At 71.0% G+C, this 55,252-nt stretch carries 52 protein-coding genes and 4 pseudogenes (1 of these 56 cut by a window edge); 30 read left to right on the forward strand and 26 right to left on the reverse strand.

All coding sequences use genetic code 11. The features are described 5' to 3' along the window. Positions 1–99 precede the first annotated feature (99 nt). The 3 genes from ACFY93_RS04745 to ACFY93_RS04755 all read left to right on the forward strand — a co-directional run bounded on the left by ACFY93_RS04745 (position 100) and on the right by ACFY93_RS04755 (position 3,482). Positions 100–1,173: a thiamine pyrophosphate-dependent enzyme gene (locus ACFY93_RS04745; protein ID WP_391353610.1), complete on the forward strand. Its 1,074-nt coding sequence runs from the start codon at positions 100–102 to the stop codon at positions 1,171–1,173. Beyond that, positions 1,170–1,493 (forward strand): ferredoxin, encoded by a 324-nt coding sequence (fdxA, locus tag ACFY93_RS04750; RefSeq protein ID WP_391353612.1) that lies wholly within the window; start codon positions 1,170–1,172, stop codon positions 1,491–1,493. The genes ACFY93_RS04745 and fdxA overlap by 4 nt, the downstream gene beginning before the upstream one ends. A 117-nt stretch (positions 1,494–1,610) precedes the next feature. Further along, on the forward strand, positions 1,611–3,482 hold the full coding sequence (locus ACFY93_RS04755) for a GDSL-type esterase/lipase family protein (protein WP_391353613.1): 1,872 nt from the start codon (positions 1,611–1,613) through the stop codon (positions 3,480–3,482). A 30-nt stretch (positions 3,483–3,512) separates the two neighbouring features. Here the strand turns inward: ACFY93_RS04755 and ACFY93_RS04760 are convergent, their stop codons facing one another. From ACFY93_RS04760 to ACFY93_RS04775, 4 genes are all read right to left on the reverse strand, one after another. Continuing rightward, positions 3,513–4,292: an exodeoxyribonuclease III gene (locus tag ACFY93_RS04760; RefSeq protein ID WP_391353615.1), complete on the reverse strand. Its 780-nt coding sequence runs from the start codon at positions 4,290–4,292 to the stop codon at positions 3,513–3,515. A 48-nt stretch (positions 4,293–4,340) separates the two neighbouring features. Beyond that, positions 4,341–4,976: an MBL fold metallo-hydrolase gene (locus tag ACFY93_RS04765; RefSeq protein WP_391353617.1), complete on the reverse strand. Its 636-nt coding sequence runs from the start codon at positions 4,974–4,976 to the stop codon at positions 4,341–4,343. A gap of 131 nt (positions 4,977–5,107) precedes the next feature. Then, positions 5,108–6,439 carry a 4-carboxymuconolactone decarboxylase gene (pcaC, locus tag ACFY93_RS04770; RefSeq protein WP_391353618.1) on the reverse strand — a complete coding sequence of 444 codons (1,332 nt, stop codon included), beginning with the start codon at positions 6,437–6,439 and terminating at the stop codon, positions 5,108–5,110. Further along, the gene (locus ACFY93_RS04775) at positions 6,418–7,584 is read right to left on the reverse strand and encodes a tyrosine-type recombinase/integrase (protein ID WP_391353619.1); all 1,167 of its coding nucleotides are present in this window, start codon (positions 7,582–7,584) and stop codon (positions 6,418–6,420) included. The genes pcaC and ACFY93_RS04775 overlap by 22 nt, the downstream gene beginning before the upstream one ends. 555 nt (positions 7,585–8,139) lie before the next feature. On the opposite strand from ACFY93_RS04775, the gene ACFY93_RS04780 reads away from it, so the two are divergent. Next, positions 8,140–9,156 carry a DNA-directed RNA polymerase subunit alpha gene (locus ACFY93_RS04780; protein ID WP_391353620.1) on the forward strand — a complete coding sequence of 339 codons (1,017 nt, stop codon included), beginning with the start codon at positions 8,140–8,142 and terminating at the stop codon, positions 9,154–9,156. 154 nt (positions 9,157–9,310) lie between these two features. Here ACFY93_RS04780 and ACFY93_RS04785 read toward each other — a convergent pair whose 3' ends face one another. The 3 genes and pseudogenes from ACFY93_RS04785 to ACFY93_RS04795 all read right to left on the reverse strand — a co-directional run. Then, complete coding sequence (locus ACFY93_RS04785; RefSeq protein ID WP_391353622.1) at positions 9,311–10,024, reverse strand: cation transporter; 714 nt, start codon at positions 10,022–10,024, stop codon at positions 9,311–9,313. Continuing rightward, entirely contained in the window at positions 10,024–10,359 is a 336-nt protein-coding gene (locus ACFY93_RS04790; RefSeq protein ID WP_327318906.1) for a metalloregulator ArsR/SmtB family transcription factor, read from the reverse strand. Before ACFY93_RS04790 ends, ACFY93_RS04785 begins: the two co-directional genes overlap by 1 nt. 77 nt (positions 10,360–10,436) lie before the next feature. Then, positions 10,437–10,968 (reverse strand): annotated as a pseudogene (locus ACFY93_RS04795) (magnesium and cobalt transport protein CorA); the annotation flags it as partial. 52 nt (positions 10,969–11,020) lie between these two features. Between ACFY93_RS04795 and ACFY93_RS04800 the strand changes: the two are divergent. Both ACFY93_RS04800 and ACFY93_RS04805 read left to right on the forward strand, forming a co-directional pair. Next, positions 11,021–11,359: a hypothetical protein gene (locus ACFY93_RS04800; RefSeq protein ID WP_391353625.1), complete on the forward strand. Its 339-nt coding sequence runs from the start codon at positions 11,021–11,023 to the stop codon at positions 11,357–11,359. Between the two features lie 154 nt (positions 11,360–11,513). Next, positions 11,514–12,749: a SpoIIE family protein phosphatase gene (locus ACFY93_RS04805; RefSeq protein WP_391353627.1), complete on the forward strand. Its 1,236-nt coding sequence runs from the start codon at positions 11,514–11,516 to the stop codon at positions 12,747–12,749. A gap of 119 nt (positions 12,750–12,868) precedes the next feature. Here ACFY93_RS04805 and ACFY93_RS04810 read toward each other — a convergent pair whose 3' ends face one another. Next, positions 12,869–13,123: a hypothetical protein gene (locus ACFY93_RS04810; RefSeq protein ID WP_334450362.1), complete on the reverse strand. Its 255-nt coding sequence runs from the start codon at positions 13,121–13,123 to the stop codon at positions 12,869–12,871. Positions 13,124–13,423: 300 nt separating this feature from the next. On the opposite strand from ACFY93_RS04810, the pseudogene ACFY93_RS04815 reads away from it, so the two are divergent. Continuing rightward, positions 13,424–13,632 (forward strand): annotated as a pseudogene (locus ACFY93_RS04815) (allantoin permease); the annotation flags it as partial. Positions 13,633–13,777: 145 nt separating this feature from the next. On the opposite strand, the gene ACFY93_RS04820 reads toward ACFY93_RS04815, so the two are convergent. Continuing rightward, positions 13,778–14,419: a superoxide dismutase gene (locus ACFY93_RS04820; RefSeq protein ID WP_334450360.1), complete on the reverse strand. Its 642-nt coding sequence runs from the start codon at positions 14,417–14,419 to the stop codon at positions 13,778–13,780. Between the two features lie 478 nt (positions 14,420–14,897). Here ACFY93_RS04820 and ACFY93_RS04825 point away from each other — a divergent pair, with 478 nt between their 5' ends. Then, positions 14,898–15,449 carry a winged helix-turn-helix domain-containing protein gene (locus tag ACFY93_RS04825; protein WP_391353629.1) on the forward strand — a complete coding sequence of 184 codons (552 nt, stop codon included), beginning with the start codon at positions 14,898–14,900 and terminating at the stop codon, positions 15,447–15,449. A 200-nt stretch (positions 15,450–15,649) separates the two neighbouring features. Here ACFY93_RS04825 and ACFY93_RS04830 read toward each other — a convergent pair whose 3' ends face one another. Genes ACFY93_RS04830 through ACFY93_RS04840 form a run of 3 tightly spaced genes read right to left on the reverse strand, consistent with a single transcriptional unit; the run spans position 15,650 to position 18,941 of the window. Continuing rightward, complete coding sequence (locus ACFY93_RS04830; RefSeq protein WP_391353631.1) at positions 15,650–16,921, reverse strand: hypothetical protein; 1,272 nt, start codon at positions 16,919–16,921, stop codon at positions 15,650–15,652. 38 nt (positions 16,922–16,959) lie between these two features. After that, entirely contained in the window at positions 16,960–18,228 is a 1,269-nt protein-coding gene (locus tag ACFY93_RS04835; protein WP_391353633.1) for an ATP-binding protein, read from the reverse strand. Beyond that, positions 18,219–18,941 (reverse strand): winged helix-turn-helix domain-containing protein, encoded by a 723-nt coding sequence (locus ACFY93_RS04840; protein ID WP_391353634.1) that lies wholly within the window; start codon positions 18,939–18,941, stop codon positions 18,219–18,221. The genes ACFY93_RS04835 and ACFY93_RS04840 overlap by 10 nt, the downstream gene beginning before the upstream one ends. On the opposite strand from ACFY93_RS04840, the gene ACFY93_RS04845 reads away from it, so the two are divergent. The 3 genes from ACFY93_RS04845 to efeB all read left to right on the forward strand — a co-directional run bounded on the left by ACFY93_RS04845 (position 18,933) and on the right by efeB (position 23,640). Next, complete coding sequence (locus tag ACFY93_RS04845; protein WP_391353635.1) at positions 18,933–19,886, forward strand: IS481 family transposase; 954 nt, start codon at positions 18,933–18,935, stop codon at positions 19,884–19,886. The two genes, ACFY93_RS04840 and ACFY93_RS04845, sit on opposite strands and share 9 nt — an antisense overlap. A gap of 383 nt (positions 19,887–20,269) precedes the next feature. Then, positions 20,270–22,300: an iron uptake transporter permease EfeU gene (gene efeU / locus ACFY93_RS04850; protein WP_391353636.1), complete on the forward strand. Its 2,031-nt coding sequence runs from the start codon at positions 20,270–20,272 to the stop codon at positions 22,298–22,300. A gap of 56 nt (positions 22,301–22,356) precedes the next feature. Then, positions 22,357–23,640 carry an iron uptake transporter deferrochelatase/peroxidase subunit gene (efeB, locus tag ACFY93_RS04855; RefSeq protein WP_391354128.1) on the forward strand — a complete coding sequence of 428 codons (1,284 nt, stop codon included), beginning with the start codon at positions 22,357–22,359 and terminating at the stop codon, positions 23,638–23,640. A gap of 126 nt (positions 23,641–23,766) precedes the next feature. Here the strand turns inward: efeB and ACFY93_RS04860 are convergent, their stop codons facing one another. The 3 genes from ACFY93_RS04860 to ACFY93_RS04870 all read right to left on the reverse strand — a co-directional run bounded on the left by ACFY93_RS04860 (position 23,767) and on the right by ACFY93_RS04870 (position 27,138). Further along, positions 23,767–25,017, reverse strand: coding sequence for an MFS transporter (locus tag ACFY93_RS04860; protein WP_391353637.1), 1,251 nt, complete (start codon positions 25,015–25,017; stop codon positions 23,767–23,769). Positions 25,018–25,212: 195 nt separating this feature from the next. Next, positions 25,213–26,142: a hypothetical protein gene (locus ACFY93_RS04865; RefSeq protein ID WP_391353638.1), complete on the reverse strand. Its 930-nt coding sequence runs from the start codon at positions 26,140–26,142 to the stop codon at positions 25,213–25,215. A 156-nt stretch (positions 26,143–26,298) separates the two neighbouring features. Further along, entirely contained in the window at positions 26,299–27,138 is an 840-nt protein-coding gene (locus ACFY93_RS04870) for a hypothetical protein (RefSeq protein ID WP_391353639.1), read from the reverse strand. Positions 27,139–27,229: 91 nt separating this feature from the next. On the opposite strand from ACFY93_RS04870, the gene ACFY93_RS04875 reads away from it, so the two are divergent. After that, entirely contained in the window at positions 27,230–28,264 is a 1,035-nt protein-coding gene (locus ACFY93_RS04875) for a sodium-dependent transporter (RefSeq protein ID WP_391353640.1), read from the forward strand. A 7-nt stretch (positions 28,265–28,271) separates the two neighbouring features. Here ACFY93_RS04875 and ACFY93_RS04880 read toward each other — a convergent pair whose 3' ends face one another. Beyond that, positions 28,272–29,591 carry a histidine kinase dimerization/phospho-acceptor domain-containing protein gene (locus tag ACFY93_RS04880; protein ID WP_391353642.1) on the reverse strand — a complete coding sequence of 440 codons (1,320 nt, stop codon included), beginning with the start codon at positions 29,589–29,591 and terminating at the stop codon, positions 28,272–28,274. A gap of 158 nt (positions 29,592–29,749) precedes the next feature. Here ACFY93_RS04880 and ACFY93_RS04885 point away from each other — a divergent pair, with 158 nt between their 5' ends. From ACFY93_RS04885 to ACFY93_RS04905, 5 genes are read left to right on the forward strand one after another with little or no spacing between them, the layout of a single operon-like run. Beyond that, the gene (locus ACFY93_RS04885; protein WP_391353643.1) at positions 29,750–30,370 is read left to right on the forward strand and encodes a hypothetical protein; all 621 of its coding nucleotides are present in this window, start codon (positions 29,750–29,752) and stop codon (positions 30,368–30,370) included. Between the two features lie 5 nt (positions 30,371–30,375). Beyond that, positions 30,376–31,107: an ATP-binding cassette domain-containing protein gene (locus ACFY93_RS04890; RefSeq protein ID WP_391353645.1), complete on the forward strand. Its 732-nt coding sequence runs from the start codon at positions 30,376–30,378 to the stop codon at positions 31,105–31,107. Beyond that, entirely contained in the window at positions 31,094–31,783 is a 690-nt protein-coding gene (locus tag ACFY93_RS04895) for an ATP-binding cassette domain-containing protein (RefSeq protein ID WP_391353646.1), read from the forward strand. Before ACFY93_RS04890 ends, ACFY93_RS04895 begins: the two co-directional genes overlap by 14 nt. Next, the gene (locus ACFY93_RS04900) at positions 31,780–34,422 is read left to right on the forward strand and encodes an FtsX-like permease family protein (RefSeq protein WP_391353647.1); all 2,643 of its coding nucleotides are present in this window, start codon (positions 31,780–31,782) and stop codon (positions 34,420–34,422) included. Before ACFY93_RS04895 ends, ACFY93_RS04900 begins: the two co-directional genes overlap by 4 nt. Positions 34,423–34,474: 52 nt before the next feature. After that, the gene (locus ACFY93_RS04905; protein ID WP_391353648.1) at positions 34,475–35,203 is read left to right on the forward strand and encodes a response regulator; all 729 of its coding nucleotides are present in this window, start codon (positions 34,475–34,477) and stop codon (positions 35,201–35,203) included. A 63-nt stretch (positions 35,204–35,266) separates the two neighbouring features. Here the strand turns inward: ACFY93_RS04905 and ACFY93_RS04910 are convergent, their stop codons facing one another. From ACFY93_RS04910 to ACFY93_RS04935, 6 genes are all read right to left on the reverse strand, one after another. Then, on the reverse strand, positions 35,267–35,935 hold the full coding sequence (locus tag ACFY93_RS04910) for a response regulator transcription factor (RefSeq protein ID WP_334575871.1): 669 nt from the start codon (positions 35,933–35,935) through the stop codon (positions 35,267–35,269). Further along, entirely contained in the window at positions 35,932–37,212 is a 1,281-nt protein-coding gene (locus ACFY93_RS04915) for a histidine kinase (RefSeq protein ID WP_391353649.1), read from the reverse strand. The genes ACFY93_RS04910 and ACFY93_RS04915 overlap by 4 nt, the downstream gene beginning before the upstream one ends. A 27-nt stretch (positions 37,213–37,239) precedes the next feature. Further along, entirely contained in the window at positions 37,240–38,079 is an 840-nt protein-coding gene (locus ACFY93_RS04920; RefSeq protein ID WP_391353650.1) for an ABC transporter permease, read from the reverse strand. Then, the gene (locus tag ACFY93_RS04925) at positions 38,076–39,014 is read right to left on the reverse strand and encodes an ATP-binding cassette domain-containing protein (RefSeq protein WP_334575873.1); all 939 of its coding nucleotides are present in this window, start codon (positions 39,012–39,014) and stop codon (positions 38,076–38,078) included. Before ACFY93_RS04925 ends, ACFY93_RS04920 begins: the two co-directional genes overlap by 4 nt. Before the next feature lie 672 nt (positions 39,015–39,686). Continuing rightward, positions 39,687–40,616 carry a M48 family metalloprotease gene (locus ACFY93_RS04930; RefSeq protein WP_334450320.1) on the reverse strand — a complete coding sequence of 310 codons (930 nt, stop codon included), beginning with the start codon at positions 40,614–40,616 and terminating at the stop codon, positions 39,687–39,689. Then, complete coding sequence (locus ACFY93_RS04935; protein ID WP_334450318.1) at positions 40,613–40,984, reverse strand: BlaI/MecI/CopY family transcriptional regulator; 372 nt, start codon at positions 40,982–40,984, stop codon at positions 40,613–40,615. The genes ACFY93_RS04930 and ACFY93_RS04935 overlap by 4 nt, the downstream gene beginning before the upstream one ends. 127 nt (positions 40,985–41,111) lie before the next feature. Here ACFY93_RS04935 and ACFY93_RS04940 point away from each other — a divergent pair, with 127 nt between their 5' ends. Genes ACFY93_RS04940 through ACFY93_RS04960 form a run of 5 tightly spaced genes read left to right on the forward strand, consistent with a single transcriptional unit; the run spans position 41,112 to position 45,183 of the window. Continuing rightward, on the forward strand, positions 41,112–41,780 hold the full coding sequence (locus ACFY93_RS04940) for a VTT domain-containing protein (RefSeq protein WP_391353653.1): 669 nt from the start codon (positions 41,112–41,114) through the stop codon (positions 41,778–41,780). Beyond that, complete coding sequence (locus ACFY93_RS04945) at positions 41,777–42,382, forward strand: phosphatase PAP2 family protein (RefSeq protein ID WP_391353655.1); 606 nt, start codon at positions 41,777–41,779, stop codon at positions 42,380–42,382. Before ACFY93_RS04940 ends, ACFY93_RS04945 begins: the two co-directional genes overlap by 4 nt. Beyond that, positions 42,379–43,191: a phosphatase PAP2 family protein gene (locus ACFY93_RS04950; RefSeq protein ID WP_391353657.1), complete on the forward strand. Its 813-nt coding sequence runs from the start codon at positions 42,379–42,381 to the stop codon at positions 43,189–43,191. Before ACFY93_RS04945 ends, ACFY93_RS04950 begins: the two co-directional genes overlap by 4 nt. After that, complete coding sequence (locus tag ACFY93_RS04955; protein ID WP_391353659.1) at positions 43,145–43,807, forward strand: winged helix-turn-helix domain-containing protein; 663 nt, start codon at positions 43,145–43,147, stop codon at positions 43,805–43,807. Before ACFY93_RS04950 ends, ACFY93_RS04955 begins: the two co-directional genes overlap by 47 nt. Then, positions 43,804–45,183 (forward strand): ATP-binding protein, encoded by a 1,380-nt coding sequence (locus ACFY93_RS04960; RefSeq protein WP_391353661.1) that lies wholly within the window; start codon positions 43,804–43,806, stop codon positions 45,181–45,183. The genes ACFY93_RS04955 and ACFY93_RS04960 overlap by 4 nt, the downstream gene beginning before the upstream one ends. A 30-nt stretch (positions 45,184–45,213) precedes the next feature. On the opposite strand, the gene ACFY93_RS04965 is transcribed toward ACFY93_RS04960, so the two are convergent. Then, positions 45,214–45,969, reverse strand: a complete 756-nt coding sequence (locus ACFY93_RS04965) for a hypothetical protein (RefSeq protein WP_391353662.1) — start codon at positions 45,967–45,969, stop codon at positions 45,214–45,216. On the opposite strand from ACFY93_RS04965, the gene ACFY93_RS04970 reads away from it, so the two are divergent. The 5 genes and pseudogenes from ACFY93_RS04970 to ACFY93_RS04990 all read left to right on the forward strand — a co-directional run bounded on the left by ACFY93_RS04970 (position 45,968) and on the right by ACFY93_RS04990 (position 48,937). Further along, positions 45,968–46,582 carry a DUF4389 domain-containing protein gene (locus ACFY93_RS04970; RefSeq protein ID WP_391354129.1) on the forward strand — a complete coding sequence of 205 codons (615 nt, stop codon included), beginning with the start codon at positions 45,968–45,970 and terminating at the stop codon, positions 46,580–46,582. The genes ACFY93_RS04965 and ACFY93_RS04970 overlap by 2 nt on opposite strands. A gap of 274 nt (positions 46,583–46,856) precedes the next feature. Beyond that, positions 46,857–47,090, forward strand: a complete 234-nt coding sequence (locus ACFY93_RS04975) for a hypothetical protein (protein WP_391353664.1) — start codon at positions 46,857–46,859, stop codon at positions 47,088–47,090. A 24-nt stretch (positions 47,091–47,114) separates the two neighbouring features. Continuing rightward, positions 47,115–47,790 (forward strand): annotated as a pseudogene (locus tag ACFY93_RS04980) (CBS domain-containing protein). Between the two features lie 107 nt (positions 47,791–47,897). Further along, positions 47,898–48,284 (forward strand): annotated as a pseudogene (locus tag ACFY93_RS04985) (TrkA family potassium uptake protein); the annotation flags it as partial. Continuing rightward, positions 48,281–48,937 carry an NAD-binding protein gene (locus ACFY93_RS04990; protein ID WP_391353666.1) on the forward strand — a complete coding sequence of 219 codons (657 nt, stop codon included), beginning with the start codon at positions 48,281–48,283 and terminating at the stop codon, positions 48,935–48,937. The pseudogene ACFY93_RS04985 and the gene ACFY93_RS04990, both read left to right, overlap by 4 nt. A 68-nt stretch (positions 48,938–49,005) precedes the next feature. On the opposite strand, the gene ACFY93_RS04995 is transcribed toward ACFY93_RS04990, so the two are convergent. Both ACFY93_RS04995 and ACFY93_RS05000 read right to left on the reverse strand, forming a co-directional pair. Next, positions 49,006–50,526 carry an AAA family ATPase gene (locus ACFY93_RS04995; RefSeq protein ID WP_391353668.1) on the reverse strand — a complete coding sequence of 507 codons (1,521 nt, stop codon included), beginning with the start codon at positions 50,524–50,526 and terminating at the stop codon, positions 49,006–49,008. After that, positions 50,519–51,388, reverse strand: coding sequence for a universal stress protein (locus ACFY93_RS05000; protein WP_391353670.1), 870 nt, complete (start codon positions 51,386–51,388; stop codon positions 50,519–50,521). The genes ACFY93_RS04995 and ACFY93_RS05000 overlap by 8 nt, the downstream gene beginning before the upstream one ends. A gap of 462 nt (positions 51,389–51,850) precedes the next feature. On the opposite strand from ACFY93_RS05000, the gene ACFY93_RS05005 reads away from it, so the two are divergent. From ACFY93_RS05005 to ACFY93_RS05015, 3 genes are all read left to right on the forward strand, one after another. After that, the gene (locus tag ACFY93_RS05005; RefSeq protein WP_391353672.1) at positions 51,851–53,239 is read left to right on the forward strand and encodes a nicotinate phosphoribosyltransferase; all 1,389 of its coding nucleotides are present in this window, start codon (positions 51,851–51,853) and stop codon (positions 53,237–53,239) included. Positions 53,240–53,250: 11 nt separating this feature from the next. Further along, entirely contained in the window at positions 53,251–53,538 is a 288-nt protein-coding gene (locus ACFY93_RS05010; RefSeq protein ID WP_391353674.1) for a dsRBD fold-containing protein, read from the forward strand. 519 nt (positions 53,539–54,057) lie between these two features. Continuing rightward, positions 54,058–54,786, forward strand: coding sequence for a universal stress protein (locus ACFY93_RS05015; RefSeq protein ID WP_391353675.1), 729 nt, complete (start codon positions 54,058–54,060; stop codon positions 54,784–54,786). Between the two features lie 230 nt (positions 54,787–55,016). Here ACFY93_RS05015 and ACFY93_RS05020 read toward each other — a convergent pair whose 3' ends face one another. Beyond that, on the reverse strand, positions 55,017–55,252 hold the 3' portion of the coding sequence (locus ACFY93_RS05020) for a pyridoxamine 5'-phosphate oxidase family protein (RefSeq protein ID WP_391353677.1). Its footprint extends 226 nt past the window's final position; 236 of the gene's 462 nt are visible here — the last part of the coding sequence; the start codon falls outside the window, past its right edge; its stop codon occupies positions 55,017–55,019.

The raw sequence follows: 55,252 nt of genomic DNA on the forward strand, positions 1-55,252 counted from the left end.
TCCGCGCCAAGTACCTCGTGGACGCGCGCTCGTACAACCAGGTCAACGGCATGCCGTTCAAGGCGGAACAGCTCGCCACGGTTCTCAAGGAGGCCCTCCATGCCCATTGAGACACTGTCCCTGGTACCGAAGAGCGAAGTCGCTCTGTCCGCCAAGGACTTCAAGTCGGACCAGGAGGTCCGCTGGTGCCCCGGCTGCGGTGACTACGCGATCCTCGCCGCCGTCCAGGGCTTCATGCCCGAACTCGGCCTGGCGAAGGAGAACATCGTCTTCGTCTCCGGCATCGGCTGCTCCTCCCGCTTCCCGTACTACATGAACACCTACGGGATGCACTCCATCCACGGCCGCGCCCCCGCCATCGCCACCGGACTCGCCTCCTCCCGCCGCGACCTCAGCGTCTGGGTCGTCACCGGCGACGGCGACGCCCTCTCCATCGGCGGCAACCACCTCATCCACGCCCTCCGCCGCAACGTCAACCTCAAGATCCTCCTCTTCAACAACCGGATCTACGGACTGACCAAGGGCCAGTACTCCCCCACCAGCGAAGTCGGCAAGATCACCAAATCCACACCCATGGGCTCGCTGGACACGCCGTTCAACCCGGTGTCCCTCGCCCTCGGCGCCGGCGCCTCGTTCGTCGCCCGCACCGTCGACTCGGACCGCCGGCATCTGACGAGTGTGCTGCGGCAGGCCGCCGAGCACCCCGGCACGGCCCTGGTGGAGATCTACCAGAACTGCAACATCTTCAACGACGGCGCCTTCGAGGCGCTGAAGGACAGACAGCAGGCCGAGGAGGCGGTGATCCGCCTCGAACACGGACAGCCCATCCGCTTCGGCGCCGACCGCGCCAAGGGCGTCGTCCGCGACCCGCGCACCGGCGACCTTGAAGTCGTGGCCGTCACGCCGGAGAACGAGGCACAGATCCTGGTCCACGACGCGCACTCCACGTCCCCGACCACCGCCTTCGCCCTCTCCCGCCTCGCCGGCCCCACGGGACATGGAGAAGCGGGCCTGCACCACACCCCCATCGGCGTGTTCCACGACGTCGAGCGCCCCGCGTACGACGCGCTCATGGCCGACCAACTCGACACCGCCGTCGAGCAGAACGGCAAGGGCGACCTCGCCCTGCTCCTCGCTGGCAACGACACCTGGACCGTGGAGGACTCCTCATGACCTACGTCATCGCCCAGCCGTGCGTCGACCTCAAGGACAAGGCCTGCGTCGACGAGTGTCCCGTCGACTGCATCTACGAGGGTCCGCGTAAGATGTACATCAACCCGGACGAGTGCGTGGACTGCGGGGCCTGCGAGCCGGTCTGCCCCGTCGAGGCCATCTTCTTCGAGGACGACACACCTCAGGAGTGGTCGGAGTTCCGCATGGCGGACACCGAGTTCTTCGCCGAACTCGGTGCGCCGGGCGGCGCCGCGGGACTCGGCACGGTCGAGCACGACCACCCCATGGTGGCGGGCCTGCCCGTGACGGCGTCGCCGTGACGTCCGGGTGAGTTCGGGCCACGTTCGGGCGCCTGTCATTGACGCGCCTTCCGCTCCTCCTTAGCTTCATGACGCATCTGTCATCACGTCAGTCACTGACGCGGGGAGGGACCGGACGTGCGTCGAAGTCTGTGGAGAGCGGCGGTCGTGGTGCTCGGGCTGTGCGCCGCCGCGATGCCCGTGGTCCCGGCCGGGCCCGCCTCCGCGGCGGACCGGCCCGGCGGTGTGCCGAGCGGGCCCTCCGCGGTCGCGGACGGCGGATCGGCCGCCCCGGAGGGCGGACCCCGGACGGCATCGGGCGGATCCGCGGCGCTCCCGCTGGAGCGGCTCTTCGACAACACGGCGGTCAGTGACGACGCCCGGCCCGGCGAGGCGGACTTCGACGGTGCCGGCGGTTCCCTGTCGGCGCGGGATCTGGCGGCGGCGGGATGGACCCCCGGGCACTCGCTGACGGTCCAGGGCGCGCGGCTGACCTGGCCGCGCCGGGACGCGGGCGAGCCGGACAACGTAAGGGCCGACGGCCAGCGGGTCCGGCTGCGCGGTCACGGCGACGCGCTCGCCTTCCTCGTGGCGGCCACGGGCGGCGCCGAGGCCGGCGGTACCGGCACGGTGCGGTACGCGGGCGGCACCCGGTCCCGGTTCCGGCTGAGCGCCCCCGACTGGCGCACCGGCCCGCTCGCCACGAAGGCCGTGGCACTGCCCCGCATCAACACGCCCGCAGGCCCCCTCGCGCACCAGGCACGGCTGTACGTGGTCACGGTGCCGATCGCCGAAGGCCGCGAGGTCGCCTCGGTGGAGCTGCCGCGCGACGACGCCCTGCATGTGTTCGCCCTGTCGGTGCGCCCCTCCACCCGGGGCTGGACGGGGAGCTGGGCGGCGTCGTCGTCCGGGTACACGGCCGTCGGCCCCTGGACCGACCGGACGCTGCGGCTCGTGGTGCACACCTCGGCGGGCGGCCCCCGGGTCCGGATCCGGCTCGACAACACCTTCGCGTCGTCGCCGGTACGGGTCGGGAGCGCGACCGTGGCCGTGCGCGCGTCCGGCGCGGCTCCGGTGGCGAGGCCCGTGCCGCTCACGTTCCGCGGCTCGGCGGGGACGGTCGTCCCGGCGGGGGCGCAGGCGTTCAGCGATCCCGTGGACTTCGGCGTGCCCGAGGACGCCGATCTGCTCGTCAGCTTCCATCTGCCGGGGACGGTGACGGCGGCGCCCGTGCACCGGCTCGCGGTACAGCGCTCGTACGTGAGCGAACCCGGTGACCACGCGGGCGACGGCTCCCCGGCCGCGTACACCTCGACGATCACGAGCTGGCCGCTGCTGACCGGGGTGGACGTGGGCGGCGGGCCGGGGTCGGTGGTCGTGCTCGGTGACTCGATCACCGACGGCGAGAAGTCGACGCCGGACGCGAACCACCGCTGGCCCAATGTGCTGGCCACACGTGTGCTGAACCAACATGTGGTCCCGCACTATGGCGTCCTGAATCAGGGGATCTCCGCGAACCGTGTGGTCGGCGACCGCTATCCGGGCGACGGGGTCTCCACCGACACGGGCGGGGTGAGCGCGCTGCACCGGCTGGACCGTGACGTGCTGGCCCAGACGTCCGTGCGTACGGTCGTCGTCTTCGAGGGGGTCAACGACGTGCGCTGGGGGGCGTCGGCCGACGAGGTCGTCGCGGGCCTGCGGGAGATCGCCGCGCGTGCGCACGCGCGCGGAGTGCGGGTCGTGGCCGCGACCGTCGCTCCCTGCGAGGGCGAAGCCCGGTGCACCGCGGCGGCCGACACCCGGCGGACCGCGGTGAACACCTGGATCCGGCAGGAGGCCGCCGACGAGGCCGGGATCGACGGGGTACTCGACTTCGACGCGGTGCTGCGCGACCCCGCGCACCCGGCGCGGCTGCTCGCGGCGTACGACAGCGGCGACCATCTCCACCCGAACGACGCGGGCCTGGCGGCGATGGCCCGCTCGGTCGACCCGCGGGTGCTCGGACGGTGACCGGCCGGACCCCAGGCGGGCCCGAGTCCGTCAGACGTCCAGGTCGACGACGACCGGGGCGTGGTCCGAGGCACCCTTGCCCTTGCGCTCCTCGCGGTCCACGTACGCGTCGGTGACGGCCTTCGCGAACGGCTCGTTGCCGTAGACCAGGTCGATGCGCATGCCGCGGTTCTTGGGGAAGCAGAGCTGGCGGTAGTCCCAGTACGTGTACGGGTGCTCGTACTTGAGGGGGCGCGGGACCACGTCCGACAGTCCCGTCTCGCGCAGCGCGGCGAGAGCCGCGCGCTCGGCCGGCGTGACGTGCGTGGCGCCGTCGAAGGCGGCGATGTCGTAGACGTCGTCGTCGGTGGGCGCCACGTTGTAGTCGCCGAGCACGGCGAACGGGCGGCTGCCCGCCGCGTCCCCGGCGATCGCGGCCTTCAGGGCCTCGAACCACTGGAGCTTGTACGCGTAGTGGGGGTGCTCCGGCTCCCGGCCGTTCGGCACGTACACCGACCAGACGCGGACCGGGCCGCACGTGGCGGCGAGGGCGCGGGGCTCGCGCACGCCGTCGTAGCCGGGGTCGCCGGGCAGTCCCTGGACCACGTCCTCGATGCCGACGCGGGAGAGCACCGCCACCCCGTTCCACCGGCCGGTCGCGTGGACCGCCGTCTCGTAGCCCAGCTCGCGCAGCTGGTCGGAGGGGAACTGCTCGGCGGTGGTCTTGGCTTCCTGAACGCACAGCACGTCCGTGCCGCTGCTCTCCAGCCAGGCCAGCAGCCTCGGGAGACGGGCGGTGACCGAGTTCACGTTCCAGGTGGCGATGCGCATGGTCTCCAACCTACCCGGCGGGTACGACAACCGGCCGGGGCCGGGTGATCAGACCTCGGCCGAGTCGCCGGGGGTGAGCCGCAGGTGCTCGGAGCCGCCGAGGGAACCGATCTGCCGGTCGTAGACGGGCCGGGCGAGGTCCGTCAGCAGCGCGTCGTGGATGTCGTAGGCGCGCTGCGGCTTCACCTCGCGGACGTAGTCGATGACCTCGGAGATCTTGTTCCACGGGGCCATGACGGGGAGCATCAGCGTCTCCACCTGCCGGTCGGGGACGGTGAGCGCGTCGCCCGGGTGGAAGAGGCGGCCGCCGTCGACGAGATAGCCGACGTTGGTGACCCGCGGGATGTCCGGGTGGATCACGGCGTGCAGTTCGCCGTGCACTTCTACGTCGAACCCCGCGGCGGTGAACGTGTCGCCGTGACCGACGGTGTGCACGCGGCCCGGGAACGCCGCCGAGACCTGCTCCGCGACGGACGCCAGGGTCCACAGCTCCAGGTCCGGGCGGGACTCCAGAGCGGCGCGCAGCCGCCCCTCGTCGAAGTGGTCCGGGTGCTCGTGCGTGACCAGGATCGCGTCCGCGCCGGCGGTGGCGTCCTCCTCGCTGAACATCCCGGGGTCGATGACGAGCGTGCGCCCGTCCTTCTCGATGCGGACGCAGGCGTGCGACTTCTTCGTGAGCTTCATGTCATCCATCCTGCCCCGTCCACGGGGCGGGAAGGGCCGCTCAGCCGGGTGCTGCCACTGCCCGGATCACCAGCACCCGGACGGCGGTCCCACTCCGGCGTCCCGCTCCCGCGTCCCATCTCTCCCGCTTCTCACTCCTGCGGCGTGGTCTCCTCGCGGATGACCCGCTGGGCCACCGTGAACGCGCTGTTCGCGGCGGGGACCCCGCAGTACACGGCCGCCTGGAGGAGCACCTCCTTGATCTCGGCGGGGGTGAGCCCGTTGCGCAGGGCCGCACGGGTGTGGAAGGCGAGTTCGTCGAGGTGGCCGCCCGCGACGAGCGCGGTCAGCGTGACGCAGCTGCGCGTGCGCCGGTCGAGACCGGGCCGGTTCCAGACGCCGCCCCACGCATAGCGGGTGACGAACTCCTGGAAGTCACCGGAGAACTCGTCCGCCGAGGCCAGCGCCCGGTCGACGTGCGCGTCACCGAGCACCTCCCGGCGGACCTTCAGCCCGGCCTCGTACCCGTCGATCCCGCCCACGGCCTCCGGCTGGACGGCGGCCGGGGCGATCTCGGCGACGGGCGCGGCGGGCACCGGCGCGCCGAGCACCGGCCTGACCGGGCCGGCCTGGATCGCCGTCTGGCCGGTGACGGTGAGCTGCCCGGTGCCCGTGTCGAAGGCGGGCTGCCAGGCGGTCGAGAAGTGGCGCACGAGCAGGTCGGTGACGGCGGCGGGCTGCTCCACGGGGACCAGGTGCGAGGCGCCGGGGACGACGGCGAGGCGCGCGTCGGGGATCCCGGCGACCAGGGTGCGGGCCTCGGCCGGCCCGGTGACCTGGTCGTCGGAGCCGACCAGGACCAGGGCGGGGACGCCGATCCGGCCGAGTTCGGGACGGATGTCGAAGGCGGCGAGCGCCTCGCACGCCGCGATGTAGCAGCCGGGGTCGGTGGTGCGGACCATCTGCACGGCCCACTCGGTGATCGCGGGCTGAGCGGCGGCGAAGCCGCTCGTGAACCAGCGCTCCGGCGAGGTGCGCGCGATCGGGTCGAGCCCGTTCGTCCGTACGATCACGCCCCGCTGACGGAACTCGTCGGCCGAGCCGAAGCGGGGCGAGGCGGCGATCAGCGCGAGCGAGGCCACGCGCTCGGGGTGGCGCAGCGCCAGCTCCATGCCGACGGCCCCGCCGAACGCACAGCCCGCGTAGCCGAAGCGCTGGACGCCGAGCCCGTCGAGGGTGGCGAGCAGCCGCGTCGCGAGGTCGGTGACCGAGCCGGACGGGTGGGCGGGCGCGCCGCCGTGCCCCGGCAGATCGAACCGGAAGACCCGCCACTGCTCAGCCAGCTCCGGAACCTGCCGGTCCCACATGTGCCATGTAGCACCGAGGGAGCATCCCAAGACCAGGACCGGAGCCTGTTCTGGCCCGTCAAAGCGGTATTGCAAGGTTTCGACGTTCTTCTCACTCACCCGCTCACGCTCCCACATCTCACACTCTCTTCGTGAGCGGGGGCCGGGTCGCTCGCGAGACCTCCCCACGTATCCGCTGCCGGACGAAGATCCTCCACATCCGGCTTCACATACCAGCGCTTCGTGGTCTTGACGTTGGTGTGCCCCGCCCACCGGGCCAGGAGGTGATCCGGCACCCCGTTGTTCGCGAGGTATGTAAAGCAACTCGCGCGAGCGTCGTACAAGCGGACCCGCCGCAGCCCGTGCTCGTCCATGACCTTGTACGCCCGCTCGCGCAGCTGCCGCCCGTTGAGTGCTCTGCCGAGTTCGTCCACGAGCACGTACCCGCTGTCCTCATACCTCTCCCCCGCCGCCAGCTTGTCGGCCACCAGCATGGCCCTGAAGCACTTCAGGGCCTCCCGGACCAGATCGGGCAGGGGAAGCTGCCGTTCACCGGCGAGAGATTTCGTGTCCTTCTCCACCACGGTCTTGTTCCCCATCACCGTTCGCGTGTTGGCGACAGTCAGGGTGGCCTTGGGCAGGTCGACATCGGCCCAGCGCATGCCGCAGATCTCCGCCGGCCGCAGGCCCATCAGACAGAGAAGGAGGGGGCCGTAGAGGCGGTCGTCCTTCACCGCACGCACGAAGGCATGAACCTCCTCGACGTTCCAGGGCTGCACCACCGCCTTGGCCCTGCGCTCCGCCTTGCGCACTTTCCGAGGGATCGTGACCTCGTGGGCGACGTTCGCGGCAACCAGACGCCGGGCCACTGCCCGGTTCAGTGCCTCCTTCAGCCGGGCCAGGGACATCTCCACCGAGGTCACCCCGAGACCCGTGCCCGTCTCGCCACCACGAACGCGGCCCTCCCCAAGCGCCCACCTCATCCACGCCTCGACGTGGTCCTCGGTCAGTTCCTGGAGCCGGAGGTGCCCGAGCTTCCCCCGGACACGGCCCAGGGTCATCGTGTAGCTGTAGATGGTCGTCTCTTCCAGGTCTTCGGCCTTCTTGGCGAGCCACTGATCGAGCCATTCGTTCACCGTGATCTTGTTGGGCTCGACGAACGCCCCCTCGTAGCGGCGGTTCGTGATGCGGGCGTACTCAGCCTTCGCTTCCCTCAGCGTGCCGAAGGTACGGGTCAACTGCTTGCGCTTCCCGGTAACGGGATCGGTCCCGACATCGACCACAAACCGATACCGGGCCTGACCCTTCGCATTCGGAGGAAGCTTCTTGAACGGGACGGACAGGGTTGCTCACTCTCCTCAAAAGCGTGGCCCCCTTTCACGCAGGCACAGACGCCGCTGCGTTTCAGCGAAAGGCACCACGGTCGGCAGGGCAGCAGGCGACAGGACCGCTCGCTCCCCCGGGAGCCTGCGGCTCGGTCCACCTTGTCCGGTACGGCTCCCTCGCTGAGTCCGGCCGGATGGCACACCTTCAATGGTCGTCACCATCGCCGGTTTGGCTAACCGGCGATCATGGTCTATATTGCGCTCGCCGCCGACGGTGTCAGCCATCACCATCCCCGATGCGACCTCACTCAGGAGCCCACCCCGAAGGATCGGACCACAGGGTCACGTCATCGGAGGATGAGCACCAAAGCTCATCCCGTGAGGCAGTTCAGGTTGCGGGTGCCGTGCACCACGAGGAAGTGCAGCGCGGCCACCACAGACCGTATCGCCCGTACCCTTCGTGGTGTCCACGGCGTCACACAGCGGGCGCCATACCACTGGAGGCAACACCTCGTGCTGATTGCTCAGCGTCCGTCCTTGACCGAAGAGGTCGTCGACGAGTTCCGTTCCCGGTTCGTGATCGAGCCGCTGGAGCCGGGCTTCGGTTACACCCTCGGCAACTCCCTGCGCCGCACGCTCCTGTCCTCGATCCCGGGTGCGGCGGTCACGTCCATCCGCGTCGACGGCGTGCTGCACGAGTTCACCACCGTGCCGGGCGTCAAGGAGGACGTCACCGACCTGATCCTCAACATCAAGCAGCTGGTCGTCTCCTCGGAACAGGACGAGCCGGTCGTGATGTACCTGCGCAAGCAGGGTCCGGGTCTGGTCATCGCCGCCGACATCGCGCCCCCGCATGGTGTCGAGGTGCACAACCCCGACCTCGTCCTCGCCACGCTCAACGGCAAGGGCAAGCTGGAGATGGAGCTCACCGTCGAGCGTGGCCGCGGTTACGTCTCCGCCGTGCAGAACAAGCAGGTGGGCCAGGAGATCGGCCGTATCCCGGTCGACTCCATCTACTCGCCGGTGCTGAAGGTCACGTACAAGGTCGAGGCGACCCGTGTCGAGCAGCGCACCGACTTCGACAAGCTCATCGTCGACGTCGAGACCAAGCAGGCCATGCGTCCCCGTGACGCCATGGCGTCGGCCGGTAAGACCCTGGTCGAGCTGTTCGGTCTGGCCCGTGAGCTGAACATCGAGGCCGAGGGCATCGACATGGGCCCGTCCCCGACGGACGCCGCCCTCGCCGCCGATCTCGCCCTGCCGATCGAGGAGCTCGAGCTCACCGTTCGGTCGTACAACTGCCTCAAGCGTGAGGGCGTCCACTCCGTGGGTGAGCTGCTGGCGCGTTCCGAGGCCGACCTGCTGGACATCCGTAACTTCGGTGCGAAGTCGATCGACGAGGTCAAGGCGAAGCTGGCCGGCCTGGGCCTGGGCCTCAAGGACAGCCCGCCCGGATTCGACCCGACCGCCGCTGTCCTCGGTGCGGACGACGACGCGGACGCGGGTTTCGTGGAGACCGAGCAGTACTGAACGCTGCGCTGCGTCGGCCATGGAGACAGCGTGGTGTGCGGGTCTCGGACCGGCTGACTGACACTGCGCCACGCGATGACCCGGTGCCGGCGGTGGGGCTGGCGCCAGGGGCGGGACCTCTCCCCGGTCCCAGTCATGCTCGCCGAAGCCCTGGTCAGGTGCAGCAGTCACAGCCAGGTCGGCAGCCGCATGCGTCGCCCGCCCCGGCGTCGGCAGCCGAACCCGTTGCGGCGGACGGGGCGCAGCAGCCCTTGCCCTGCCAGGCGTCGCGGCCTTCCTTGACCGCGACGGCCGCGATGACGAGGGCGGCGACGGGATCGGCCCAGGACCAGCCAAGGGTGGCGTTGAGGACCAGTCCGACCAGGAGCACGGCGGAAAGGTAGGTGCACAGCAGGGTCTGCTTGGAGTCTGCGACCGCGCTGGCGGAGCCCAGTTCCCGGCCCGCGCGGCGCTGGGCGGCGGACAGGAACGGCATGACCGCGAGGGACAGCGCGGCGAGCACGATGCCGGGGAGGGAGCGTTCGGCCTCGCTGGTGCCCGCCAGTGCGCGGACGGCGTCGGCGGTGACGTAGGCGGCGAGGGCGAAGAACGACAGCGCGATGACGCGCAGGGTGGTCTTCTCGCGGGCCTCGCGTACGGCGTGCTCTCGGGCGGAGAACTGCCAGGCGACCGCGGCGGCTGAGGTGACCTCGATGAGCGAGTCGAGGCCGAAGCCGATCAGGGCGGTGGAGGAGGCGAGGGTTCCGGCGGTGAGGGCGACGACCGCCTCGATGACGTTGTAGGTGATGGTCGCGGTGACCAGCAGGCGTATCCGGCGGGCGAGCGCGTCGCGGCGGGCCGGGGAGGGGCCGAGGGATATCGCGGTCATCAGCAGCACCCCTTTGCGTCGGCGTCCAAGCAGGTGCGGTCAGTCTCGACAGCGACCACAGCGGTGCGCAGGTCGTCGAGCGCGTGGCCGAGGCGTTCGTCGGCCAGCTCGTAGCGGGTGCGGCGGCCGTCGGGCACAGTGACGACCAAGCCGCAGTCACGCAGGCAGGCGAGGTGGTTGGACAGCCGGGTGCGGGAGACGCCGAGTGCTTCGGCGAGGTCCGCAGGGTAGGCCGGGGTCTCGCGCAGGGCGAGCAGGATGCGGCAGCGGATCGGGTCGGCGAGCGCGCGCCCGAACCGGGCCAGGACGTCGATGTCGGAGGCAACAGTCAGCACACCCATGACAGTACAGGAATTCCTGAATTCAGGAAATCATGGACCGTGATGGGCTTCGGTGGTCCGGTGATCGTGGACTACAGCCAGCCGTTGCGTTTGAAGCCTCGGTGGATGACGAAGCATGCGGTGGCGAGGACGAGGGGGTAGCCGGTAGCCGAAGCGCCAGCGCAGTTCGGGCATGTGGTCGAAGTTCATGCCGTAGACGCCGCACACCATGGTGGGGACGGCGATGATGGCGGCCCAAGCGGTGATCTTGCGCATGTCCTCGTTCTGAGCGACGGTCACCTGCGCGAGGTGGGCCTGGAGGATGGAGTCGAGCAGGACGTCGAAGGCAGTGATCTGTTCGGTGACGCGGGTGAGGTGGTCGGCGACGTCCCGGAAGTACGCCTGTATCTCCTTGTCGATGCAAGCGCGGGGTTCGGTGGCGAGCCGGTCGAGAGGGCGGGCGAGAGGGACGACGGCGCGCTTGAGTTCAAGGAGTTCGCGTTTGAGCTGGTAGATGCGGCCGGCGTCGGCGTTTCGGGGGCTGTGCGGGGAGAAGACGTCGGTTTCGACCTGGTCGATGTCGTTCTGGACGGCGACGGCGACGGTGACGTAGTCGTCGACGACGGACGGCCACCTCCACTACGCCCACAACTACGTCCAGCGGACCCTGTACCACGTGGCCTCCGGCGAGAGCGTGCCCGAGGGGCGGCACACCCTGCGCTTCGAGTTCGAGCCCACCGGCGCCCCGGACATCGCCCACGGCAAGGGCGCACCCGGCCGGGCCCAGCTGTACATCGACGGGCGCCTCGTCGGCGAGACCGACATGCCGGTCACCACCCCGATCGCCTTCAACCCCGGTGGCATGTGCGGCGCCAACCCCGGGTCGGCCGTCACCCCCGACTACCAGACACCGTTTCGCTTCACCGGCACCCTGCACAGCGTCACCGTCGACCTGTCCGGCGACCTCATCGTCGACGCCGAGAGCGAGATGCGCATGCACATGGCCCGCCAGTAGGTGCGCGCCCCAGAGCCAGCCGGTCATCGCCAAGCCCGCGTGCATGCGGCCAGGTTCGGGCCCGGCGCCGGGCCCCAACCGCTTGGCCACGTATTGACGCTCACTGTGACGGCCCCCAAGCTGGTACGAGGGGTCGGTCGAAGGGACCGCGGCCATGAGTGGTGGACAGAGCGAACTCCCCCGGCTTTTGACGGCGGCGGAGACGGCATCGCCGGTGGACGCCGTCGACGTGGTCGCAGAGGACCTGCGGCGGCGCTTCAGGGCCACGGAGGTGTCTTTCCTCATTGTGGATCTGACTGGGAAGGCGGTGGCGCGGCTGTCCACCGCCCCCGCGGACGGTGGCCGGGAGGCGGAGCGGATCCCCCTGTTCGGCAGCGTCTACGAGGAAGTGGTTCGTACCCAGCGGCTGTATCAGGAGGCGACCGGACAGGGACAGCGGGTGATCGTGCCGGTCACCAACCGGGGGGATGCGATCGGGCTGCTGGAACTGCTCCTGCCGGCCGCCCCCCACGACGACGTCCTTGACGAGGTCGCGGAAGCCGCCCACCTCCTGGCCTACATCGTGATCGCCAACGGGCGCTTCACCGACCTCTACACCTGGGGCAAACGCTCCGTACCCCCCACCCTGGCGGCAGAGATCCAGTATCAGCTGCTGCCCCCGTCACTGTCGTGCGAGGCGGCACAGTTCACACTCTGCGGGAGCCTGGAGCCCTCCGAAAACCTCAGCGGCGACACCTTCGACTACAGCCTGGACCGCGACACCCTGCACGTGTCGGTGACCGACCCCATGGGCCACGACATCGCTGCCGCCCTGGCCGCCACGGTCCTGGTGGCCGCCCTGCGCGGCGCCCGCCGCGCAGGGGCGGGCCTGGCCGAGCAGGCCCACCGGGCCGACCAGGCGCTGGCCGACCACGGCCACGGTCACGCCACCGGGCAACTGCTGCGCATCAACCTCCACACCGGGCAGGCCCAGCTCGTCAACGCCGGCCACCCCTGGCCATTGCGCATGCGCGAGGGGACTGCGAAGGAGATCACCTGCGAGGTGGACCATCCCTTCGGACTGTCCATGTCCGCGCCCCACCCCTACCGCGTTCAGGACATCGATCTACGCCCCGGTGACCGTCTGCTCATGTTCACTGACGGCATGCTCGAACGTCATGGTGAGCAGGTCGACCTGCCCGCCCTGCTGGAGGGAACCCGGGACCTGCACCCGCGGGAGACCTCGCTGATGCTTACGTCCGCAGTCCGGGACGCTGCCGGCGGCCGGCTCGAAGACGATGCCACCGTGATGTGCCTGGACTGGCACGGCCCTCAGGAAACCCAGCGGCACGTCAGCTCCGGCGCGGACACACGGCAAGCCTCAGCCAGCCGCACCCAACAGCAGCCATGACCAGACCCGGAGCGGTTCACCACCGACACCGCGGCCGAGCTGTACGGTCGCGGCGCCTGACACCTCACGCCTGGCACCACGACATCTAGGTTGCCTGCACACAGGGCTGTTCCTGCTTGTTAGGGCGTTGGCGGGGCCGCCGTGGGCGCGGTCAGGGCGGCAGGGGCGAGTACCCACAGCAGGGCTCGGCCGGTGAGTGGTGTCGTGGCGATCAGGGGCAGGTAGATCTCGACGAGTGATCCGTCGCCGGTGAGGACGTCGAGGTCGCTGGTCAGGCGCCCCAGCAGGTAGATGACAGCGTCGACGATGAGCCATGAGGCGAGGTTGGCTCCGATCCACCAGGCCCAGCGCCGGGTGACCTTGGGGAGCACCATGGACTGCGACAGGCCGAGCAGGGGGGCCGAGGGCCAGGCTCTGGCTGGCGGCCAGCAGATAGGTCGTCGATACGTCTCCGTCGGTGTCCTGGGCGCTGATCACCGCTGGCATGATCACGAGGAGCCAGGCCAGCAGTGCCGGGCCGATGTTGGCGGTGATCCACACCTTGCGGGGCAGGGGTACCCGCTGCCGGACGACGAGATACAGGCCACTGCGACGGCAAGCCCCGCACCACCACCGCACCATCGCCTCAGCGCAGTTGGTGCTTGCCCTTGTAGTAGGGGCCGCCGAACGCCAGGATGCGCCGCGCCGACGACGGCATCGACGGGTCCATCCTCGACGCGGACGGCAACCCCAGCGCGGTCCCTACGACTGCCACGTCTGCCACCAGCCCTACGAGCGCTCGGACCTGGCCGCCTGCGCCACCCACGACGCGGTGGTCTGCTCACTGGGCCTGAGCACCGACAAGACCGGTGACCACGTCCTGCCTGCGGCATCCGCTGTCTGACGTCCGATTGCGCCGAGAAGAAGGCGAAAAGCTCCCGCAAGTCACGTCCTTGCGGGAGCCCTTCGTTGTGTCGCCTGCAAGTGAAGGTTGAGAAGACGATCACGAGCAGGACATCTGTGCGGACGCGGTTACGGCGTCACGGCGTTCACGGCGCGAGCAGCAGGCTGTCGCCGCGCTCCTTGGCGGCGGCGTATCGCCGTGCCACGTCCTGCCAGTTGACGACGGCCCACATGGCGTCGATGAAGTCGACCTTCTGGTTCTTGTACTGGAGGTAGAAGGCATGCTCCCAGGCGTCGAAGACCAGGATCGGGGTGGAGCCCTGACCGACGTTGCCCTGGTGGTCGTAGACCTGCTCGACGATCAGGCGCCCAGAGAGCGGCTCGTAGGCCAGGACACCCCAGCCGGAGCCCTGGGTGGTCGCGGCGGCCTTGGTCAGCTGCGCCTTGAAGCCCACGAACGACCCGAACGACTCGGCGATGGCGTCCGCCAGCTCGCCCACGCCGTCCTTCTCCAACGGCTCGCCGCCGCCGTCGCCGGTCATGTTGTGCCAGTAGATGCTGTGCAGGATGTGCCCGGAGAGGTGGAAGGCCAGGTTCTTCTCCAGGCCGTTGATGGAGCCCCACGACTCCTTGTCCCTGGCCTCCGCGAGCTGCTCCAGGGTGTCGTTCGCGCCCTTGACGTACGCCGCGTGGTGCTTGTCGTGGTGCAGCTCGATGATCTGGGGGTTGATGACCGGTTCGAGCGCCGCGTAGTCGTAGGGAAGCTCCGGGAGCGTGTAAACCGCCATGTCCAACGTCCTCCAGGTAATTGCCACTGATGTGCAGTTGCACGCTAGCAGCAAAAGGCCGGGTGCCGATCAGGCGTTGGTCCTAGGACCGCGGTCGCGTCGCACAGTCAGGGGGCGTTCCACCGTTGGAAGAAACTCGAGATCACCTGCCCGCAACGGCACCGCCGGAGCCCCGCGTTGACGCTGAGGCGACACGGACTGCGCTGCACTCCGGCCGCCTGCGGTTACTGGCCCTCCTCTATGCCTGCGAGCGCCACCTCTCCCCCGCGGAAGCCTGTAGGTGCGGGCCTTGACCGCGGAGTCCTTGGCGAGCTTGAAGATCCGGGCGCTGTGCATATATGACCGAAGTGTCCAGTCACAGGCGTGTCGACTGTCGTTGCGGGACAGCACCTGCAGGTACCGAGCCACAGGGCGTGTCCCAATAGGGGCCTTGCCGAGTTTCAGGCGCCATCACGGTTCAGACCGCCCGAGCGGACCGGTGCCGTCCACCCAGCACGTCACCGGACGGGACCTCGCCCGCACCCTGCGCGCCCGCTTCCCCGACCTGCTGATCGTGATCCCCACCGCTCCCACCGACGACATCGACGTCATCGCCGGCCTAGACGCAGGCACCGACGACTACCTGGTCAAGCCCTTCAGCCTCACCGTTCTGCTGGCCCGCCTCTGCGCCCACCTGCGCCGACAGACCAGCACGTCGCAACCGCAGCCCCCACTACGGTTCGGCGACCTGGTCATCGACATCACGTCCCGCCGCTGCACCCTTCATGACACGGAGATCGCCTTGCGGCCGAAGGGATTCGACCTGCTCGCCCTGCTCACCAGGAACCCCGGCATCGCCATCTCGCGAGAAACGCTGATGGCACCGGTGTGGGACGAGAACTGGTTCGGCCCACCAAGACCCTGGACGTCACCATGGCCGGCCAGCGCCGACGTCTCACCCAGGCCGCCGCCTCACATCGCCACGCTCCGAGGGCGTGGCTACCGCCTCGAGCGCTGCGGCTGGAGCGATGGGGCCGGGACGAAGAGTTGACTGGCCCTCGCCTGCTCGCGCGTTAGGGCCTGCACTCATTCGGCCCCCGCCATCCGGTCAGCGACCGCCCCACGCGAGGCTGCGGCCGCATTGCGGTGTCCGAAGCTCCCCGGCGTGTGCCGAGGAAGCGCGGTTCTCTGCGCTGCCTCGGCACACTGAGCCCGTCGGCCGAGTGGGCCGGTCGGGCGCTGTGCGGTCTGTCAGCCCATGTCCGTCAGGAGGGCATTCAGTTCTTTCTCCTGCTGCGCAGGCGACATCGGCGGGTTCGAGTGGTCGATGCCGAACGTCTTGAGCATCTTGTCCATCTGGGCGTCGATGGAGGTCCAGCCGGTCTGGTCCAGCGGCTGCAGCGACGCCTGGTCGGCGTCCCACAGGTCACGCAGCTTCTGGGCGGCCGCGTGGGCCCCGGTCTCGTTCCCCGAGCGTGCGTCCTTGAGCGAGGTGGAGGCGAGGGTCTTCAGCGCGGCGACCTTGGCGGGCGGGAACTTCTTCACCGCCTGGCCGGGGGCCATCTGGACGGCGGAGGTGTTGTCCTCCTCCGGCGCCGGGCCGACGTGCGGCTGGCCGTGGGCCCAGACGAGCAGGCCCGCGGTGGCGACGGCGAGCAGTCCGAAGCCGGCCAGCGCGACGCGCTCCTTGCGGGGGTCGCCGGTGGTGTGTGCGGCGTGGGTCGCCTCGTGGGTCTCGGTCACGTCAGAGCGCGTCACCGTCAGGTAGATCACCGTGGCCAGGATGAGGCCGAGGAAGATCAGGCTGGTAGTGAACGTGCCCGGGGCGAGGCCGCTCGGCTCGCCGGGCTGGGCGACCTTCGGGGAGGCGAGCCAGTCGCCGATGTTGGCGCCCAGCGGGCGGGTCAGGATGTAGGCGAGCCAGAAGGACAGCACCGGGTTGGCGCCGAACTTCCACAGCGCGGTGATCGCCGCGATGAGGCTGAGGGGCAGCAGGACCGAGACTCCCGGGCTCCAGCCGGTCAGTTCCAGGGTCCAGTCGCCGGTCGCGGTGCCGAGCGCGAAGGTGACGAGCACGGCGAGCCAGTAGAACGACTCCCGCGGAAGCGTGGTGACCGAGTGGATCGACAGGGTGCGCTCCCGCGCCCACCACACGCTGAAGACCGCCGCGAGCAGCACCGAGAAGACCGCGGAACTGATCCACAGCGGCACGTTCAGCTGGTCGGTCAGGATGTCGGTGTACAGGGTGCCGGTGACGCTGACAACGACCACGGTCAGCCAGTATGGGAACGGGACGTACCGCTTCAGCCGCAGCTGGACGGCCAGGGCCACCACGAACACCGCGGTGAAGATCCAGGCGGTGTTCATCAGGCCGACGCCCAGCTTCATGTTGATCCAGTCGGCGAAGCTCTCACCGACGGTCGTGCACAGGACCTTGATCACCCAGAACCAGATGGTGACCTCGGGAACCTTGTTGAGCATGAGACGCCCACTGCGCGCGCGTGCTTCCGTTGTCGTTGTCATGCGGGGAGGTTTACGCGGGGAATCTGCACATAACCTGACTACGCGGCTGCACGGGCGGCCGGGAGTGTCATCTCGACGTGACCGCGGCCGTCCGCGATCGCGCGGACCTCCACACCGGCCGAGGCGGCGATGCGCCGGACCACTGGCAGCCCCAGCCCGTACCCGTCGCCACCGGTCACCCCCACTTCGAGAACCCGGTCGACGTCCGCGGGATCGAATTCGGGGCCGTCGTCCAGGACATCGACCACGATGGCCTCGCTCTGGTTGCGCGCGGTGATCCACACCCGGGACTTCGCATGCCGCAGGCCGTTGTCCAGCAGGGGTGCCAGCAGCGACACGGCGACGTCGGCCGCCACGGCGACCTCGACCTTCGAGGGGAAGGCGACCTCGACCGCACGGCCGGCGATCGCGCGCCGTGCGGCGGAGCGCAGGTCACACCGGGTCCCCTCGTCCGTCCGTGCGCGCGCGGCGCGCAGAAGCGTCGTGATCGCCGTATCGAGGCGGCCGACCTCGCTCAGTACCGCCTCCGTCGGCACCGGCTCGCCGGACAGCTGCGCCAGTTGCGCCTCGGCCCGCAGGACCGTGAGCGGTGTCCGCAGTTCGTGGGCGATCTCATCGGTGAGCCGGCGCTCGTCCGCCAGCGCGTTGTCGACGCGCTCCAGGAGATGGTCCAGGGTCCGCCCCAGTTCCCCGAACTCGTCGCGGGGGATGCCGAGGTTGAAGCGGCGCCCGGGTTCGTGCTGGCCCCAGTCGTCGGCGAGGGCGGCCATCTCGTGCACGACCCGCAGCGCGCGGCGCACCACGAGGTGTGCGACCCCGCCGGCGAGGAGGATCGTGAGGCCGCCCAGTATCAGGGACAAGGTCAGGCTGCGCTGCTCGGATGTCTCGTAGGGCGTGAGGTCCACCCGGGCGATCACCATGACGTGGTGGCCGTCCATCGGGACCTTCCGCGCGTACAGGAGGTAATCGTCGACCGTCGCGGTCTGCGGTCGCCCGGAGTCCGCCAGCTCCTCGACGCGATCGACCAGGCTCGGCGGGACGTTTCCGTCGATCAGGCGGCCGTCGGCATGCACCCAGGCGACCTCGTCGAGCGCCTCGCTGCTGCTTTCCGTGAGTACGACACGGCCGCCTTTGGCGGTGACGTTCGCCGCGAGGGCCTCGGCGCGAGTATGTGCCAGGTCGTGCGCGTCAGCGTCCGTCACCCGGCTCAGCAGTACGTGCGAGACCACGACCAGGATCGCGACCACGGCGGTGGCGATCAGCACGGTGAGTGCGACGACCCGCTTACGGAATCCCGTCACTGCCATCGGTAGCCCACGCCGCGGACGGTCGCCAGACGCTCGGCCACACCCAGCGAACCGAGCTTCGCCCGCAGCCGGCGCACATAGGAGTCGAGGGTGTTGTCGCTGACCTGCGCCCCGTGCGGCCAGCCGGCGGCGACGAGGGCGTGGCGGCGTACCGCGTCGCCCTGCGAGGCGATCAGGCGGCCCAGCAGCCGGAACTCCGTCGGGGTCAGGCTCATGCTCACCGAATCGTAGGTCACCACGTGCTTCGCCGGATCGAGGACGACCTCGCGCGGTGCGGGCGCCACGGTGGCCCGGCGCAGCAGCGCCCGGACGCGGACCAGCAGTTCCGGAATGTCGAAGGGTTTGGTCATGTAGTCGTCGGCGCCGGCCTCGAAGCCGCCCACCTTGTGATGCAGGCCGTCCAAGGCGGTGAGCATCAACACCGGCGCGTCGACGCCACGAGCCCGCAGGGCCAGGCACACGTCGCGGCCGTCGGCGTCCGGGAGCCCGAGATCCAGGACGACCAGATGGGGCGCCGGTGCGAGCTGCCGCAGCAGGCTGTCGGCGGTGGCGGCGACCGAGACGGTGTGGCCGTCGTGCTCTAGGTGTTCTGTCTCGGGAGGTTGTGGACGGGTGAGCCAGGTCTCGGTTGAGGGATCTTGAACGGGTGAGGGCCTTCCGGTTCGGTGTGGATTGCGACGTCTACACCCGACAGAAAGGCCCTCGTGCCCCACCGTAATGCACCCCTGACCGAGACCGGACGGCTGCGTCTGGCCCGCTGCGTGGTCGAGGACGGCTGGCCCCTGCGCCGCGCCGCGGAACGCTTCCAGGTCTCGCCGACCACGGCCCAGCGCTGGGCCGACCGCTACCGGCAGTTCGGCGAGGCCGGGATGAGTGACCGCTCCTCCCGCCCGCGCACCAGCCCACGCCGCACCCCGACCCGCACCGAACGCCGGATCATCAAGGTCCGCATCCTGCGCCGCTGGGGCCCGGCCCGCATCGCACATCTCCTGCGCCTGGTGCCCTCGACCGTGCATCGGGTGCTGACCCGCTTCGGCCTGGCCCGCCTCACCCACCTGGACCGGGCCACCGGCCGCGTCATCCGCCGCTACGAGCGCGAACGCCCCGGCGAGCTGGTCCACGTCGACATCAAGAAGCTCGGCAACATCCCCGACGGCGGCGGCCACAAGGTGCTGGGCCGCCAGGCCGGCCGCAAGACCCGTTCCGGGACCGGCTACAGCTACCTGCACACCGCCGTCGACGACCACTCCCGCCTCGCCTACAGCGAGATCCACGCGGACGAAAAGAAGGAGACCGCCACCGCCTTCTGGACCCGCGCCCAGGCGTTCTTCACCCAGGCCGGCATCACCGTCGAACGCGTCCTGACCGACAACGGCTCCTGCTACCGCTCACGCGACTGGCGCGACCTGCTCACCACGGCCGGGATCACCCACAAACGCACCCGCCCCTACCGCCCCCAGACCAACGGCAAGGTCGAACGCCTCAACCGCACCCTGCTCGACGAATGGGCCTACGCACGCCCCTACCGATCAGAGCAAGAACGACGCGACGCGTTCCCGCAATGGCTCCACACCTACAATCACCACCGCGGACACACCGCGCTCAAGGGCCAACCACCCGCCAGCCGCGTCCCCAACCTCACAGGGCAATACATCTAGGGCGCGCTTGAGGACGCCGCGGACCGCCGCGTCGTCTTCACACACCATGATGAAAGCCACCAGCTGACCCTAGATACTCCCGTCCCAGTTCTCCATCTTCCCTGGTCAGCCGCTGAGGGCGGGGAGCAGGCCACTGTTGACGGCCCCACGTGCGAGCTGACCCGCATAGAGCCATACGGTCACAGGTATCGACGCCTGTCGCACCTCGAGGACATGCTGCGGCAGCCTACGCGCACGGCCGCAAGCTGCTCCCGGGTTTTACCCCCGCATTACTGTTCCATGACCATCTGACTACAGGTCTGTAGTCATGATGGTCCAGCCTTAGTTAGGGTTGCCTACGCTAATGGGCGTTGCTCGTACGGAGGCCGCCCGGGGAGGGGCGCATGTGGGATGACGCGTTTCCGAGTTTCCTGATCGGGCTGCGGGAGGGGCTCGAAGCGGGACTCATCGTCTCCATCCTCGTCGCGACCCTTGTGCGGGCGGATGCCCGCTCCCGGCTGCCGCAGGTGTGGACAGGCGTACTCGCGGCGATCACGCTCGCCATGAGTTTCGGCGCGGTCCTCACCTTCACCGCAGCCTCCCTGTCGGCGACCGCGCAGGAAGCCTTCGGCGGCACCCTCAGCGTGATCGCGGTGGCGTTAGTCACCGCCATGGTGTTCTGGATGCGCCGCTCGGCCCGCAGCCTGTCCGGTGAGATAAAGGAGAAGGTCACCGGAGCCCTGGCCATGGGTTCGGGTGTGCTGATCCTCACCTCCTTCCTCGCCGTGGGCCGGGAGGGTCTGGAGACCGCGCTGTTCCTGTGGACCACGGCCCAGGCGGCCGGCGAGTCCTCCGGCCCTCTGACCGGCGCCGCCATCGGGCTGATCCTTTCGGCCGCCCTGTGCTGGGGCCTGTACCGGCGGGTCCTGAAGATCAACCTGACGAAGTTCTTCACCGCCACCGGCGCGGTCCTGATCGTGATCGCGGCCGGCGTTCTCGGTTATGGGCTGCGCGACCTGCAAGAGGGCGGAGTGCTGCCCGGCAAGGCGGCGTACGCCGTCGACCTGAGCGGCAGTATCGACGCCGGCTCCTGGTACAGCACCCTGGTGCAGGGCGTGTTCAACCTGACGCCGGCCATGACCTGGCTGCAGGTCTTCGGTTACGCCGGCTATCTCGCCGTGGTCATGACGCTGTTCGTGCGCGGCCTGCGCGCCACGGCGCCGAAGCCGGCCTCCGGCAGGGCGGCACCGGCCCCGGACGCCCCGACGCCCGCGCGGCGCCGCCCTGCCTGGGTGGTTCCCGTCGCCGTCGTCACCGTCCCCGCGCTCCTCGCGGGCCTCGCCGTCGCCTTCGGCCGCCCCAAGCCCGCCGCCGCCCAGACCGTCGCCGTCTCGGAGAAGGACTGCGGCGAGGGTTTCACCGCGCCCAGGGCCGGCCGGCAGACCTTCCAGATGCACAACACCGGCGACAAGACTGCCGAGGTGTACCTCATCGACCCGGCCACGAACGCCGTCTACGGCGAGATCGAGGGCCTGGCCCCCGGCACTACCCGCGCCCTGGTGGCCACCGTCGCCGGCGGCACATACGCCTGGTGGTGCGTACCCAGCGGCGGCACCGCGGTCACCTCCGAGGCCGTCCGGGTCACCGGTGGCGGGGCTGCGAAGGCGGTCGTCCCGGTCTCGGAACACGACCTCTCCGGCCCGCTCGCGCAGTACCGGACGTACGTCGACGAGGGCCTGGCCGCTCTCGTGCCCCAGACCCGCACCCTGGCCGACGACATCAGGCACAACCACCTCGGCAAGGCCCGCACCGACTGGCTCACCGCGCACCGCACCTATGCCGCCCTCGGCGCCGCCTACGGCACCTTCGAGGACTTCGACCAGAAGATCGACGGAAGGGCCGACGGACTGCCGGACGGCGTGCACGACAAGGATTTCACCGGCTTCCACCGCATCGAGTACGGCCTGTGGCACGGCGAGCCCGCCACCTCGCTCACCGCGCCGGCCCAGCAACTGGCCGCCGACGCCGCCGGCCTGCGGAAAGCCTTCCCGCACCAGGACTTCGACCCGTCCGACCTGCCGCTGCGCGCCCACGAGGTCCTCGAGAACACACTGCAGTTCGAACTGAACGGCGACACGGACGAGGGCAGCGGCACCAACCTCGCCACCGCCGACGCCAACCTCGCCGGCACCCGCGAACTGCTCACCGTCCTCAGGCCGCTGCTCACCAGCCGCTCTCCGCACCTGCTGACGACCGTCGACGCGGACATCGCACGGCTTCAGAAGCTCCTCGACTCCGCCCACCATGGCAGCTACTGGACCCCCGTCGGACAGCTCGACGCCACCCCCCGCGCCCGCGTCAACGGGGCCACCGGCCAGCTGCTGGAGGATCTTTCCCCCGTCCCGGACCTGCTGGAGATCCGGAAGTCCGCCTGATGACCACCGCACACCACCGCATCGACGACCCCGCCCGCAGCGAAGGGAACGCAGCCATGCCGTCCGCCGAAACCCCCGCCCCGCAGGGGAGCTGCCCGGCCGGCGCCGACCGCCGCTCCTTCGTGAAGACGGCCCTCGGCGCCGGAGCAGCCGGCGCGGTTCTGGCCGGAGGCGGCCTCGCGCTCGCCGAGAGCGGCGGTGGCACCGCACAGGCGGCCGCGCAGACGGAGAACGCCGCCGCCGTCCCCTTCCACGGCCTCCACCAGGCCGGCATCACCACCCCCGCGCCGGCCGCCGCCACCTTCGTCTCCTTCACCGTCATCGCCGAAGACCGCGCGCAGCTGGTGGAGTTGCTGAAGACGCTCACCAGCCGGGCCCGCTTCCTGACCTCCGGCGGCATCCCCGCCGACCTAGGCGTCGGCGCCCCGCCCTCCGACAACGGCATCCTCGGCCCGACCGTACCCGCCGACGGCCTCACCATCACCGTCGGCGTCGGCGCGTCCCTCTTCGACGACCGCTACGGCCTCGGCACGGCCAAGCCCCGCCGCCTCACCCCCATGCGGACCTTCCCCAACGACAACCTCAAGCCCGCCGAATGCCACGGCGACCTGTCCCTGCAGATCTGCGCCAACAGTCAGGACACCGTCCTGCACGCGCTGCGCGACATCGCCCGGCACACCCGTGGGGCCATGCAGATCAAGTGGCGCATCGACGGCTTCCAGAACGCACCCCGCCCCACCGGCGCCCAGCGCAACCTGCTCGGCTTCAAGGACGGCATCGCCAACCCAGACGTCGCCTCGTCCCGAGAAAGCAACCGCCTCATATGGGTCGGGGGCGGCGCCGGCGAGCCCGCATGGACCAGGGGCGGCAGCTACCAGGTCATACGGATCATCCGCATGCTCGTCGAGTTCTGGGACCGGGTCTCCCTCACCGAGCAGGAGAAGATGTTCGGCCGCCGCAAGGACACCGGCGCCCCGCTCGACGGCGTCAAGGAGACCGATGTCCCCAACTACGCCAAGGATCCGCACGGCACCGCCATCCCCCTCGACGCCCATATCCGCCTCGCCAACCCACGCACCGCCGCCACGGACGACTCCCGTATCCTGCGCCGCGGCTACAACTACGACCGCGGAATCGACGATGTCGGCAACCTCGACATGGGCCTGGTCTTCTGCTGCTACCAGCAGGACGTCAAGCGCCAGTTCGAGGCCACCCAGACCCGGCTGATCGACGAACCCCTCGTCGACTACATCTCACCCACCGGCGGCGGCTACTTCTTCGCCCTGCCCGGAGTCCGCGACACCAAGGACTGGTTCGGCCGCGGGATGCTCACGAGCTGACACAGACTTCTCAAGCCCGTCCCCGGGCCGTACAGTCCCGGCTTTCGAAGGTGTCCGTCGCTCGATGCCCGGCCGCGCAGCGGCGTGGTGACCAGAACGCCCGGTGCCTGCTCGCACGTTCACCACTCAGTGGGCGGGCGTGGACCGCACGGCCCGGGTGAACCCCAGCACAACCAGCGCGGCGGCCTGGATGCCGGCGACGACGACGATCAGAAGGGGAACGGAGACCTCGTACAGCACCCCGGCCAGGGCGCCACCTGCCAACGCAGCCATTCCCATGATCCCGGCGAAGACGCCGTACGCGGTGGCCCGGCGGCCCACGGGGACGAGGTCGGCGACGGTGGCACGCAGCGTGGACTCCTGGACCCCAACGGCGGCGCCCCACGCCAGAGCACCCGCCACGGCGACCCCCACCGTGTCGGTGAAGGCCAGGGCCGGAACGGCGGCGGACAGCAGCGGCAGGACCACCAGAACCTGGGCGCCGAACCGGTCGTACAGCCAGCCCGTGGCCAGCGCCGCCACCGCGTCAGCCGCCATGGCCGCCGCGTACAGCACCGGCACCATCGCGGTCGGCATCAAGTGGCGGACGACCAGGTGGTAGGAGAGCACACCGAAGGTGGCGAAACCGGTCAGGGTCACGGCGGTGAAGACCGCGTAGGCCCAGAAGGCCCGTGGCAGCTTCCTCTTCTGGGACCCGGCAGGGCCCGGCTCCTCGGACGCCGCCGCGCCGACGGTCGTCTCGTAGCCCACCGGATCGGGGACCCTGGCACGGAGCCAGAGCAGCAGCGCGATGGCGGCCCCACCGGGCAGCGCGAGCACCCCGAGCGCCGGGGCGTAGTCCCCGCCGGTGAGGGCGAGGACTCCGGCCACCGTGAGCGGGCCGATGAGCGCGCCGACCTGGTCCATCGCTTCGTGCACCGCGAAGCCGCGGCCCCGGCCGGTGGCGGCGGTGGCGTGCGAGAGCAGCGTGTCCTTGGCCGGGGAGCGCACGGCCTTGCCGACACGTTCCGCGATCACCAGGGTGCAGGCCAGCCACAGCACGCCGGTCAGGCCGAGCACCGGGACGGTGGCCGCGGTCAGCACGTATCCGGCGATCGTCCACGCCCAGAAGCGGCGGCTGCGGTCGGCCAGCGGTCCCGAAGCCAGACGCAGTCCGAGCGCGGCGGCCTCGCCCACCCCCGTGACCACGCCGACCACGGCCGCGGAGGCGCCCAGATGGGCGAGCAGCGGGCCGGTGACGGAACGAGCGCCCTCGTAGACGAAGTCCATCAGCAGACTGACGCCCCCGAACACCGCCACGAACCGCCACGCCGAGAGCCCCCGGGCAGGTGGGTCCGACGGTTCGGGCGTGGCGGACGTGGTGCGGGCGGGCTTCACGAACTCCTCCCCAGGGTGTCGCGTGCCTGGCAGGCCGGACATGGCCTCTTGGACATCGGACCACCTCCTGGGGGCGCTCTCCTCTTCACCTGACGATCCGGCAAGCGCATCTTCTCTCGACACGCAGCAGTCAGGTGGGCAGGCGGGCGCAGGACACTGACCCGCACCCGCCGTACGTGCTGGCGCCTTTCGCGCTCACTCGGCCCGCTCGGTGGCCCGGTCGTACTCGCCCGTCTCCGGAGGCAGGGCCGCAGACCGGGCGAGGCTGCGACGCTCCTGAGTGTGGGCGTAACCCGTCAGGCCGACCAGTACGGCCAACAGCACAGCCGAGGAACCCGCCGTGCCGAGGTCGAGACCGCCCTTCGCGACCGGCTTGGTCAGGAAGTCGCCGGCTGTCGCGCCGAGCGGGCGGGTCAGCACGAAGGCGATCCAGAACAGGAGCACGTTCGGCACGGCGGGCACTCGCATCAGGGCCACCAGCACCAGCAGCACACCGGTCACCAGTGCCGCCCCGCCGGCGTAGCCGAGGCCCGAGCTGTCGGACAGGAAGTCGCCCATCGAGGTGCCGAGGGTGTTGGAGACGAGGATCGCCGACCAGAACAGCGCCTCCCCGCGGAAGCTGACGATGTCACGGATGACGAACTTCATTCCGGTCAGCTTCCAGACGGCGAAGAGCACGACCAGCACCGAGATCAGGATCGCCGCGCCCGCCGGGTAGCCCAGACCGAGGCCCTGCGGTCCCCAGCCCAGCGAAGCGGCGCCGCTCGAGAGGTACTTGGCGCTGGCGTCGCGGTTCATGAAGTCGGACATCGTCGTGCCGGCCATGCTGGTCGACAGGATGACCGTCCAGTAGAAGGACGGGTTGTAGCGGCAGGAGCGCAACTGAACGACCAGGGTCACCACGAAGAGCAGGAACAGGGCGATCGTGGTGAGGAAGTAACCGAGCTTCAGGGTCTGGGCGAACAGGTCGCCGGCCGTCTCACCCAGGGTCGTCGCCGCGATCTTCATAATCCAGAAGGCGAGGGTGACCTCGGGCAGCTTCTTCATCACCGACCCGGCCGTGGTCCCGGCACGTTGCTGCCCGGCGGCAACGTCTAAGTCGGTGAGGACTTCGGGATTCTCCATGGTTGGACACTCCTTCGTGGGGGGTGTGCAAGGGCACCCGTCTCCGCGAGGGGGACGGGCGCCCTGCGACAAACGGGCCGATCGCGCAAGCCAGCGCGTATGTGTCCGACCTTGTCGGTGATCGCCTGAACGCTTCCTGAACGCCTTCCGAACCGTTCAGGCCGCCTGCCCCGTCACGCGCGCGGGGTCCGCGACGTCCTTGCGGGTCACCGCCAGGTACACCACCAGGCCGAGGATGACCGCCAGGAAGAGGCCGCCGGTGACGATGGTGCCGAACCCGAGGCCGCCGTCGCCGGCCGACTGGGAGAGGTAGTCGCCGATCGAGGCGCCGAGCGGTCGGGTGAGGATGTAGGCGATCCAGAAGCTCCACACCGCGTCCAGGCCCAGCGCGAAGTGCGCGATCGCCACCGCGGCGATGACCAGCGCGAACAGGACCGCCGAGAGCCAGTAGCCCAGGCCCACGCGCTCGGAGACCAGATCGCCGCCCGCCGTCCCGAGAGCGAAGGTGAACAGTACGGCCAGCCAGTAGTACGCCTCGCGGCTGGTGGTGTCGATGCTGTGGATGGAGAGGGTGCGCTCGCGCCGGTACCAGACGACGAACGCCACGGCGAGGAGGACGGCGAACGCGGCGGTGGTCGTCTCCAGCGGCACGCCCATGTTGTCGGTGAGGTTGTCGCTGATCAGTGTGCCGACGACGCTGATGAGGGCGACAGCGAGCCAGTACACGCCCGCGCGGTACGCCTTGGTGCGGAACTGGACGACGAGGACGACCGCGAGCAGCGCGCTCATGAGCACGGAAACGCCGGTCAGGCCCAGACCGGCCTTCTCATTGAGCAGGTCGGCAGCGGTCTCGCCGCCCGTCGTGCACAGCGCCTTGATGATCCAGAAGTAGGCGGTGACCTCGGGGACCTTGTTCCAGCGCAAACGGTGGGACGAACGAGCGGAAGCACTCGTGCCCGGTTCGGCCTCGGGGGTCTCGGAGAGTCCGTAGGTCATGGGCAGGACGTTGCCAGCGGTTACCTGAACGCATCCTGACTGCCGCGCGGCTTTCCCGGCCCCCCGGGTCGGGCCTGATCACGATGGGTCCATGCACTCCCGCGCCGCGTCCTGGCTGCGACACCGGCTCGGCCGCGCCGTCGTCCTCGCCTACGCCCTCGCCCTGGTCCTGCCCGGACCCGGCCTGTGGCTGCGCCGTTCCCATCCCCTACCTCCGGCGCACCTGACCCTGCACACCGCACCGCTCCTGCTGTCCCTGGTGCTGTTCTCGGCCGGGCTCCAGGTCCCCGTCCGCGCGCTGGGTGCCCTGCTGCGGCATCCGAAGGCCCTGCTCGCCGGCCTCGTGCTGCACCTGGCGATCCCCCTGGCGGTCGTGCCGTTCGTCGCCTTCCTCCTGCGGCGCACCCCGGACACCGACGGCGGCAGCGGACTGCTCACCGCGATGATCCTCGTCGTGGCGATGCCGGTCGCCGCCGGGGCGACCGTGTGGACCGACAAGGGCGAGGGAGATCAGCCGACGATGGTGGGCCTCGTCCTGGCCTCCACCCTCCTCAGCCCGCTGAGCACGCCCGTGCTGCTGGCGACGCTGTCGCCGCTGCTCAGCGGCGGCTACGCGCACATCCTCGCCGACACCGGCCGGCTAGCCCAGGGCGGATTCGCCCTCACCGCCGTGGTCCTTCCCTGCGCTGCGGGCCTGCTGGGCGCACTCGTCCTGCCGACGCGATGGCTGGGCCGCCTGGTCACGACGGTGACGCCGTCGGCCATGGCCGGATCGCTCGTCCTGACCTACGTCAACGCCAGCGGCGCCCTCGGATCCATCCTCACCCGGCCACGCCCGCTGCTGCTCGCCGCCGCTCTGGCCGTAGCCGCCCTGGTCTGCCTGCTCTCCTTCGTCCTCGGCCGCGTCGCCGCCCACCTCCTGCGGCTGGAGGCGGCTACCGCCTCGTCGCTGACGCTCGCCTGCGGCATGAACAACAGCAGCGCGAGCGCGGTACTGATCACCGCGTCCCTGCCCGACAAACCGCACGTGCTGCTGCCGGTCCTCGCCTACGGGCTGCTGCAGAAGACCGCCGCGAACCGCATCGTCACCCGGCGGCGACCGGCTCCCACCGCAGCAGGCACCTGAACCCTCCTCAGCCGGCGCCCTCGGAGCCGGGCTCCTCGCGGCGTACGGGGATGAGCAGGGTGAAGGCGGTTGGATGGCGGCCGCTCAGGGAGAGTCTGCCGCCCAGGGACACGGCCAGATCGTGGGCGAGGGACAGGCCGATGCCGGAGCCCTCCCCCGCGCCGGTGCGGCCGCGGTCGAACAGCCGGGACGCATCGCCGTCCACCGCGCCCTCGTCGGTCACATCGAAGGCGACGGCTTCCCCGAGGTCGCGGGCCGTCAGACGCACGGTGCCGCGCCCGTGGACGCGCGCGTTCTCCAGCAGGACGCCGACGATCTCGGTGACGGGGGCACCGAGGACTCGAACGTCGCCCCCCGTCTCAAGGGCCCCTGCCTCCAGGCGTCTGCCGTCGCGGGCGAACAGTCCGTGCCAGCGCTCCTCGGCCTCGCGCAGCAGCTGTGACACGGGCGTGTCCGGGGCGGGCCGACGCGGCAGGCCGTGGAAGCGGGACAGGCGCAGCACCTCCTCCACCGTGCGGTGCAGGCGGCGCGTGGTGGCCAGGGCCTCCTCCAGGGCGGGCCGCAGCCGGGCGTCGTCGTCCTGGGCGATCCCCGCCTCCAGGGTGAGCTGCAGCCCGGTGAGCGGGGTGCGTAGCTGGTGGGAGGCGTTGGCGGTGAAGTCGCGCTCGTGGCGCAACAGTTCGGTCAGGCTGTGCAGCATCTCGTTGTGGGTCCGCGCGACCTGGTCGATCTCGGCGACGCTGCTGGGCGCGGCCCGGGCGCTCAGGTCGCCGGCGGTGACGGCCCGGCAGTGCCGGGAAAGGTCCTCCAGCGGCGCGGCCAGCACCCGCGCCTGCCTGCGGGCGACGAGGACCGCCACCGTCAGCGCGAGGGCGCAGACCCCGGCGAGGACCGCCCAGGCGATCAGGACACGGCTGCGTACAGCAGCCCCTGGTGAGGAGGCCCGTACGACGCCGATCACCCGCTCGGCGTGCGAGACGGGCACCACCACGACCAGGTCACCGCTCGACCGGCCGCGCACCACCTCCGCGGCCAGCGCCCGTCGCACGGCCGCGTCCCCGGTGCGGGGGCCGGTGCCAGCCCGCAGGCGCAGTGCGGGATCGTACAGGCCGAGGCGTCCGCCGGCCGGGGGCGCGGGCAGTTCCACGGGGTCGCCGGTCGCGTAGTCCGGGCTGACGCGTACGGCACCCGACAGAGCCGCCCGTTCCAGCGTGTCGCGCTGATCGGCGTACAGGGACGACCTGATCGCCAGAGCCAGCGGGACGGCGAGGAGGACGACGGCGACCAGGGCGGCGGTGAGGGCGACTCGCACCACGCGCTGTCTCATGCCCCCATCCTGCGGGCCCCCGACCGGTCCCTGGGCGGTCCGCCACGCGCTTTTGCCGTCGTCTAACCGTCGGCGTGCGGGCTGTTAACCGACGCCTCTCTAGCGTCGGTGACATGACCGGAGAGCAGTTCCCGGCAGTTCCTCGGGAGGGCAGTGGCATGTCGTACAAACGTACTTCCGCCGGCCTCGTCGCAGTGACGGTGGTCGCGGCGGTGATCGCGGGGTGCTCCGGATCGTCGTCCGGGGCGCACTCCGGCTCGGGTTCGACGGCCCCGGTGCGGGCGAATCCGGCCCCCACCGAGTCGAACCCGCCCGGGGACATCCCCGACAACCAGGTGTTCGTGGCCTACCGCCCCACCGGCGGCTTCACCGGGTTCACGGTGAAGGTACCGGAGGGCTGGGCCCGCACCGACAAGGGCGGTACGACCGTCTTCACGGACAAGCTGAACAGCGTCACCATCGCCACGGCCAACGCCTCCACCGCCCCGACCGTCACCTCCGTCAAGAACACGGTCGTACCGCAATTGCGCGGGAAGGTGTCGAAGTTCGCATCGCCGAAGGTGTCGCAGGTGACCCGTAAAGCGGGCCCGGTCGTCCTTCTCACCTACCAGGGCGACTCGGCCAAGGACCCGGTCACCAGCAAGGTGGTGCGGGACGCGTTCGAGCGCTACGCCTTCTACCGGCAGGGCCACGAGGTGGACCTGACGCTGTCCGGCCCGGTCAACGCCGACAACGTCGACCCGTGGCGGATCGTCAGCGACTCGTTCGCGTGGCGGTGAGTGCGATGCACGCCGGACCGTCCGACGAGGACGTCGTGCTGGCCGCCCGGGAGCTCTACCGCTTCTACCGGGCCGGTGAGGAGGAGACGCTCGCGTTGCGCGGGGTGTCACTGCGGGTGCGGCGCGGGGAGACGGTCGCCGTCGTCGGCCCGTCGGGGGCGGGCAAGTCGACCCTGCTGGCGTGCCTGGCCGGGCTCGACGAGCCGTCGGGCGGCGAGGTCCGGGTGGCGGGCGTGCGCATCAGCCACCGGCCCGAGACCGAACGCGCCCGGCTGCGCGCGCGGCACGTGGGAGTGCTTCTGCAGTCCCGCAACCTTCTGCCGCATCTGACCGTGCGCGACAACATCCGACTCGCCCAGCATGCGGTGCGCGGCCGTCCCACGGTGCGGGCCGGGGTGCTGCTGGAGCAGGTGGGGCTCGGGCGGCGGGCGGGCGCGCTGCCGCGGCAGCTGTCCGGCGGTGAGCTGGCCCGGGCCGGGCTAGCCGTCGCGCTGGCCAACTCCCCGGCCGTCCTGCTGGCCGACGAGCCGACCGGCGAACTCGACGGCATGACCGAGAAGTTGGTGCTGCGGATGCTTCGGGACCGGGCGACGGACGGTTGCGCGGTGCTGATCGTGACGCACAGCGCGGAAGCGGTGCGGGGGGCCGACCAAGTGATCACACTGGACGACGGGCGGGCCCACGAGGGACGCGAGGGAACCGCTCAGGCCAAGGAGAGCAGCCATGTCCTCCGCTGACCTGCTCGTCTCCTGCCGGGGTGTCGCGCTCACCTTCGGCCGGGGCCCCACCGCGGTGGTGGCGGTGCACGGCGCCGATCTGGACGTCCGCTCCGGCGAGCGGCTGGCGATCGTGGGACCGTCCGGGTCGGGGAAGTCGTCCCTGCTCCATCTGCTGGCCGGGCTCGAACGCCCCACCAGCGGCACGATCACCCGGCCGGGACTTCCCGGGCCGCGGGACATCGGCCTGGTCTTCCAGGCCGACAGCCTCATTCCCGCCCTCGACGTCACGGAGAACACCGCGCTGCCGCTCGTCCTCGCGGGACGTCCGCAGGAGGACACCCGCCGTCGGGTCGGCGAGGCGCTCGACGTGGTCGGCGCGGCCGGGCTGGCTGACCGGCTGCCCGACGAGATCTCCGGGGGTCAGGCCCAGCGGGTGGCCGTGGCCCGTGTGCTGGCGCAGGCGCCGCGGCTGATCCTCGCGGACGAGCCCACCGGCCGCCTCGACCACGCCACCGGCGCCCGCGTCCTGGACGCCCTGCTGGAGGCGGCCGACCGGACGGGCGCGGCTCTCGTCGTCACCACCCACGACCCCGCTGTCGCCGCCCGGCTCACCGTTCGGCGGGGCATGCGCGACGGCCGGCTGCTCGCACCCGAAGCAGCGGAAGCGCCGGATCCACGAGGGAGCCTGTCATGATCACCGCCTGGGCGGGCGGACTGGCCCGCCACCGCATCGGGCGGCTCCTGGCCGCCGTCGCCGGGATCGCCCTCGCCGTCGCTCTGGTCGCCGCGCTCGGCTCCTTCCTGACCGCGTCCAAGGCGACCATGACCGAGCGCGCGGTTCGCTCGGTCGCCGTGGACTGGCAGGTCGAGGTACAGCCGGGCGCCGACCCGAACGCCGTGCGGTCGCTGGTGCAGGCCGCCGACGGCACCCGGGCCGCACTGCCCGTCGGCTTCGCCCGCACCACCGGCTTCACCGCCACCGTGGGAGGCAGCACCCAGACGACCGGCCCTGGCGTCGCGCTCGGCCTGCCCGCCGACTACCGCAGTCACTTCCCCGACGAACTGCGCACGCTCTCCGGCTCCGGCACCGGCGTCCTGCTCGCCCAGCAGACCGCCTCCAACCTGCACGCCACCCCCGGCGACACCATCGGCGTACGGCTGCCCGGCGCCGGACTGCGGCCGGTGCGGGTGGACGGCGTGGTCGACCTACCGCAGGCCGACTCGCTGTTCCAGAAGATCGGCGCGCCCCCGCAATCCCAGCCCACCGCTCCCCCGGACAACGTCGTCCTCCTGCCCGCCGCCCGGTTCGCCTCCCTCACCCACGGAGCCACCGACGTCACCACCCAGATCCACGTGGCCCGCGACGCGGGACTGCCGGCCGACCCGGCCGCCGCCTTCACCTCGGTCACCGGCGCCGCACACCACCTGGAGGCCAAGTCGGCCGGCTCCGCGCTCGTCGGCAACAACCTCGGCGCGGCCCTCGACTCCGCCCGCCAGGACGCCCTCTACGCCCAGATCCTCTTCCTCTTCCTCGGCGTCCCCGGCGCCGTCCTGGCCGCCGCCCTGACGGTGGCGGTCGCCTCGGCCGGCGGCGAACGGCGCCGCCGGGAACAGGGTCTGCTGCGGCTGCGCGGGCTACGTCCCCGCCAGATCACCGCGCTCGCGGGCCTGGAGGCCGCACTGGTCGGGACCGTCGGCGGCCTGGCGGGTCTCGGGCTCGCCGCGCTGACCGGCCGCCTCGCCTTCGGCGCTGCCTCCTTCGGGGCGGGCGCGGGCACCTGGGCCCTCTGGTACGCCGTCGCTTTCGTCCTCGGCGTGGCCGTGGCCGCCGCTGCCGTGCTCGTGCCCGCTCTGCGGGATCTGCGCACGGTGACCGTCGCCGACACCAGGAGAGAGCCGCGCGGGTCGCGTTCGCCCTGGTGGCTGCGTTACGGCCTGGACTTCGCGCTGCTGATCGGCTCCTGGCTGGTCTTCCGCGCTTCCTCCGGTAACCAGTACGCCCTCGTCCTCGCCCCGGAGGGCGTGCCCAGCGTGTCCGTCTCCTACTGGGCGTTCCTCGGGCCAGCCCTGCTGTGGCTGGGCGCGGCCCTGCTGCTGTGGCGGCTGACCCTGCTGGTCCTCGCCCACGGCCGGCCGGCACTGGCCCGCCTCGCCCGACCACTGACCGCGACCCTCGCCACGACCACGGCGGCCGTGCTGTCCCACCGCCGACGGCCACTGGCCCGCTCCGTGGTACTGCTCGCCCTCGCCGTGTCGTTCGCGATCTCCACGGCCGTCTTCAACTCCACCTACCGTCAGCAGTCCGAGGTCGACGCCCGCCTCACCAACGGCGCGGACGTCACCGTCACCGAACCGCCCGGCGCGCAGGTCCGGCCGAGCGCGGCCGACACGCTGAACGTCTCCGGCGTCCGGCACGTCGAGCCCCTCCAGCACCGCTACGCCTACGTCGGCTCCGACCTCCAGGACCTCTACGGCGTCAGGCCCGCCACCGTCGCGAAGGCCACCTCGCTCCAGGACGCCTACTTCTCGGGCGGCACGGCCGATCAGCTGATGCGCCGACTCGCCCAGCGCCCCGACAACCTGCTGGTCAGCGCCGAGACCGTGCACGACTTCCAGCTCTCCCCGGGCGACACCGTCAACCTCCGGATCCAGGACGCCCGTACGAAAGCTCTGCGCACCGTGCCCTTCCACTACGCCGGGATCGTCAAGGAGTTCCCGACCGCGCCGAAGGACAGCTTTTTCGTCGCCAACGCCGCCTACGTGGCGAAGGCGACCGGCAGCAACGCGGTCGGCGCCTTCCTCCTCGACACGGGCGGCAGCCACCAGCAGCAGATCGCCGCACATCTGCACCGGCAGCTAGGCACCGGCGCCACGGTCACCGACCTCACGCAGACGCGCGGCACGGTCGGCACCAGTCTGACCTCTGTCGACCTGGCCGGTCTCACCCGGATCGAGCTGGCCTTCGCGGTGCTGCTGTCCGCCGGGGCGGGAGGGCTCGTCCTCGCCCTGGGCCTCGCCGAGCGCCGCCGTACCTTCGCCGTGGCCACCGTCCTCGGCGCGAAGAGCGGCCAACTGCGCGGCATGGTCCTGACCGAGGCCCTGCTGCTGGCCGCCGGCGGCCTGGCGGGCGGCGCCCTCATCGGCTGGGCCCTGTCCGAGATGCTCGTGAAGGTCCTGACGGGTGTCTTCGATCCGCCGCCCGCGAGCCTGTCGGTGCCGGGCGGCTACCTGGCCCTGACCGCGGGCGCGGCCGTCAACGCCGTACTGGCGGCTGCGCTGAACGGCATCCGCAGCGCCGGCCGGCCCGCCGTGGAGGAGTTGCGTGACCTGTGAGCGGGCGGGAGCGGGCGGGCCGCGCGCGTCGCCCGCTCCTACGCTGTCCAGCATGCGTACGCACGCGACCTTCGACCCGAGCCGTCACCGCGTCCTCGTCGTCGAGGACGACGACACCATCGGCCGCCACCTGGAGACCGGCCTGCGCGGCAACGGCTACGCACCGACCTGGAGCCGGACGGGCTCCGCAGCGCTGACCGAGGCCGAGGGGACCCGGTACGACGTGCTGCTGCTCGACCTGGGACTGCCCGACATGGACGGTCTGGACGTCGCGCGCGCCGTACGCGCCCGCCATCCGGACCTGCTGATCGTCATCCTGACAGCCCGCACGGACGACATCGACGTCATCGCCGGGCTGGACGCGGGGGCCGACGACTACCTCGTCAAGCCCTTCAGCCTGACCGTGCTGCTCGCCCGGCTCCGCGCCCATCTGCGCCGCCGGGTCGTCGCCACGCCGCCCCAGGAACCCGTCCGGCTGGCCGACCTCGTCCTCGACGTCGTGGCCCGCCGCTGCACGCTGCACGACACGCACATCGACCTGCGTCCCAAGGAGTTCGACCTGCTCGCCGTCCTGACCCGGCACGCCGGGGAGGCCGTCTCCCGGGAAACCCTGATGGCCGAGGTCTGGGACGAGAACTGGTTCGGCTCCACCAAGACCCTCGACGTCACCATGGCGGGCCTGCGCCGCCGCCTCGCGCAGGCCGCCGACGCCTCGGTCCACCCCGGCAGCCTGCCCCGCATCACCACCCTGCGGGGGCACGGCTACCGCCTGGAACTCTGACGGGTGCCGCGGCGCGGCAGCAGCGAGCTGGCCGTCGGTCTTCCCGGACGTCGCTCATCGGGTTCAGTCCACGCCGGGCCGGGCGAGGCCGTGGTCGTAGGCGAAGATCACGGCCTGGATGCGGTCGCGGGCTCCGATCTTGGCCAGGACGCGGCCGACGTGGGTCTTGACGGTGGACTCGGACAGGACGAACCGGGCGGCGATCTCGCCGTTGGTCCAGCCCTTGCCGACGGCGACGAGGATCTCCCGTTCGCGGTCGGTGAGGGAGCCGAGCCTCGGGTCCTCGGCGGAGTCGCCCCGGTGGGCGGGGACGTACTGGGCGAACTCGTCCAGGAGGCGGCGGGTGAGGGCGGGCGCGATGACGGCGTCGCCGGAGGCGACGGCGCGGATTCCGGCGAGGAGCTCCTCGGGGCGCGCGTCCTTGAGGAGGAAGCCGCTGGCGCCGGCGCGGATGGCTGCGTGGACGTACTCGTCGAGGTCGAAGGTGGTGAGCACGAGGACGCGTGAGCGGCCGCCGGCGGCGACGATGCGGCGGGTGGCCTCGATGCCGTCCATGCCGGGCATGCGGACGTCCATCAGGACGACGTCCGGGCGCATTTCGGCGGCCTTGCGGACGGCCTCGGCGCCGTGGGCGGCCTCGCCGACGACGTCGGTCTCGGGGACGGAGTCCAGGAGCAAATGGAAGCCGTAGCGTTGCAGCGGCTGGTCGTCCACGATGAGGACGGTGGTCATCGGTCACCGCCCCGGGATGTGAGGTCGAGGACGGCCTCGACGCTCCATCCTCCGCCGTCCGTCGGTCCCGCGCTGACGGTGCCTCCGTACAGAGCGGCTCTTTCTCGCATGCCCACCAGGCCGTGCCCTTCCTCGTTCGGCGGTCCCGGCTGTGCGGCCGGGCCGGTGTCCTGGACCCGGATGGTCAGCCGGCTGTCCTCGACGAGGATCGCCAGGAGTACCTGGGTGTCGGTGTCGGCGTGTTTCAGGGTGTTGGTGACGGCTTCCTGGACGATGCGGTACACCGTCAGCTGCACCCCACTGTCCAGGGCGTCCACCTCCCCGGAGGTCCGGTAGACCACCTCCAGTCCGGCGGCGCGCACCGTGGCGCACAGCGCTTCGATGTCCGCGATGCCGGGCTGCGGGCTGAGTTCGAGCCCGCGGGACGGACCGGCCCCGTCCTGACGCAGCACACCGAGCACGCGCCGCAGCTCGCCGAGGGCCTGTCGGCCGGTGTCACCGATGAGCTGCAGGGCCTCCTTGCCCCGCGCGGGCTGGAGGTCACTGGCGTAGGCGCCGGCGTCGGCGAGGGTGATGATGACGGACAGGTTGTGGCCGACGATGTCGTGCATCTCGCGGGCGACACGGGTGCGTTCGGTGGCCGTGGCCAGTCTGCTGCGCTGGTCGCGCTCGGTCTCCAGCCGGGCCGCCCGCTCGCGCAGTCCGGCCAGTTGGGCCCGGCGGATGCGGACCATCAGGCCGAGCGCGAGGGCCGCGGTCGCCGTGCTCAGCAGGAAGAACAGCGCGTCCCACACGGACACGGCCGCGGACGCGCGCACCGCGACCAGCACCATGGCGCCCGCCGTGACCGCACAGGCCCAGGGCAACTGCCGCAGCCGCCCGTGCAGGGCCAGGCTGTACAGGGCGACGAAGAGCGCGATGTCAGCGCGCAGCGCCGCGCCCAGGGACCATTGGAGGACGAACACCGAGGCGATGACACCGAAGGCCGCCATGGGCTTGCGTCGCCGCCACAGCAGGGGCAGTACCAGTCCTGCCTGCAGTGCCAGGATTCCCGCGACGGGCAACTCGGTGAATGCGAGCCGGAAGCGGCGCGGGCCGTCGCCGTCGTCCACACCGCCGCGCAGCAGGTCGGGCAGGCAGAACATCAGGAAGACCACGATGACGACCGCGGTGTCCAGCACCCACGGATGTGTCCGGTCGGCCTGCCGCAACCGCTGGCCGCCCCGGGACAGCCGGGCGACCAGCGGTCCCATCCCGCTGATGTCATCGGTGGTCACGGACGTCACCTGTCCATGGTGCGGGCGTCAGACGTCGGTGCGCGCGAGCCGGTACGCCGCGCCGCCCAGCGCAAGCGCCGTCCAGCACAGGAAGACCAGCAGCCCGGCGCCCGGCGACAGTGACGTCGAGTCGTGGGTCAGCGCGAACATCGACTCACCCGCGTTGGACGGCAGGTAGGGGCTGATGTCGTCCTGCCAGGAGCTCGGCAGCAGGGAGATCAGCCCCGGGATCAGCATCAGGACGGCGACCAACACCGAGATGCCCCCGGCCACCGACCGCAGCAGCGCGCCCAGGGCGGCGCCGATCACCCCGACCAGGCCGAGGTAGAGCCCCGCGCCCAGCAGGCTCCGCAGTACACCAGCGTGCGAAAGGCTCATGGCCGCGGGAGTGCCCGAGACGATTCCACTGCCGAACAGGAAGGCGACGAACCCACCCACCATCCCCACGACCAGGGCGACCAGCCCGAACACAGCCGCCTTGGACCACAGCACGGGCAGCCGGCGGGGCACCGCCGCGAGCGTGGAACGGATCATGCCGGTCGAGTACTCTCCCGCCGTGACCAGCACGCCGAGCACACCCAAGGCGAGCTGGGCGAAGTTCGTACCGAAGAGGGACAGGCTGACGGCCGTCGAATCGGCGAAGTCCCGGTCCATGTGGCCGGAGTCGATCCCCGACTTGTAGCGACTCGCGGAGATCAGGCCGAAGGCCACCAGGAACAGCAGGCCGAGGCCCAAGGTGATCCAGGTCGAGCGCAGGGACCACAGCTTGGCCCACTCGGAGGCGAGCACTCGCCGTCCTGTCACCCGGTAGGCGGGGCGGGCGGGAGTGGTCCTGGGTTCCTCTGCGGTTGCGGTGAGGGTGCTCATGCGGGCCTCCCAAGCGTCTCGATCGCAGTCGTGGAGCCGTGGTACTCCACGGCATCCTTGGTCAGGTCCATGAACGCCTCCTCCAGCGACACGCTTCGCGCGCTCAGCTCGAACAGCGCGATGCCGTGTTCGGCGGCCCTCAGCCCGATCTCGCGGGCGGTCAGCCCAGTCACCTGCAGCTCCTCGGAACCGATCCGGCCGGTGACATCGACGTCCGGCCCGGCGAGTACGTCTCGCAGCCGGGCCGGGTCCTGGGTGACGACCTTCACCGTGTCCCCGCCGGCCTCGCGGATCAGGTCGGCCACGGTCGTGTCGGCCAGCAGCCGCCCGCGCCCCACGATGATCAGGTGGTCCGCCACCAGGGCCATCTCGCTCATCAGATGGGAGGACACGAACACCGTCCGGCCCTCGTCGGCGAGCCCTTTCAGGAGGTTGCGGATCCAGAGCACCCCTTCCGGGTCCAGCCCGTTGACCGGCTCATCGAGCATCACCGTCTGCGGATCGCCCAGGAGCGCGGCCGCGATGCCCAGTCGCTGGCCCATCCCGAGGGAGAAGGCGCCGGCCCGCTTCTTCGCCACGCTGTCGAGTCCGGCGAGGCCGATCACCTCGTCGACCCGGCTGCCGGGAATGCCGTGGGTGAGCGCGAGCGCTTTGAGGTGGTTGTACGCCGAGCGGCCCGGGTGGATCGACTTCGCCTCCAGCAGGGCGCCGACCTCCTGCAGCGGGGCCTGGTGGCGGGCGTAGGGGTGGCCGTTCACGGTGACGGAGCCGCTCGTCGGGGCGTCGAGGCCGACGATCATGCGCATGGTCGTGGACTTGCCCGCACCGTTGGGCCCGAGGAAGCCGGTCACCGTGCCGGGCTTCACGACGAAGTCCAGCCCGTCGACGGCCGTCTTCTCGCCGTACCTCTTGGTCAACCGCCGTGCGTCGATCATTCGCGTTCTCCCTGTCGGGCTCCGGCGTCCGTCGCTTCGGACGCCTCACCGGCAACGCTAAGTGCCGAATCACCCGAATCCGGTGGTACCGGGAGGCTGAACCGTGGCGGGCGCGTAGTACCGCGGTACTACGTGGCAACCTGCGCTGCCTTCCGTGTTCGCCAGCCCCACGGCCGTCGCAGCAGGCACGCGGCCGATGCTGAGGGAGCCCATGCGGCGTCGCCGCACACCGGCACACCGTGGACGCCGGCGCCGACCGCCTTGCCGTCGCCGATGGAGCCTGGCTGTTGGCGGCACTGGCAGGCCGGCCACCCGGTGCTCGGCCCAGGCGCGGGCGCAGCCGGGCGGGTCACCGCCCGGTGCCACGAGCGTGACAGTGGGCAGGCGGCGGGCGGTTCGCCGGATGCCGGCCGACGTGGCGTTGGCGTCGTGGCCGACGGTCGCGGCAGACGGCCCGCGCGGTAGGCGATCGGGACGTCGTTCACTACCGTGACCGGACAGGGCGGGCGAACGCCCAGCCGGTGCAGCCCGGCGGCGACGGAGACACACTCGCCGTGGGGCGCCGCCGACGCACCGGCGGCCTGCTCCGGCTGCTGGAGCCGGTCCTCCCCTGTGGGTGATCATGCGGCGGCCGGCTGGCCTTCCGGCGGCGGGCCGCCAGCCCTGAACCGGTCAAGGAGCCTCCTCGCCCTGGGCGACCTCAACCTCGTGGTGGAAGTCCGCGACGCCTGCCGCTCCTGCGGCGACGGACAGGACCGTGCAGGCCACGAGGAGGAACGCGGTACGACGGGTGGTGCGCGGGCGCGTCCGGGTGGGTGCGAGAAGCGCCGCGACGCGTTGCGGCACCGGTCCGGTCGTCGCCGCGGGCGCGAAGTCCGGGCGGGTGGAGGTGGAGGCGTTTCCGGCGAGGGCGGCGCGGGCGATGGCCGTGGCGATCAGGCGTCGGTCGCCGGTGACCTCGGCGGCGGCCTCGTCGGCGGCTCGCTCGGCGGCGAGCCGGATGGTGTCGCGGGTGGTGCGCAGGGCGGGGTGGCAGTGGGCGGCGAGTTCGGAGGCGGCCAGGAAGTAGTGGTGCCCGGCCCGGTTGTGGGCGCGCTCATGGGCGAAGAGGGCCTCACGCTCGGCAGGTCCCAGACTGCGCAGCATGGCGGTGGTGACGACGATTCGGTGGGGCCGGCCGGGCAGGGCGTACGCGTCCGGATCGGGCGATTCGATCACGCACAGGTCGCCTGCGGCGGGGCGGCGGTCGGCCTGTGTGCGGGCGGTGCGGAAGGCGCGGGTCTGCCGGAAGACCGAGCGTGCGAGGGTCCAGACGCTGAGGGTGAGCACCCCGGTGGCCGCCATGGCGGCGGGGAGGACGAAGTAGTCCGAGGCGGTCCGCAGGGGGTGGATGAGTTCGCCGAGGGCGGCGAAGGCGGGGAGTTTGAGCAGTCCGGTCAGGACGAGGGCTCCGAGGGCGGCGACGCAGGCTCCCGCCAGTGCCAGGGTCGAGGCGGTGAGGACCCACAGTGCGGTGGCGGGGGCCAGGCGGTCGAGGGTCCGGCGGGCCAGCGTCGGCGCGAGGAAAGGCAGGATCAGCGGGAGGAGCAGCAGGGCGGTCATCGCTCGTCACCCTCCAGGAGCCGGCGCAGGTGCTGCTCGTCGCCGGGGCTGAGTTGGGCGACGAAGCGGGCCAGGACGGTCTCCCGGTCGGTGTCCCGGTCGAGTTCGGTGTGCATGCGCCGGGCGGTCAGGCCGGGCGCGTCCTGGACGGGGAAGTAGGCGTAGCCGCGGCCCTGCCGCTCCCTGTCGACGATGCCCTTCTCGTGCAGGCGGGTCAGTATCGTCGCCACCGTGGTCCGGGCCAGGCCGGAGCCGAGCTCGGCCTGCACCCGCCCGGGCGTGAGCGGGGCCCCGGCGGCCCACAGCGCGGCCATAACGGCGGCTTCGAGCTCGCCGGCCGACCGCCTCTCGTCCCTCGCGTCCTTCATGGGAACGTTCCTCACTCCGCCATCGTCTACAGTTCAGTAGGCCGTCTACAAGGTTGTAGTCAGTCGTCGGATGCCGCCGTTCCGCCGCATCCGACAGTCCGGAAGAACGATGAAGGGGCTCCCGACGATGACCACAGCCATGCACCTATCGTCGCAGCTCGCCGTCAATGTGCTGGACGCCCGGTCGCTGCTGGCCGCCTTCGGCGTGCTGGGCGTGGGCGTGGTGCTGTTCGCCGAGACCGGGCTGTTGATCGGCTTCTTCCTGCCGGGCGATTCCCTGCTGTTCACAGCCGGTCTGCTGTGCACGGGCGCCGACGACCGCGGTCTGAAACTGTCCCTCGCCCCGCTCCTGATCGCCGCGGCGGTGGGAGCGCTGGCCGGCGCACAGTGCGGATACCTCCTGGGCCGAAGAGCGGGCGGCACCGTGCTCGCCCGCAGTCACTCGCCCCGCCTGCACGAGGGGGCGAAACGCGCGGAGGAGCTGCTGGCGCGCTACGGGTACGCGAAGGCGATCGTCCTAGCCCGCTTCGTTCCGGTGGTGCGCACGGTCCTGAACCCGATGGCGGGCGCCCTGCGGGTGCCCGTGCGGACGTTCACCGTCTGGCAGGTGACCGGCGGGCTGGTGTGGAGCCTGGGGCTCACCCTGGCGGGCTACGCGCTGGGCTCCTCCGTGCCGAACGTGGACCGCTATCTGCTGCCGATCGTCGCGGTGATCGTGGCCCTGTCGCTGATTCCGGTCGCCTCCGAGGTGTACCGCTCGCGCCGGGCCGCGAAGGCGAAGGAGGCACGCGGATGATTCTCGCCTTCAACGGCTCGTCGGTCGACGGCTCGGCCTACACCGCCGTGGTGAACCTCGCTCGGCACTCCCCCGTCTGGCTGGACGACACGGTGTCGGCCTGGTCGACGTACGGGCTCACCCTGTTCGCGGTGCTCATGGCGGTCGGCTGGTGGCGCGCCCGGCGACTCGGCGCCACCGCGTCGGTGACGGCGCTCGCCGTGCCGTTCGTCGTGGTCGTGGCCTTCGGGGTGGACGCGATGCTGAAGCTGTTGGTACGCGAGGACCGGCCTTGCCAGAGCCTGCGGGTGACCACGCTGGAGGCGTGTCCGGCGCCCGGAGACTGGTCCTTCCCCAGCAACCACGCGGCCATCGCCGCCGCGGCGGCCGTCGCCCTGCTGTTCGTCTCCCGCCGCCTCGGCGCCCTCGCCGTGGTGGCCGCCTGCGCGATGGCCGTCTCGCGTGTCTGGGTGGGCGCGCACTACCCCCACGACGTGCTGGCAGGCGTCGTGGTGGGCGCCGTGGCCGCCCTGCTCTCCATGTCGGCACTGCGCAGGCGTGCGGAGGCCGCAGCCCTGCGGCTCGCGGCCACCCGTCTGCGACCGCTGCTGGTGGTGTCGTGAAGCGCGGCGAGGTCGCCGAACTGGCCGGCAGCTGCGGACTCGGAGCGTGGACGGCCTTCGGCGTGCTGACCATGGTCGTGGTCGGCCACGACGGCATACCGCTGTTCGCGGACGCCGACCTGCTCTCGTGGTCCATAGGCCACCGGCCCGACGTGGCGGTGGCGTTCGCCCGCGGGCTGACCGACACCGGGACCGGTGTCGTCCCGTATGCGCTGGCGGTGCTGGCCGCGCTCATCGCGGGGCGCAGCCCACGGCAGCGCGCGCTCGCCGTCGCGCTCTGTCTGGGCTGCCTTGGGGCGGGCCAGGCGCTGCGGTACGCGGTGATGGCGCTCGTCACCCGGCCGCGACCACCCCTGGCGGACTGGGCGACGCATGCCTCGGGATGGGCGTTCCCGTCCGGTCACACCACCACGGCGGCCCTCACCGCGGGGCTGCTGATCATCGCCGTCCGCGTGCGCGGCCCGCGCGGCACGATCCCGCTCACCCTGGTCATCGGCGGCTGGGGCGCGTCGGTCGGCCTGACCCGTGTCTACCTCGGAGTGCACTGGTTCACCGACGTCGTCGGCGGCTGGCTGTTCGCCCTCGGGTGGCTCGGCCTGTGCCTGGGCGCCTTGGCCCGCTGGCTGCCCGACCGATGGACCCCCGGCGCGGCGGACACGGACTCGGCGCGCGGGACGGCAGAACCGACGGGCAGCACAGCAGGGGGCCGAACGCACACGGCACCGGGACGGACGGACGTGGCACGAGAGCAGAGGGAGGACCATGCGCCAGACGATCCTGGTCGTCGAGGACGATCACGCCCTGCGTGACGTGCTGATGCGCGGACTGCGCGACGAGGACTTCGACCCCGTGCCCGCACCGGACGGCGCCACCGCCCTGCGACTTGGCACCGCCGACATCTGTGCCGCCGTGCTCGACATCGGGCTGCCGGACGCCGACGGACGGGACGTGTGCACGGCCATGCGCGCGAACGGATTCCTCTCCCCCGTCATCTTCCTGACCGCCCACCACCGGCTGAGCGACCGGCTGTCCGGGTTCTCGGCCGGAGGCGACGACTACCTGCCCAAACCGTTCCACCTCACCGAACTCGCGGCCCGCCTGCGGGCAGCCCTCAAACGGGCCGCACCACCGCCTGCCGCCACAGCGGGAGACCTGGCACTGGACGCCGTCCGGCACATGGTCAGCGTCCGAGGCACCCGAGTCGACCTGACACCGACCGAGTTTCGTCTCCTGGCGGCACTCATGGCGGCTTCCGGCGGCATCGTGCGCCGCCGCGAGCTGGTCCGGGCAGCCTGGCCCGAGGGCGCCCAAGTACACGACAACACCCTCGACCAGTATCTGACCCGCCTGCGACGCAAGCTGCGCGCAGCAGGCAGCGACCGGACCATCGGCACGGCCCGCGGGATCGGCCACCGCCTGTCATGAGCGGCACCCGCCACCGGCCGCGGCCCGCCGTGACCGCCTTCCTCCACCGTCTGGCCCCCCGCACGCTGCGCGGCCGGCTCTCCCTCGTCGCCCTCACCACGGCCACGCTGCTGGTGCTGGTCCTCACCGTCGCCTTCAACGCCGTCGCCCAACACCGCCTCCAGCACCAGGCGGACGACGAACTTCGCACCCGCGCCGCCGCCGTCGCGACGACCATCGACACCACCGGCACGACCGTACGCGTCCTGGAGACGTCCAACGACGCCCTCCTCGACACCAACGTGTGGATCTACGCCGGCGGACGCCTGCTGGAAGAGCCGCCGAACGCCGGCCGCCTCACCCGCGTCGCCGACGCCCTCGCCGGGCGCGGCGGGCGGCGGTGCGTCACCGCCGACGTGGACGGCCCTCTCCGGCTGTGCTCGCAGCCGGTGTCCGGAGGGAAGAGAGAGGCCACGGTGGTCACGGCGCTCGACCTCTCCCCCTACCGGAGTTCGGCCGACACCCTGCTCATGGGCTCGCTCGCGCTGGACGCCGTGATGCTCGCCTGCACCTACGCCCTGACCCGGCTGGCGGTAGGCCGCGCACTGCGCCCCGTGCGCACGATGACCGACCAGGCCACCCAGTGGAGCGCCGTGGCCTCCGAAGAACGCTTCGGCCATATGCGGCACCCCGTCGAACTCGCCCGCCTCGGCACGTCGCTGGACGTCATACTGGACCGCATCCGCACCCTCCTGCGCCACGAGCGCCGGCTCACTGGGGAACTCTCGCACGAGCTGCGTACACCCCTGAGCCGGATCATCGCCGAACTCGACTGGTGGCAGGCACGCCCCCGCACCGCCGACCAGACCCACGCCACCCACCAGGTCATCGCGGATGCCGCCCAGTCCATGCGCACCATCTGCGACACCCTCCTGGACGACGCCCGCGGAGGAACACTCACAGCGCCGGGCACCGCCGAGGTGTTGCCCACGCTACGACGGTTCACCGAACTGCCGTACGTGCCCAGCCACTTGACGGTCACCGCCGACGGCCCACGTGTAGAGGCCGGAGTCCCACCCGCCCTTTTCGAACGCATCATCAGCCCGCTTTTGACCAACGCCTGCCGCTACGCCCACGCCAAGGTCGCCGTCCGCGCGTACCGCGCACCCGACGGCGTACGCATCGAAGTCATCGACGACGGGCCCGGCGTACCGCCCCCGTTCACCGGACAGCTCTTCGAACCCGGTCAGCGCGCCGATCCCGGCGACGGACACGGCGGAGCGGGCCTCGGGCTGCCGCTGGCGCGACGCCTGGCCCGCTCCGTCGGCGGCGAGGTGACGTACGACCCCGGACACACCCCCGGGGCACGTTTCGTGGTCAGCCTGCCTGCCGGGTGACTGCGGAGCCGCGCGGCGCTTATCGGCCTATCACTGTGCGTTGTCGCGCCGGACGTCCTTACGGGAGACGGCCAGATAGCCGACGAAGCCGAGGATGGCCACCGTCCAGGACAGCGTGACCGGCCCCAGGCCCAGGTCGAGTCCGCCCCTGCCGTGGCCGACGGCCATCCAGTCGGCGACCGAGGCGCCGAGCGGGCGCGTGATGACGTACGCGGCCCAGAACGCGGCCACCGCGTTCAGGCTCCCCCACCGGTGAGCGACGGCCGGCACGGCGATCGCGGCGGCGTACAGGACGGCGGAGCCCAGATAGCCGAGCCCGATCGTGGCCGTGAGGTCGCCGGCGGCGGTGCCCAGCGCGAACGTGGCCAGCACGGCGGCCCAGTAGAAGGTCTCGCGGCGCCGGGTGTGGATGCTGTGGATGGACAGGGTGCCCTCGCTGCGGTACCAGAGGGCGAAGACGGCGGCCAGCGCGGCCATGAAGAACGGGGTCGAGAGCGTATACGGCACCCCGAGGCCGACGTGCAGGACGTCGGCGGCCATCGTGCCGAACACGCTGACCATGACGATCGCCGTCCAGTAGACCCAGGCCACGTACCGACGGACGGTGAACTGCACCGCTAGAGCGGCCACCAGGGCGATGCCGCCGAGGCCGACAGCGGGAATCGGGCCAAGCAGGTGGGCCAACCAGTCCGAGGCTGTCTCGCCCATACCGGTCGTCAGCACCTTGATGATCCAGAAGTAGACGGTCACCTCCGGCACCTTGCTCGCCGCGTGACGCACCCACATCGACTCGCCACTGTCCCGATGGCTGTGGCTCGTGAAGTGGCTGCTCGCCGTTCCGCACTACGTGGTGCTGTTCTTCCTCTGGATCGCTTTCAGCGTGGTGACCGTGATCGCGTTCTTCGCCATCCTGTTCACCGAGCGCTACCCCCGCGCCCTGTTCGACTTCAACCTGGGAGTACTGCGGTGGAGTTGGCGGGTCTCGTACTACTCGTACGACGCTCTGGGCACCGACCGGTATCCCCCGTTCAGCCTGGGCGAGGAACCGGACTACCCGGCACGGCTGGACATCGCCTATCCGGAGAGGCTCTCCCGCGGCCTGGTGCTGGTGAAGTGGTGGCTTCTGGCCATCCCGCACTACATGGTCATCGGCTTCCTCCTCGGCGGCGCCCACCTGGGCTGGTGGTCCGGTGGCCTGATCGCCCTGCTGACGGTCATCGCGGCCGTGATCCTGGCCTTCACCGAGAAGTACCCGAAGGACCTGTTCGACCTGATCATCGGCCTCAACCGGTGGGTCCTGCGCGTCACCGCCTACGCCGCCCTGATGACGGACGCGTACCCACCGTTCCGCCTGGACCAGGGCGGCTCGGAGAGGGCCACTCCGGGAGAGCGGGCGTAACCGCCGCGCCAGTGGCCACATCTCCGACCGTGCACGGGCTGGGTACCCGGCTTCGGACGGCGCCCGACCGTCCGAACACCGGCGCTTCGACTCCCGGAGTGCCTTGGCCCAGGTTGCGCCATGCGGGTTTGCGGCCATGGTGGAGTAATGCGGCCGGGAACAAGTCGCCGCTGGGTCCCGCCCCCGCCACGGCTTCGCATCGGCCGCGTGCTGAGACGTCCGTACCGGACAGGAGAGCGGCTCCACTTGAGGTCGCGGAGAAGGGACAGCCATCGTGGTTGCGAGGACCGGCGTTTTCGGCGCCAGGCATCTGGGGGCCGAGGCCACCAGCCCGGTGCGTGCCTACGAGTTCGACGCGGCGGCGGTTCGTGAGCTGTGTGCGAAGCACCCGAGGCTGGATCACGAACTCTCTACTTATGTCTCCGGCGTGCTCGCGCGCCGGCTGAGATCCGCCCGGGTGCGGCTGCTCGACCTGTACGCGCCCCACGGCGCGGGCGAGGTCCCATGACAACGCGAGACGAGGTGATTCGAAGTGCCGCAGACCCCGCACACCGTGAGGGATGTGATGACTCGGAGGGTCGTGGCTGTCGGCCGCGACGCGCCCTTCAAAGAGATCGTCCGGACCATGGAGCAGTGGAAAGTCAGCGCTATGCCCGTCCTTGAGGGCGAAGGCCGCGTCATCGGTCGTCTCCGAAGCCGACCTGCTGCCCAAGGAAGAGTTCCGTGACAGCGACCCGAGCCTCTTCGAGCAACGCCGGCGACTGTCCGACGTCGCCAAGGCCGGAGCAGCCATGGCGGAGGAACTCATGAGCACCCCCGCCATCACGGTCCTCCCCGGCGTCACCCTGGCCCAAGCGGCAAGGATCATGGCCGTCCGCCATGTCAAGCGTCTGCCTGTGGTCGACGACATCGGCATGCTCCAGGGCATCGTCAGCCGTGCCGATCTGCTGAAGGTGTTTCTGCGATCGGACGAGGACATCGAGGAGGAGGTCCGCCGCACGGTGGTGTCCTGCCTCTTCCCGGCCTTCAGCCACGCCATCCACGTGAATGTGCGGGAGGGGGTCGTCACCCTCCGCGGACACATCCGCGACACCTCGCTCATATCGGTCGCCGTGCGCCTCGTGCGTGCAGTGGAGGGCGTCGTGGACGTCGAGCCCCGCCTCACCGGTGAGTCCACCGCTCCGGCCGGCCCGACGATCCCTCATTGAAGTCGGGCGACGCGGCCCCGCGACCTGGGTGGAAGGGGCCCTGAGTCCGCGCCGGCGGCCGGGGGGATCCCGCCCGTCGCGGCCGAAGAACCGCCGTGCACAGCGGCGTCCCGAACGTCCTCGCCCGCGTCTACGACCCCCGACGCGCCGACATCTACCGCGAGCTCGGCATCCCCACCATCACCAGCGTCCGCTGGACGGTCCACCAGATCCACCAGATGCTGCTGCACCGCCACCTCTCCCCCGACATCGTCTTCGGCAACGGCGAGACCCTGCTCTACCGCTCCGAAGTACCGGCCTATCTGACCGGGCGGGCGCTGGCCGAGTTCGAGGTCGACGGCGAGATCCGTGTCGTCGAGGTCACCCGCGCGGGCCGCTCCCTGATCCCCGCGCACAGCACGCCCGCGCGGGCGGGCGACCTGGTCACCTTCGCCGTCGCCGCGACGGCGCTCGGCAGGCTGCGCGGCTTCCTCGACAAGGAGCTGGGGACGTGAACGTGATCATCGCCGGCGCGGGACGGCTCGGGACCCAGATCGCCCGGGTACTCGCCGCCGCCCACAACGAGGTGACGCTGATCGACTCCGACGACGACCGCGTCGCCGCACTTCAGGGGCGCGTCCCAGTGCGGATGGTCGCCGGAGACGCCTGCGAGCCGGCGCTTCTGGAACTCGCGGGCGCCCTGACAGCCGACCTCGTCATCGCCACCACCGGGAACGACGAGGACAACCTCGTCATCAGCCTGCTCGCCAAAGGCCGGTTCGCCGTGGACCGCGTCGCCGCCCGCGTCAACAACGCCGACAACGCCTGGCTGTTCGACGGACACTGGGGAGTGGACGTCGCCGTCCCTGCCACCACCCCGCTGGTCTCCCTCATCGAGGAGGCGACCGGGGCCACCGATACGGTCGCCCTGCTGCGGCTGAGCAAGGCGGGCGTCGACGTCATCGAAACGGCGATCACACCGCGGTCCAGGACGGCCGGGCGTGTCCTGGGCGACGTCCGGCTGCCCGAGGGGACGGTCGTCGCCACGATCGTCCGCGACGGACAACCCACGGTGCCTGATCCGGCGCTCCGGCTCCGCCCCGGTGACGAGATCCTGCTCGTCTCGCACAACGCCGACGAGCAGGAGATCCACGCGGCCTTCCAATGACTGCCGGCCACGGATCCCTCCATGGTCACCCCGGCAGCACGGGCCACCGCGTCGTCGTGTCGCTCCCGTCAGTCCGGCTCCATGTAGGGGCGGCGGAAGACCGGGGCCTGGCCGGCGCCCCAGGGACGTACGGCTGCCAGCGCCCGGGCGACCGCGGACTCCAACGGGCCGCTGGTGTCGACGGCGACGGCCTCGGGCCAAGCGGCTTCCCTTGCCGCCATGGCAGCGGCGATGTCGAGGTCGGCGTCGGATGCTCCGGAAGGGCATGTGCTCAGGCGGGCCGCTGACACCTCGTGCGGAACGTGGCAGTGCAGGGCGACCAGGTCGGCGCTGGTGCGTTCGGCCACGTGCTGTGCCGCTTCGCGCTGTGCCGTGTCGGACCAGGTGGCGTCGAGAACGACGGACTCACCGGCGGACAGCAGGGCGGCCGCCCTGCCGAGGAGGGTGGCGTAGGTTCTGGAGGTCCACTCGGGTGTGTACAGCCCTTCGCCGTAGCCGGCCGCCGCGGACTGCTCCGCGGGAATGCCCGCCAGTTCCTTGCGGACGCGGTCGCTGCTGAGCAGAGTGACTCCCAGCCGGTCCGCGAGCGCACCGGAGAGGGTGGACTTCCCGCTGCCCGGCAGCCCGCCGACGACGGTCAGGCCGACGGCGGAGGTGCGCAGGTGGCGCAGTGTCGTCGTGACCAGCCTTCGTGACGCCGCCCCCGCCTCGGGCGCCCCCTGATGAGCCTGGATCAGTGAGACCTTGGCGCGGACGAACGCGCGGTAGGCGACGTAGTGGTGCCACAGCGACGCGGGAGCGGGATCACCGGAGTACTCGCTGTACTGCGCGAGGAAGTAGGCGGCGGCCTCCGGGACGCCCAGCCGTTCCAGGTCCATCGCGAGGAAGGCCGCGTCGTCCAGGCCGTCGACGTAGCGCAGCCGGTCGTCGAACTCCAGGCAGTCCAGGACGCGGGGACCGTCGTCGAGGCAGAAGATGTCCTCGGCGAGGAGGTCTCCGTGGCCGTCGACCACCCGCCCTTGCTCGATACGGGACGCGAACAACCGCTCGCGGCCGGCGAGGTAGCGCCGCACCAGTCGTTCCGCCTCCGTCATCTCCTCGGGCACGGAGCCGTCGTCGGCCATCGCGTGGATCTGCGCGAAACTGGCCTCCCACCGCGACAACAGGGCGTTCCGCGTCCCCTGCTCGTCCACGTCCGGGCCGCGGGGCGCTTCCGCGTGCCATCCGGCGAGGTGCCGGGCGACGTTCCGCAGAACGTCGGCCAAGACGGCCCCTTCTCGTACCAGGCGGGAGAGACGCCGGTCCGCGGGCATGCGGCGCATCACCACGAGGGGCTCGGGGCCTTCCGCGTCCGGGCTGGTCAATTCGCCCAGACCGAGATAGACGTCCGGGGCGAAGCGGCGGTTGAGCGCGACTTCGCGTTCACACGCGTGCCGGCGCGCCGCCCGCCTGGTGTAGTCCAGAAATCCCAGGTTCACCGGTTTCTTGACCTTGTAGGCGCTGTCCCCGGCGAAGAACACGATCGCGGTGTGGGTCTCGCACACCTCCGCGCGGCGAGGCGGTGGCCCGTGGTGGCCGGGCTCAGTCATGAGGGACGACGACGACGGGGCAGCGGCCGTGATGGATGGCGGCCTGGACGACCGGACCCAGGTGGGGTGCCACACCATGTCGGTGCGCACGCCGACCGACCACCAGCAGGGCGGCCCCGGCGGCAGCCTGTACGACGGCCTTGGCGGGGCTCGCCAGACGAATGGTGTCGGCCACCTCCACCTGCGGATACTTGGCGCGCCACGGGCGGAGAGCCTTGCTCAGCTCCTCCTGCGCGTCTTGCGTCATCCCTTCCGTGGCGGCGTGGTCCACCCCCCAGGGCACGCGCGCGTGGAACGGCACGCTTCGGCCGTGGACGGCCAGCAGGGGAACCCCTCTGGCCGCGGCGGTGGCGAACGCGAAGTCGAGCAGGCCGTCGGAGGATCCGTGCAGGTTCAGGGCCACGACCACGCCTTTCGTGGATGCCGCGGGCGCCCCCTCCTCCTGGCTCTCGGCACGGACCAGTACGACCGGCCGCTCGGCCCGTGCCACCACCGGCATGCTGATGTCGCCCAGGAAATAGCTCTGCACGGTCTCGAGTCCCCGAGAACCGAGCACGATCATCTCGGACTCCGACGCCGCTTGGAGCAGGGCGCCCTGAGCGTCGTCGGCGACCAGGTTCCCGACGACGGACAGGCCCGGGTGACGTGCCTGCAACTCCGTCTGCGCGGTGTGGACGAGGCGCTTCGCCCAGTAGTTCTGATCGACTTCCGAGGGGACGCGAGCCGGTTCCGGTGCCAGCAGCGGCCAGGCGTGCAGCAGGCGCAGAGTGAGCTTGCGCTTCTCCGCCTCGTCGGCCGCCCAACGGGCGGCGGTAAGGCTCTCGGGTGAGCCATCGAGGCCCACGGTGATGGCTGGCTGCATGGCGGCGGCCTCCGTCTCGTACGAAGCTGGAAATGACGGCGATTGTCAGCGAACGAGTCCGATCGAGCGGACGGTCCGGACGTCGCCGGCATACCGAGCGCGGTGCGTTCTCTCATTCGAGGATCACCCCCGCCCCCTCCACAGCGCATGTGGACCGGCGGAGGAAGCCGGAAGCGTGGAATCAGGCGCGAGAGGAGACAGAGGCGGTGACGCTTCCCCTGGTGGCCGGTATCGACGGGTCGCGGGCGAGCCTGGAGGCGGTGGACTGGGCCGCCGACGGTGCCCCGGCCCGCTGCCGATCGACGGTGGGAGCAGGTGGTGGGGGACGGCCGGCGAGTCGCTGGAGGCCGGCTCATGAGCGCACACGGTTCCCCGTACGCATCCGTATGCCGTCCAGGCGTGGCGATCACACGCCCGAGGGTACGAACGGCGGGCCGGACGACAGCCCGGGAGGTGACACCAATGTCGGATGCGACGACCACTGATCTGTACGAGGTCACGATGGCCATGTCCTACCTGCGGGAGGGGCGGACCGGCCCGGCGACGTTCAGCCTCTTCGTCCGCGACCTGCCCTCTGAACGCGGTTTCCTGGTGGCGGCGGGACTCGAGTCTGCACTCGACCACCTGGCCGGCTTTCATGTCGGCCCCGAGGACGTCGACGCCTTCGCTTCAGCGCTGCACCGGCCACCACGGGATCTGGAACCTCTGCTCGGTCTGACGTTCACGGGCCAGGTGCGGGCGGTACCGGAGGGGCGGATCGTGTTGGCGAGTGAGCCGCTGCTGGAGGTGACCGGGCCTCTTCCGCAGACGCAGTTGGTCGAGTCGTACGTACTCAACCTCCTCAGCCATCAGACAGCGATCGCCTCGAAGGCCGCACGCTGCGTGCTCGCGGCGGCTGGTCACCCGGTCGTCGACTTCTCCCTGCGGCGCACCCACGGTCCTCAGGCAGGGTTCCAAGCCGCTCGTCTGGGTGCGATGGTCGGCTTCGCCGGGACCAGCAACGTGGCAGCGGCCACCGCTGAGGGCATCCCCGCCGTCGGCACGATGGCCCACTCCTTCGTGGAGACGTTCCCCTCGGAGAAGGAGGCGTTCCGCGCCTTCGCCCGGTGCCACCCCGGCCCGGTGACCCTGCTGGTGGACACCTACGACACGGAGGAAGGGGTCCGGGTCGCGGCAGGCGTCCTACGGGACCTGGGCCGCGGGCCCGGGTCCGCCGTGCGGCTGGACAGCGGTGACCTCGGGGACCTGGCGGTGCGGGCCCGGTCGATCCTCGACGACGCGGGTCTGCCGGACGTGCGGATCGTCGCCAGTGGTGGTCTCGACGAGTACGCCGTGGCCGAGCTCGTCCGCTGCGGAGCACCGATCGACACGTACGCCGTGGGCACCCGTGTCGGTGTGTCGGCCGACGCGCCGTACCTGGACTCGGCGTACAAGCTGGTCGAGTTCGACGGCCGCCCGGTGATGAAGCTGTCATCGGCGAAGGTGACGGCACCCGGCCGCAAGCAGGTGTTCCGCCGCCCCGGCTGCGCCGACGTGATCGGCCTCGCCGACGAGCAGCCCCCCGACGACGGCGTTCCCCTGCTGGAGACGGTGATGCTGGACGGGCGGCGCACCGGCAGGAGGCCCACGCTCGACGAGTGCCGGGTGAGATTCGCCGCGGACCTGGGAGAGCTGCCCCCGGCCGCCCGCCGGATCCGGGCACCCACCGCGCCCCGGGCGACGACCTCCGAGCAACTGAACGTACTCACGGCCCGCGTCCGGCAACGCATCGAGAACCGGCTGTCGGCCGCCTCCGCACAGCAAGCCCCAGAAAGAACCCCATCAGGATCACATCGGTCCATACCGAGGTGAGGAGGAAAGCGATGCCGCATACGTCGGAATGGACGGTTCGTCTTCATCTGTTCGAGGACGACGCGGGAACGACGAAGGCGCATCTGACCCTGGACACCGGCACCACAGAACTCACCGGTCACGGGGCCGCGCATTGCCATCCGGCGGACACGAACATGCCGGAGATCGGCGATGAACTGGCCGCGGGCCGGGCCATGAACGACCTGGCCGGGCAGCTGCTGCAGACCGCCGAGCACGACATCGAGGGCATGGGCGCACCGCGCCCACACGGCCGGGAGGTCGCCGGGTGGCCCACGTGAGCGAGGGTGACACAGCGATCCCCGAGGCAGACGTCGAGGAGGGATCAGCCATGACGCATCCCGCACCCGAGACGCTGTCCTCACGGTGAAGATCCCAAGACCGATAGGGGCAAGGCTCGGCGCATCGAGATCGCCACGATGGCCGGCACCCCAGTGGACGCGTATCGACGCCCCGCCGGTGAGCACGGCCTACGACGGAGTCCCGCACTACGCATTCGGGCCGCACAAGCGCGGGGACAGGGTGCCCATGCGCGACTTCGCGGGCCCTCGGCAGGTGGCGGACGTGACGCGGCGAACTTCGAGCAGACGGCCCACGACCGCCTGGAGGGCCGGCTCCGCGCCGACCAGGCGATGGAACGCGCCCTGCTGCTGGCCACTCGCGAGGGCCTCGCCAGCTTCTTCGTGACCCGGCGACGGCCACCCGATCCGAACGCCCGCCCGTATGTCGCGGCGGCGCGCGGGCGGTGCGACGGTATTCACAGGGGGCCTGTCAGCAACGGGACGGAAGGCGGTGGCCCGATGGAAAACCCGCTGGTCGTGGGCGTCGACGGATCGGAATCCAGTCTGCTGGCGGTCGACTGGGCAGCGGACGAAGCGGCTCGCCACGGCCTGCCGCTGCGGCTCGTCCATGCCTTTCTCTGGGAGCGTTACGAAAGAGCCCGGCCCGCCTTCCGCACCGATCGCCCCGCCGGAGAGGTCATGGCGCAGAACATCGTCGCCTCCTGCGCGGAACGCGCCAGGCTCCGCGACCCCCAGGTGAAGGTGTCCGCCGACGTAGTGGCAGCCGATGCGGTGCCCACGCTGCTTCGGGCGGGGTCTGAGGCGTTCGCCCTGGTCACGGGCGTTCGAGGGCGCGGCGAGGTGACCGGGCTGCTGCTGGGGTCGGTCAGTCTCACGGTGGCAGCTCGCGCCATGTGTCCGGTCGTCGTCGTCCGAGGCGAGGAGCGCGTCCTTCGGGGGTCCGTCGGCCGGGTCGTGGTGGGAGTCGGCGATGCGACCGGAGTCTCGGCCGCCCTCGACGACGCGCTGCGCGAGGCCGTACGGGAGCACCCCGAGGTCGATGTCAGCCGCCGCACGGTTGAGGGCCCCGCCCACCGTGTCCTGCTGGAGGCATCTGCCGACGCCGACCTGATCGTCGTCGGCGCTCAGCGCCGGCACGGGCACTTCGGTCTGCAACTCGGCAGCGTCGCCCACGCCCTGCTGCACCACTCCGCGTGCCCGGTCGCCGTCGTCCCTCATCCGGTCTGAGGTTCGCCGCGCAGGCCCGCTCAGACGACTTTCGAACCGAGGAGGGCGACGGATGTCGGAGCCGACGTGGGCGAGCCCGGCCCACGCGGTCGAGTGCGGGATCAATCGCCTCAAGCGGAACCGTGCCGGTGCCATGTGATACGGCAAACTCGCGGTCCGCTACGAGGCGACCGGCCTCGTAGCGACTCTCGACGAGTGGCTGTGACCCGCGGATTCACACTGCGCCCGTGCTACCCCAGCCACGCCCTATCGCGCATGATGACCCTGCCACGAAGTTCCGGTACTCCGCGCCAGGCGCGCACTGTCCGCGGCGCCACGCACAGGTACACGAAGGGGACCTCTTCGGTACACGGATCCCAGCCGAACTTACCCGCGAACCCCTCCGCGGCATCACTTGGCGCTTCCCGCGCGGGGTAGCACTCTGCCTCCCCCTGCAGCAGCACCGCGTCGAAGGCATCCGGCAGAG

The sequence above is a fragment of the Streptomyces sp. NPDC008313 genome, assembly GCF_042956125.1.
Taxonomy (GTDB): Bacteria; Actinomycetota; Actinomycetes; order Streptomycetales; family Streptomycetaceae; genus Streptomyces.

Bases quoted from the DNA above. Each gene is read 5' to 3' on its own strand.
- ACFY93_RS04875 (WP_391353640.1), top strand. From the start codon at position 27,230: ATGCACTCCCGCGCCGCGTCCTGGCTGCGACACCGGCTCGGCCGCGCC.
- ACFY93_RS04820 (WP_334450360.1), bottom strand. From the start codon at position 14,419: ATGGCGGTTTACACGCTCCCGGAGCTTCCCTACGACTACGCGGCGCTC.
- ACFY93_RS04905 (WP_391353648.1), top strand. From the start codon at position 34,475: ATGCGTACGCACGCGACCTTCGACCCGAGCCGTCACCGCGTCCTCGTC.
- ACFY93_RS04955 (WP_391353659.1), top strand. From the start codon at position 43,145: ATGCGCCAGACGATCCTGGTCGTCGAGGACGATCACGCCCTGCGTGAC.
- ACFY93_RS04965 (WP_391353662.1), bottom strand. From the start codon at position 45,969: ATGTGGGTGCGTCACGCGGCGAGCAAGGTGCCGGAGGTGACCGTCTAC.
- ACFY93_RS04830 (WP_391353631.1), bottom strand. From the start codon at position 16,921: ATGACAACGACAACGGAAGCACGCGCGCGCAGTGGGCGTCTCATGCTC.
- ACFY93_RS05000 (WP_391353670.1), bottom strand. From the start codon at position 51,388: ATGCAGCCAGCCATCACCGTGGGCCTCGATGGCTCACCCGAGAGCCTT.
- ACFY93_RS04880 (WP_391353642.1), bottom strand. From the start codon at position 29,591: ATGAGACAGCGCGTGGTGCGAGTCGCCCTCACCGCCGCCCTGGTCGCC.
- ACFY93_RS04895 (WP_391353646.1), top strand. From the start codon at position 31,094: ATGTCCTCCGCTGACCTGCTCGTCTCCTGCCGGGGTGTCGCGCTCACC.
- pcaC (WP_391353618.1), bottom strand. From the start codon at position 6,439: ATGTGGGAGCGTGAGCGGGTGAGTGAGAAGAACGTCGAAACCTTGCAA.
- efeU (WP_391353636.1), top strand. From the start codon at position 20,270: ATGTGGGATGACGCGTTTCCGAGTTTCCTGATCGGGCTGCGGGAGGGG.
- ACFY93_RS04785 (WP_391353622.1), bottom strand. From the start codon at position 10,024: ATGACCGCGATATCCCTCGGCCCCTCCCCGGCCCGCCGCGACGCGCTC.
- ACFY93_RS04995 (WP_391353668.1), bottom strand. From the start codon at position 50,526: ATGACTGAGCCCGGCCACCACGGGCCACCGCCTCGCCGCGCGGAGGTG.
- ACFY93_RS04945 (WP_391353655.1), top strand. From the start codon at position 41,777: ATGATTCTCGCCTTCAACGGCTCGTCGGTCGACGGCTCGGCCTACACC.
- ACFY93_RS04835 (WP_391353633.1), bottom strand. From the start codon at position 18,228: ATGGCAGTGACGGGATTCCGTAAGCGGGTCGTCGCACTCACCGTGCTG.
- ACFY93_RS05015 (WP_391353675.1), top strand. From the start codon at position 54,058: ATGGAAAACCCGCTGGTCGTGGGCGTCGACGGATCGGAATCCAGTCTG.
- ACFY93_RS04940 (WP_391353653.1), top strand. From the start codon at position 41,112: ATGACCACAGCCATGCACCTATCGTCGCAGCTCGCCGTCAATGTGCTG.
- ACFY93_RS04925 (WP_334575873.1), bottom strand. From the start codon at position 39,014: ATGATCGACGCACGGCGGTTGACCAAGAGGTACGGCGAGAAGACGGCC.
- ACFY93_RS04760 (WP_391353615.1), bottom strand. From the start codon at position 4,292: ATGCGCATCGCCACCTGGAACGTGAACTCGGTCACCGCCCGTCTCCCG.
- ACFY93_RS04745 (WP_391353610.1), top strand. From the start codon at position 100: ATGCCCATTGAGACACTGTCCCTGGTACCGAAGAGCGAAGTCGCTCTG.
- ACFY93_RS04865 (WP_391353638.1), bottom strand. From the start codon at position 26,142: ATGGAGAATCCCGAAGTCCTCACCGACTTAGACGTTGCCGCCGGGCAG.
- ACFY93_RS04805 (WP_391353627.1), top strand. From the start codon at position 11,514: ATGAGTGGTGGACAGAGCGAACTCCCCCGGCTTTTGACGGCGGCGGAG.
- ACFY93_RS04810 (WP_334450362.1), bottom strand. From the start codon at position 13,123: ATGGTGCTCCCCAAGGTCACCCGGCGCTGGGCCTGGTGGATCGGAGCC.
- fdxA (WP_391353612.1), top strand. From the start codon at position 1,170: ATGACCTACGTCATCGCCCAGCCGTGCGTCGACCTCAAGGACAAGGCC.
- ACFY93_RS04765 (WP_391353617.1), bottom strand. From the start codon at position 4,976: ATGAAGCTCACGAAGAAGTCGCACGCCTGCGTCCGCATCGAGAAGGAC.
- ACFY93_RS04885 (WP_391353643.1), top strand. From the start codon at position 29,750: ATGTCGTACAAACGTACTTCCGCCGGCCTCGTCGCAGTGACGGTGGTC.
- ACFY93_RS05010 (WP_391353674.1), top strand. From the start codon at position 53,251: ATGCCGCATACGTCGGAATGGACGGTTCGTCTTCATCTGTTCGAGGAC.
- ACFY93_RS04890 (WP_391353645.1), top strand. From the start codon at position 30,376: ATGCACGCCGGACCGTCCGACGAGGACGTCGTGCTGGCCGCCCGGGAG.
- ACFY93_RS04960 (WP_391353661.1), top strand. From the start codon at position 43,804: ATGAGCGGCACCCGCCACCGGCCGCGGCCCGCCGTGACCGCCTTCCTC.
- ACFY93_RS04910 (WP_334575871.1), bottom strand. From the start codon at position 35,935: ATGACCACCGTCCTCATCGTGGACGACCAGCCGCTGCAACGCTACGGC.
- ACFY93_RS04920 (WP_391353650.1), bottom strand. From the start codon at position 38,079: ATGAGCACCCTCACCGCAACCGCAGAGGAACCCAGGACCACTCCCGCC.
- ACFY93_RS04900 (WP_391353647.1), top strand. From the start codon at position 31,780: ATGATCACCGCCTGGGCGGGCGGACTGGCCCGCCACCGCATCGGGCGG.
- ACFY93_RS04870 (WP_391353639.1), bottom strand. From the start codon at position 27,138: ATGACCTACGGACTCTCCGAGACCCCCGAGGCCGAACCGGGCACGAGT.
- ACFY93_RS05005 (WP_391353672.1), top strand. From the start codon at position 51,851: ATGTCGGATGCGACGACCACTGATCTGTACGAGGTCACGATGGCCATG.
- efeB (WP_391354128.1), top strand. From the start codon at position 22,357: ATGCCGTCCGCCGAAACCCCCGCCCCGCAGGGGAGCTGCCCGGCCGGC.
- ACFY93_RS04930 (WP_334450320.1), bottom strand. From the start codon at position 40,616: ATGACCGCCCTGCTGCTCCTCCCGCTGATCCTGCCTTTCCTCGCGCCG.
- ACFY93_RS04935 (WP_334450318.1), bottom strand. From the start codon at position 40,984: ATGAAGGACGCGAGGGACGAGAGGCGGTCGGCCGGCGAGCTCGAAGCC.